The sequence below is a fragment of the Cobetia sp. 10Alg 146 genome (assembly GCF_029846385.1).
GTDB lineage: Bacteria > Pseudomonadota > Gammaproteobacteria > Pseudomonadales > Halomonadaceae > Cobetia > Cobetia marina.
In genome coordinates, this window is the sequence record NZ_JARWKT010000011.1 from 56,077 (window position 1) to 110,720 (window position 54,644).

48 protein-coding genes and 1 tRNA gene (1 of these 49 running past the window's edge) are annotated in these 54,644 nt (G+C 61.9%); 36 read left to right on the plus strand and 13 right to left on the minus strand.

Features of this window, described 5'->3' with window-relative positions:
* From phrB to QD172_RS16160, 4 genes are all read right to left on the minus strand, one after another.
* On the minus strand, positions 1-1,309 hold the 5' portion of the coding sequence (phrB, locus tag QD172_RS16145; RefSeq protein WP_279856274.1) for a deoxyribodipyrimidine photo-lyase. It extends 242 nt beyond the left edge of the window; 1,309 of the gene's 1,551 nt are visible here — the first part of the coding sequence; it begins with the start codon at positions 1,307-1,309; its stop codon lies beyond the left edge, outside the window.
* Positions 1,310-1,360: 51 nt separating this feature from the next.
* On the minus strand, positions 1,361-2,272 hold the full coding sequence (locus tag QD172_RS16150) for a MerR family transcriptional regulator (RefSeq protein ID WP_077373395.1): 912 nt from the start codon (positions 2,270-2,272) through the stop codon (positions 1,361-1,363).
* Between the two features lie 272 nt (positions 2,273-2,544).
* On the minus strand, positions 2,545-2,931 hold the full coding sequence (locus QD172_RS16155; RefSeq protein WP_254696575.1) for a CbiX/SirB N-terminal domain-containing protein: 387 nt from the start codon (positions 2,929-2,931) through the stop codon (positions 2,545-2,547).
* 54 nt (positions 2,932-2,985) lie between these two features.
* On the minus strand, positions 2,986-4,137 hold the full coding sequence (locus tag QD172_RS16160; protein WP_279856275.1) for an FAD-dependent oxidoreductase: 1,152 nt from the start codon (positions 4,135-4,137) through the stop codon (positions 2,986-2,988).
* 159 nt (positions 4,138-4,296) lie between these two features.
* On the opposite strand from QD172_RS16160, the gene QD172_RS16165 reads away from it, so the two are divergent.
* Positions 4,297-5,229, plus strand: coding sequence for a TIGR01777 family oxidoreductase (locus QD172_RS16165; RefSeq protein WP_077373400.1), 933 nt, complete (start codon positions 4,297-4,299; stop codon positions 5,227-5,229).
* A 79-nt stretch (positions 5,230-5,308) separates the two neighbouring features.
* Here QD172_RS16165 and QD172_RS16170 read toward each other — a convergent pair whose 3' ends face one another.
* The 3 genes from QD172_RS16170 to QD172_RS16180 form a co-directional block, all read right to left on the minus strand.
* Positions 5,309-6,073 carry an RluA family pseudouridine synthase gene (locus QD172_RS16170; RefSeq protein WP_136939710.1) on the minus strand — a complete coding sequence of 255 codons (765 nt, stop codon included), beginning with the start codon at positions 6,071-6,073 and terminating at the stop codon, positions 5,309-5,311.
* Between the two features lie 161 nt (positions 6,074-6,234).
* Positions 6,235-9,177: an RNA polymerase-associated protein RapA gene (gene rapA / locus QD172_RS16175; RefSeq protein ID WP_279856277.1), complete on the minus strand. Its 2,943-nt coding sequence runs from the start codon at positions 9,175-9,177 to the stop codon at positions 6,235-6,237.
* A gap of 183 nt (positions 9,178-9,360) precedes the next feature.
* Positions 9,361-10,218, minus strand: coding sequence for a TlpA disulfide reductase family protein (locus tag QD172_RS16180; RefSeq protein ID WP_279856278.1), 858 nt, complete (start codon positions 10,216-10,218; stop codon positions 9,361-9,363).
* Between the two features lie 178 nt (positions 10,219-10,396).
* Between QD172_RS16180 and QD172_RS16185 the strand changes: the two genes are divergently transcribed.
* A complete protein-coding gene (locus QD172_RS16185) occupies positions 10,397-10,657 on the plus strand; it encodes a hypothetical protein (protein ID WP_176494340.1) in 261 nt (86 codons plus the stop codon).
* Positions 10,658-10,671: 14 nt separating this feature from the next.
* On the opposite strand, the gene QD172_RS16190 is transcribed toward QD172_RS16185, so the two are convergent.
* The 3 genes from QD172_RS16190 to ispB form a co-directional block, all read right to left on the minus strand.
* Positions 10,672-10,902, minus strand: a complete 231-nt coding sequence (locus tag QD172_RS16190; protein ID WP_077373415.1) for a hypothetical protein — start codon at positions 10,900-10,902, stop codon at positions 10,672-10,674.
* Positions 10,903-11,024: 122 nt separating this feature from the next.
* Positions 11,025-11,101 (minus strand) — tRNA-Pro (locus QD172_RS16195).
* A 201-nt stretch (positions 11,102-11,302) separates the two neighbouring features.
* On the minus strand, positions 11,303-12,292 hold the full coding sequence (ispB, locus tag QD172_RS16200; protein ID WP_084209569.1) for an octaprenyl diphosphate synthase: 990 nt from the start codon (positions 12,290-12,292) through the stop codon (positions 11,303-11,305).
* 283 nt (positions 12,293-12,575) lie between these two features.
* On the opposite strand from ispB, the gene rplU reads away from it, so the two are divergent.
* From rplU to thiO, 26 genes are all read left to right on the plus strand, one after another.
* Entirely contained in the window at positions 12,576-12,887 is a 312-nt protein-coding gene (gene rplU, locus QD172_RS16205; protein ID WP_065392479.1) for a 50S ribosomal protein L21, read from the plus strand.
* 33 nt (positions 12,888-12,920) lie between these two features.
* Complete coding sequence (gene rpmA, locus QD172_RS16210; RefSeq protein WP_043335969.1) at positions 12,921-13,178, plus strand: 50S ribosomal protein L27; 258 nt, start codon at positions 12,921-12,923, stop codon at positions 13,176-13,178.
* A 125-nt stretch (positions 13,179-13,303) separates the two neighbouring features.
* Positions 13,304-14,500, plus strand: coding sequence for an Obg family GTPase CgtA (gene cgtA / locus QD172_RS16215; RefSeq protein WP_077373417.1), 1,197 nt, complete (start codon positions 13,304-13,306; stop codon positions 14,498-14,500).
* Between the two features lie 261 nt (positions 14,501-14,761).
* Positions 14,762-15,892, plus strand: a complete 1,131-nt coding sequence (gene proB / locus QD172_RS16220) for a glutamate 5-kinase (protein ID WP_077373512.1) — start codon at positions 14,762-14,764, stop codon at positions 15,890-15,892.
* A 264-nt stretch (positions 15,893-16,156) separates the two neighbouring features.
* On the plus strand, positions 16,157-16,423 hold the full coding sequence (gene rpsT, locus QD172_RS16225) for a 30S ribosomal protein S20 (protein ID WP_077373420.1): 267 nt from the start codon (positions 16,157-16,159) through the stop codon (positions 16,421-16,423).
* 232 nt (positions 16,424-16,655) lie between these two features.
* Positions 16,656-18,194: a murein biosynthesis integral membrane protein MurJ gene (gene murJ / locus QD172_RS16230; protein ID WP_255317675.1), complete on the plus strand. Its 1,539-nt coding sequence runs from the start codon at positions 16,656-16,658 to the stop codon at positions 18,192-18,194.
* A 123-nt stretch (positions 18,195-18,317) separates the two neighbouring features.
* Positions 18,318-19,448 (plus strand): bifunctional riboflavin kinase/FAD synthetase, encoded by a 1,131-nt coding sequence (ribF, locus tag QD172_RS16235; protein ID WP_279856283.1) that lies wholly within the window; start codon positions 18,318-18,320, stop codon positions 19,446-19,448.
* Between the two features lie 11 nt (positions 19,449-19,459).
* Positions 19,460-22,291: an isoleucine--tRNA ligase gene (gene ileS / locus QD172_RS16240; RefSeq protein ID WP_191237754.1), complete on the plus strand. Its 2,832-nt coding sequence runs from the start codon at positions 19,460-19,462 to the stop codon at positions 22,289-22,291.
* 141 nt (positions 22,292-22,432) lie between these two features.
* The gene (lspA, locus tag QD172_RS16245; RefSeq protein ID WP_240499635.1) at positions 22,433-22,960 is read left to right on the plus strand and encodes a signal peptidase II; all 528 of its coding nucleotides are present in this window, start codon (positions 22,433-22,435) and stop codon (positions 22,958-22,960) included.
* 20 nt (positions 22,961-22,980) lie between these two features.
* A complete protein-coding gene (gene fkpB, locus QD172_RS16250; RefSeq protein WP_077373432.1) occupies positions 22,981-23,424 on the plus strand; it encodes an FKBP-type peptidyl-prolyl cis-trans isomerase in 444 nt (147 codons plus the stop codon).
* 58 nt (positions 23,425-23,482) lie between these two features.
* Positions 23,483-24,451 carry a 4-hydroxy-3-methylbut-2-enyl diphosphate reductase gene (gene ispH, locus QD172_RS16255; protein WP_077373435.1) on the plus strand — a complete coding sequence of 323 codons (969 nt, stop codon included), beginning with the start codon at positions 23,483-23,485 and terminating at the stop codon, positions 24,449-24,451.
* Between the two features lie 252 nt (positions 24,452-24,703).
* Positions 24,704-25,153: a type IV pilin protein gene (locus QD172_RS16260; RefSeq protein ID WP_255303302.1), complete on the plus strand. Its 450-nt coding sequence runs from the start codon at positions 24,704-24,706 to the stop codon at positions 25,151-25,153.
* Between the two features lie 92 nt (positions 25,154-25,245).
* A complete protein-coding gene (locus QD172_RS16265; RefSeq protein ID WP_077373519.1) occupies positions 25,246-25,746 on the plus strand; it encodes a GspH/FimT family protein in 501 nt (166 codons plus the stop codon).
* Positions 25,743-26,243, plus strand: coding sequence for a type IV pilus modification protein PilV (pilV, locus tag QD172_RS16270; protein WP_279856289.1), 501 nt, complete (start codon positions 25,743-25,745; stop codon positions 26,241-26,243). Before QD172_RS16265 ends, pilV (QD172_RS16270) begins: the two co-directional genes overlap by 4 nt.
* The gene (locus tag QD172_RS16275; protein ID WP_279856291.1) at positions 26,240-27,217 is read left to right on the plus strand and encodes a PilW family protein; all 978 of its coding nucleotides are present in this window, start codon (positions 26,240-26,242) and stop codon (positions 27,215-27,217) included. Before pilV (QD172_RS16270) ends, QD172_RS16275 begins: the two co-directional genes overlap by 4 nt.
* A complete protein-coding gene (locus tag QD172_RS16280; protein WP_127734342.1) occupies positions 27,217-27,795 on the plus strand; it encodes a hypothetical protein in 579 nt (192 codons plus the stop codon). The genes QD172_RS16275 and QD172_RS16280 overlap by 1 nt, the downstream gene beginning before the upstream one ends.
* Positions 27,796-27,808: 13 nt before the next feature.
* Complete coding sequence (locus QD172_RS16285) at positions 27,809-31,447, plus strand: PilC/PilY family type IV pilus protein (RefSeq protein ID WP_279856295.1); 3,639 nt, start codon at positions 27,809-27,811, stop codon at positions 31,445-31,447.
* A 10-nt stretch (positions 31,448-31,457) separates the two neighbouring features.
* Positions 31,458-31,802, plus strand: coding sequence for a hypothetical protein (locus tag QD172_RS16290; RefSeq protein ID WP_077373450.1), 345 nt, complete (start codon positions 31,458-31,460; stop codon positions 31,800-31,802).
* Entirely contained in the window at positions 31,802-32,287 is a 486-nt protein-coding gene (locus QD172_RS16295; protein WP_077373453.1) for a type IV pilin protein, read from the plus strand. The genes QD172_RS16290 and QD172_RS16295 overlap by 1 nt, the downstream gene beginning before the upstream one ends.
* Positions 32,288-32,501: 214 nt before the next feature.
* Positions 32,502-33,068 (plus strand): GspH/FimT family pseudopilin, encoded by a 567-nt coding sequence (locus QD172_RS16300; protein ID WP_279856297.1) that lies wholly within the window; start codon positions 32,502-32,504, stop codon positions 33,066-33,068.
* On the plus strand, positions 33,061-33,534 hold the full coding sequence (pilV, locus tag QD172_RS16305) for a type IV pilus modification protein PilV (protein WP_077373459.1): 474 nt from the start codon (positions 33,061-33,063) through the stop codon (positions 33,532-33,534). Before QD172_RS16300 ends, pilV (QD172_RS16305) begins: the two co-directional genes overlap by 8 nt.
* Entirely contained in the window at positions 33,531-34,487 is a 957-nt protein-coding gene (locus tag QD172_RS16310) for a hypothetical protein (protein WP_279856299.1), read from the plus strand. Before pilV (QD172_RS16305) ends, QD172_RS16310 begins: the two co-directional genes overlap by 4 nt.
* Positions 34,484-35,005: a pilus assembly protein gene (locus QD172_RS16315; RefSeq protein ID WP_279856300.1), complete on the plus strand. Its 522-nt coding sequence runs from the start codon at positions 34,484-34,486 to the stop codon at positions 35,003-35,005. Before QD172_RS16310 ends, QD172_RS16315 begins: the two co-directional genes overlap by 4 nt.
* 11 nt (positions 35,006-35,016) lie before the next feature.
* Positions 35,017-38,433: a PilC/PilY family type IV pilus protein gene (locus QD172_RS16320; protein WP_077373468.1), complete on the plus strand. Its 3,417-nt coding sequence runs from the start codon at positions 35,017-35,019 to the stop codon at positions 38,431-38,433.
* An 84-nt stretch (positions 38,434-38,517) separates the two neighbouring features.
* Positions 38,518-38,979, plus strand: coding sequence for a type IV pilin protein (locus tag QD172_RS16325; RefSeq protein WP_052384920.1), 462 nt, complete (start codon positions 38,518-38,520; stop codon positions 38,977-38,979).
* 114 nt (positions 38,980-39,093) lie between these two features.
* The gene (thiO, locus tag QD172_RS16330) at positions 39,094-40,239 is read left to right on the plus strand and encodes a glycine oxidase ThiO (RefSeq protein WP_279856301.1); all 1,146 of its coding nucleotides are present in this window, start codon (positions 39,094-39,096) and stop codon (positions 40,237-40,239) included.
* Between the two features lie 56 nt (positions 40,240-40,295).
* Here thiO and QD172_RS16335 read toward each other — a convergent pair whose 3' ends face one another.
* Positions 40,296-40,559: a PP0621 family protein gene (locus tag QD172_RS16335; protein WP_077373474.1), complete on the minus strand. Its 264-nt coding sequence runs from the start codon at positions 40,557-40,559 to the stop codon at positions 40,296-40,298.
* A gap of 180 nt (positions 40,560-40,739) precedes the next feature.
* On the opposite strand from QD172_RS16335, the gene QD172_RS16340 reads away from it, so the two are divergent.
* Positions 40,740-42,374, plus strand: a complete 1,635-nt coding sequence (locus QD172_RS16340) for an NAD+ synthase (protein ID WP_084207770.1) — start codon at positions 40,740-40,742, stop codon at positions 42,372-42,374.
* 152 nt (positions 42,375-42,526) lie between these two features.
* Here QD172_RS16340 and QD172_RS16345 read toward each other — a convergent pair whose 3' ends face one another.
* The gene (locus QD172_RS16345; protein WP_103751389.1) at positions 42,527-43,318 is read right to left on the minus strand and encodes an outer membrane protein assembly factor BamD; all 792 of its coding nucleotides are present in this window, start codon (positions 43,316-43,318) and stop codon (positions 42,527-42,529) included.
* Between the two features lie 106 nt (positions 43,319-43,424).
* Here QD172_RS16345 and rluD point away from each other — a divergent pair, with 106 nt between their 5' ends.
* From rluD to ilvN, 5 genes are all read left to right on the plus strand, one after another.
* Complete coding sequence (rluD, locus tag QD172_RS16350) at positions 43,425-44,378, plus strand: 23S rRNA pseudouridine(1911/1915/1917) synthase RluD (protein WP_077373483.1); 954 nt, start codon at positions 43,425-43,427, stop codon at positions 44,376-44,378.
* 39 nt (positions 44,379-44,417) lie between these two features.
* Positions 44,418-45,197: a peptidoglycan editing factor PgeF gene (pgeF, locus tag QD172_RS16355; RefSeq protein ID WP_279856302.1), complete on the plus strand. Its 780-nt coding sequence runs from the start codon at positions 44,418-44,420 to the stop codon at positions 45,195-45,197.
* 327 nt (positions 45,198-45,524) lie between these two features.
* Entirely contained in the window at positions 45,525-48,161 is a 2,637-nt protein-coding gene (gene clpB, locus QD172_RS16360) for an ATP-dependent chaperone ClpB (RefSeq protein WP_279856303.1), read from the plus strand.
* 577 nt (positions 48,162-48,738) lie between these two features.
* A complete protein-coding gene (locus QD172_RS16365) occupies positions 48,739-50,463 on the plus strand; it encodes an acetolactate synthase 3 large subunit (RefSeq protein ID WP_136939691.1) in 1,725 nt (574 codons plus the stop codon).
* Positions 50,463-50,954, plus strand: coding sequence for an acetolactate synthase small subunit (ilvN, locus tag QD172_RS16370; RefSeq protein WP_043337227.1), 492 nt, complete (start codon positions 50,463-50,465; stop codon positions 50,952-50,954). Before QD172_RS16365 ends, ilvN begins: the two co-directional genes overlap by 1 nt.
* Positions 50,955-51,068: 114 nt before the next feature.
* Here the strand turns inward: ilvN and ilvY are convergent, their stop codons facing one another.
* A complete protein-coding gene (ilvY, locus tag QD172_RS16375; RefSeq protein ID WP_084207772.1) occupies positions 51,069-51,998 on the minus strand; it encodes an HTH-type transcriptional activator IlvY in 930 nt (309 codons plus the stop codon).
* 320 nt (positions 51,999-52,318) lie between these two features.
* Between ilvY and ilvC the strand changes: the two genes are divergently transcribed.
* Together ilvC and pssA are read left to right on the plus strand one after the other, a co-directional pair.
* On the plus strand, positions 52,319-53,335 hold the full coding sequence (ilvC, locus tag QD172_RS16380) for a ketol-acid reductoisomerase (protein ID WP_043337232.1): 1,017 nt from the start codon (positions 52,319-52,321) through the stop codon (positions 53,333-53,335).
* Between the two features lie 209 nt (positions 53,336-53,544).
* Complete coding sequence (gene pssA, locus QD172_RS16385) at positions 53,545-54,396, plus strand: CDP-diacylglycerol--serine O-phosphatidyltransferase (RefSeq protein WP_077373497.1); 852 nt, start codon at positions 53,545-53,547, stop codon at positions 54,394-54,396.
* The last annotated feature ends 248 nt before the right edge of the window (positions 54,397-54,644 follow it).

The following is a 54,644-nucleotide window of genomic DNA, read 5'->3' on the forward strand; positions in this document are numbered from 1 at the left end:
CGGTCGAGGCGGCCCACTGCCAGCCGCCATTGTTGGCCCCCAATTCACCATCCACCAGGTGCGCCAGGAAGTAGGCCTCACCACGGCGCCAGTCGATCAACAGGTGCTTGGTGAGGAACATGGCCGTCACCATGCGCAGGCGATTGTGCATCCAGCCGGTCTCGACCAGCTGGCGCATGGCGGCATCGACGATGGGGTAGCCGGTACGCCCTTCGCACCAGGCGGCGAAGCCTGCGTCATCATCGCGCCATTGCAGGGCTTCGGTATGGCGCTGGAAGGGACGGTGGCGATTGACGCGCGGAAAGCCGACCAGGATGTGCTGGTAGAACTCGCGCCAGATCAGCTCGTTGACCCAGGTGGTCAGGCCGACATCACCGTCGGCGAGACTGCCGTTTTCCGCCAATACCGCCGCGTAGCACTGTCGAGCCGAGATCATGCCGAGCGCCAGATAGGGGGACAGTTCGCTGGTGCCGCGCGTGGCGGGCAGGTCGCGCTGCTCGTGGTAGCGGCGCGCCCGGAAGGTCATGAAGCGCTCCAGGCGCTCCTGGGCGGCATCCTCGCCGGCAGGCCATCGCTCCGCCTCCAGCGGCTCGCTCGGCCCATGTTCCACGTCGACGCTTAGCGTGTCGGGAAGCGCGGGAATGGCGTCTCCCGAAATCTCGCGTCCCTCGGCGTCTCGGGGCGCATCCTGCACCGCGGGAGCCTCATTGAGCGCCAGACGCCGCGCGTCGATCTCCTTGTGCCAGCGCTTGGAGAAGGGCGTGAAGACGCCGTAGTAATCGCCCTTGCCGGTCAGCAGTTCGCCGGGCGTGAAGGCGAGCATGTCAGTGTAGCGATGCAGGCGGATGTCGCTGTCGGCCAGGCGCGCGCGGACGAGTCTGTCGCGCTCGCGCTCATTGACGGCGTACTCGTCATTGAAGTGCAGCGCCTGGACGCCAAGTTGCGTGCACAGCGTGGCCAGCGCTTCGGGCACTTCCGCGAAGGTGTCGCAGTCGAGGACCTTGAGCGGGATGTGATGGCCGGCGAGTGCCTGCTGCAGGACGTGCAGACCGCGACGCAGGAAGTCGAGCTTGTTGGCACCATGACCATGGGTCATCCACTGGGCATAGCAGGGGGTGACCACCGCCACCACCGGGCCGCGTGCGGCCGCTTGCGAGAGGGCGGTATTGTCATGCACGCGCAGGTCGCTTCGCAGCCACACGAGCTGCAGAGGCTGTCGGCTCGCGTCGGAGTCAGCCCCGGATTCGGTGTCCGTACCGGGAGACCGTGAGGCGGTGGAAGTGCGGGATGTGGGAGAAGGGGCAGGCATGAAAGCTCCTTTGCGGTCGGAAATGTGCATCGCGCAGGAGCTTCGGGGGGATCAACGAGCCAGCAAGGACCTCAGGCGGACCACCGCTTGAACGGGGTCGGCCCCGAGACCTTCCAGGGGCCCGTCCACCAGCTCCTGCTGGCGAATCTGGGCGGCCGGGCCAGCGATGGCCAACGGCACGGAGAGTTGTTCTGCCACCCGCGGCAACTGGCGGCGCATGACATCGCTGCGCTCGGCCTGAGTGCCGACCAGGATCACGGCCTGCGCCTGGAATCGCTCAGCGGCCAGTGGCAGCTCGGCCAGGGGCAGCGGGCCATCCAGCAGGCTGACGTGATAACCGGCATCGCTGGCGACCAGCGCTAGCAGCAGCAGCCAGCTCAATCCCGGTTCATCCGGCAGGCGCGTCAGAGTGATGTGCGGGGCATGGCGCTCCTGATTCGCGAACATCAGGCGGGCGCCGATACGTGAGCGCAGGAAGCTCTCGAGGAAACATTGTGCCAATCGGGCCCCGAAGGTCGTGGTGCCACGCTCCTCCAGCTGCTCGACCACCGGCTTCCACAGGCGTTCGACCACACTGTTGACCGGATACAGCGCCAGACTCTGGTTGTAGAGCTCCGCCAGCCGAGACTCATCCTGGGCGTCGATGGCGGCCATGATCAGTTGCTGCTGGCCGCCCCAGCTGCCTTCATCCGGCATCGGCGCCGTCTCTGGCTGGGGCTGATCCAGCAGCTCCCGCACCTGACTGACGGGCACGCCCCTGTTGAGCCACTGCAAGATGTGCTCGATGCGCTCGATGTCCTCGCGGGCATACAGGCGATGTCCCTTGGGCGTTCGGCGCGGTTCGATCAACCCGTAGCGGCGCTCCCAGGCTCTCAACGTGACCGAATTGACGCCGGTCAGGCGTGAGACTTCACGGATCGGAAACAGGGGCGAGCTGGCAGTTTCCGTGGCCTTGTCAGTCATGGATGGTGTTACCTCTGCGGTGACGAGGCATCCCGGATGAAGCACGAAGAGGAACGAAGCACAGAAGTGGGAACTGAAGCATTCGAAGCGCTGCGGGATGCCGGCAATGCATCTTGTGCATTAGCTGTACATGTGGGGCTCAGGATGGCGCAGCCGCCTCGGCCTGACAAGTGGCATCACGCGTCAATTCACGTCGCATATTCGACGCGCAGGCCTGAAGGTGGCATCGCAGAGCCTTTCCGGTTCGCAGTCTCTCTCGGATCATCGGGTCATCATGCGTTGTCCTGTTGCTCCACAATCTCGATCAAGGCCTCGACAAACGCTGGATGGGCACCCACCGGGTCCAGCAACGTGATCGGACAATCCGGATGCTGCTGGCGGGATGTCTCGAGCATGGCGGGGACGTCTTCGCGCAGATGGCGGCCCGCCGCAAAGAACAGCGGCAGGATGTCGATACGCGCCGCACCGTCTGCCGCCAGGGCGTCGATGGTGTCGGTCAGCAGCGGGTCACACAACTCCATGTAGGCCAGACGTGTCGGGCGCTTCAGGCGACTGGCGAGCGAGGTCTCGAGTGCCTCGAAGGGCTCGCGCCAGCGTGGATCACGCGAGCCATGCGCCAGCAGGATCAAGGCGTCATCCTGGTGTTCCATCTTGCTCATGAGGGCTTCCTGTCATGGGGGGAGATAGTGGGTCAGTTCTCTGAGCTCGTGAGCTCATGAGTTCAGCGCGTCAGCCAGTCGCTCTGCCGCTTCGCGTCCTGACAGCCAGGCATCTTCGACTCGCGGTCCTTTCAGTGCATCGCCCGCCAGGCTCAGACCGTGCTGGCTCATCGGCGAGGCGGGCATTGCCTGAGGTGCGCAGCGGGTCGGATGAGCATAGCGCCAGCGATGGGCCGTGAGCGATACCTTGCCTTCACTCCAGTCCTCGCCCAGCGCCTGGATCTCGGGCAGTGCCGTGAAGGCTTGCCAGAGTGCCGCGCAGATGTCCTCAGGCGAGTCTTCCAGGTGAGTCTGGCTCCAGCCGGCGGTGGCCAGCAGGCTCAGGGTCTCGCGAGCCCCCGAGGTGGGCTGGCGGCCGGGGCGCGAATGCTGTCGCATCACGCAGCGCAGTGGGGCGTCATCTCCGCGACTGACCAGCAGCCCCTGCCAGTCCTCAATGCCTGCCAGGGCCGGCAGCGGTGCCTCCAATGCGGCCATCACGGTCCAGGTGGGTGCCATCTCGATCCGCGAGAGCAGGGCGCTCAGCTCGGGCGCCAGAGAGTGTGGAGTCTGTTGCGCCGAGGCCGGCACGTTGCCTTCAGCGTCGGTACCAGCGTCATTCAGCAGAGCACGGGCCTGAGGGGCCGGGGCGGTGATCATCACATGATCAAAGGGACCATGCCGCTCGCCGTCCCGGTCCTCAAGCTGCCAGCGAACCTTTCCGCCCGGCGCTTCATCGCGGATCAGGCGTGTGATGCGCAGGCGAGTGTGCAGGGTGGCATTGACCGGCAGCTCCTCGCTCAGGTGGCGGCTCAGGGCGCTCATGCGCGGACTGGCCACATAGCGGGCAGAATCATCGCGAAGCCGCTGCCATTCCTGCGTGTCAGACGCCGTCTTGTCCAGACGCAGCAACCTGTCACCCCAGGGGGCGACGATACCGTCTGCCCGCCATGTCTCGAGTGCTGACTGGAAGCGCGGATCACGCGCGGTGAAATACTGAGCGCCGATGTCGAGGGGGCCGTGGGGAGTGCGCCGACTGGCCAGACGCCCGCCCGGGCCGCGTCCCTTCTCGAAGATCGTCACCGCGTGACCCTGCGCTGCCAGGTACGAAGCAGCAGAGAGACCGGCGATACCGGCACCGATGATGGCGATGGACGATACTGACATCAGGCAGGACTCCTGCTGGGGAAGATGGACCGGGAGGATGGAGCATGAAATGACGCCGGCATCCCTTGAAGTTAACTTCTTGTGCAGGATTGTACAATAAAGGTATAGATTCATGGCAAGAGTTGGCACACTCGATGCTTCACCGCCGAGGAGGACAGCATGCGAATCTTGATCACGGGGGCAACGGGATTTGTCGGTCAGGCACTCTGCCGCTCACTGGCCGCGGCCGGGCATGAGCTGGCAGTGGTGTCACGTCGTCCGGAGCGGGCCGAGCGGCAGTTCGCCGAACTGGGTATCACCCTGAAGGCGGCGGATTCGGCGCTGATGTTCAAGGACTGGCAGCCACAGGGTATCGTCAATCTGGCGGGGGAATCGATTGCCGGGAGGCGCTGGAGCGAGGATCACAAGCAAGAGCTGCGTCGCTCGCGGCTGGAAACCACCGAGCATCTGGTGCTGCTGTGTCAGCAACTGGCGGCTGAGGGGCAGGCTCCCCAGGTGATGGTATCCGGTTCGGCGATGGGCTATTACGGCGCGCAGCCCAAGGCGGGCGAGCCGGGTGATGTCGAGATCGACGAGCAGGCAACGCCTCACGATGACTTCAATCATCGCCTGTGTCGCGACTGGGAAGCGGCCGCCATGCCAGTCTCGGACTGTGGTGTTCGCCTGGCGATCATCCGCATCGGTCTGGTGATGGAAGCGGATGGCGGAACGCTCGCCAAGTTGTTGACGCCCTTCAAGTTCGGCTTGGGTGGGCGTCTCGGCGATGGCCGTCACTACATGCCGTGGATCCACCGCCATGATCTGATCCGCATCATCGAGCGTCTGCTGGAGGATGAGGACTTGAGTGGGGCCTTCAATGCCAGTGCACCGCATCCGGTCACCAACATGGGCTTTACCCACGCCTTGGCGCGCGGTCTGGGGCGCCCAGCGATCCTGCCGCTGCCGGCCAAGGCCCTCAAGCTGGGGTTGGGAGAGATGAGCACGCTATTGCTGGAGGGCGCCCGCATGGTGCCGGCGCGCCTGCTGGCCGCAGGCTTCACCTTCGACTACCCGACCCTCGACGTGGCCTTCGCCGACATTCTGAGAAAGTGAAGGCCTGGTCTGATGCTGCAGGACTTGCCCCTGGTGGCTAGAGCTTGGTGGCTAGAGCCTCTTGGCCAGAACCTGGCGGCTAGAACGGCAGCGGAGCATTCAGCACCAGCGATGGCGCGTCGCTGCCTGTCGCTGACGGAATCACCAGCTGAGCGGCATGCAGCAGCAGGCGAGGGCTGGCATTCAGTGCCGCCCCGCGTGCATAGAAGCCATCACCGATGATGGGGTGGCCGAGCGCCAGCATATGCAGGCGCAGCTGATGCGAGCGCCCGGTATGGGGTGTCAGCAGGACACGGCTGGCGGCGAGGGTCTGAGGCGAGCCATCCGGGCGCTGGCCATCGAGTATCAGGTGACGCTCGACCTGATAGTGGGTCAGTGCCGGTTTGCCATGGAGGAAGTCGACGATCTGCCGCGGTCTGCGCGGCCAGTCACAGCGCAGCGGCAGGGCGATGCTGCCCTCGTCGGGCGTGAGATGCCCTGCCACCACGGCCACGTAGCGTTTCTCGAGGGTGCGCGACTGGAAGAGACGCGACAGCCGCCGCTGTCCCTCGACATTGCGCGCCACCAGCAGCACCCCGGAAGTTGCCACATCCAGCCGATGCACGGCACGGGTGTCCTCGCTCAACCGGCACAGGCGCGAATGGACGCTGTCGAAGCGTGAAGGGTCGCGGCCCGGTACCGAGGGCAGCTCGGCCGGCTTGTCGATCGCCCACCAGTCATCGCCTGCCGCCAGCAGCGTCAGCCCCACTCCCTCGACACGCGCGACCTCCTCGGCAAGGCGTTGTCCCTGCCAGCCATGCTCGGTCGTGGTGTCGGGTCGGCTTTCTGGATGTGATGTCGCCATGACGGTGCTCTAGAGTGGTAGGGGTTGGACGGTCAGGCCCAAGAATAACGCTTTCGACGACTCACAATGAAAAGCGCCCCACTTGCCGATGGCAGGTGGGGCGCTTTTCTTGCGTCATTGGCAAGCCGTGACGTCAGGGATGACGTCACGTCGCGGGCAGATCAACGTTCGTGAGCATCCACGGTGACGATGACGCGCACGCTGTCCAGACGCAGACGCGTGGTCTCGATGACGCCATCGAGAGCGGCACGCTCCTGGCGCAGCGCTTCCAGCTCTTCCTCGCGCACCGACGGGTTGTGGCTGGCCAATGCTTCGAGGCGGGCGAGCTCCGCGCTGAGCTGCTCACGCATCTGCTGCTGGGCCTGCTCGACGATGCTCGGCAGTTCGCGCTCGGCTTCCTGCTCGGCGTCGCTCATCAGCTTGCGCAGTGTCGCGTGGCTCTGCTTGATCAGATCACGCGCGACCGCCTTCTTGACCGGCTTGAGGTTCTTGGCCAGCCCGCCGAAGGAGACCTTGTCGGACAGGTTGCTGCCGTTTTCATCCAGCAGCACCCGGATGGCGGTCGGTGGCAGGAAGCGACCCAGGCGCAAGCCGCGCGGTGCGGTGGACTGGGTGCGGAACACCACTTCCGTCATCAGGCGACCGCCCGGGATCGCCGGGTGCTTGAGCAGTGCCAGCGCGGTGTTGCCCATGGAACCATCGATGATGCGCACCAGCATCTCGCGGACCAGCGGGTGCTCCCACGACAGATGCTGGACATCTTCGCGTGACAGCGCCGTGGCGCGGTCGCTGGTGACGCTGAAGCCTTCCTCGCCCTTCACCAGCCCCGGCAGGCCGTCGAGCATGTGCGGGCCTGGTGCCAGGTAGGTGATGCCATCGCCGAGGTCCCGGCTCTCGATGCCGAAGATGTCGAAGGCGCGCTCCAGGTAGCCCGGCAGCGCCTTGTCGTTGTCCAGTGTCTCGATGGCGGCGATGACTTCCGCGGCGCGCTCGTGACGACAGGCATTGAGTTCCAGCAGACGGTTGCGACCGGACTGGCGCTCGGCCTGCAGGGCGTCGAAGCGTTCGCGGGTCTGCTCGATGATGCTGTCGATCTCTTCGCTGTCGAGCAGGGCTTCTTCCAGCTCGTCACCGAACTGGGAATACAGCTCGCTGCCGATGCCGTGGGGCGCACTGAAGGCGTCCATGCCATCGCGGTACCAGCGCAGCAGCTGGGCACCCGGTGAGCCTTCGAAGACCGGTACGTGGATCTCGATCGGGAACTGCTGGCCGATGCGGTCCAGACGCCCGATGCGCTGCTCGAGCTGGTCCGGATGCACCGGCAGGTCGAACATCACCAGGTGGTGGCAGAACTGGAAATTACGGCCTTCCGAGCCGATTTCCGAGCACACCAGCAGCTGCACGCCTTCTTCCTCGGAGGCAAAGGCGGCGGCGGCGCGATCACGCTCGACCAGGCTCATGCCCTCATGGAAGACCGGTGCATGCACGCCGCCCAGCACGCGCAGGCCTTCGGACAGCTCACGCGCGGTATCGGCGGTGTGACAGATCACCAGCGCCTTCTCGTTGCCGAGGTCGGTCAGGGTTTCCAGCAGCCACATGACGCGCGGGTCGATCTGCCACCAGGGCTCGGCGTTCATGCGGTCATCGGGCAGGGCGCGGTACATCTCGTCGAGGAACAGCACCACCTCGGGGTGGTTCATGCCGGTCTCGATCAGCAGGTCATCGAGGTAGTCCTCGTCACGCTCCAGCTTGCGCACCACACGCCGGTAGGAGGAGGGCAACTCCAGCTCGTGGACGTGCAGACGACGCTCGGGGAAGCCTTCGACGTGGGTGCGCGAGTTGCGGAACATCACGCGGCCAGTGCCGTGGCGGTCGAGCAGCTGGTCACGCAGCTGACGACGGGCGCTGTCGCGCTGGGCGTCATCGCTGTCGCTGTCCATCAGGGTCTCGAGCAGGGCGCGGCTGTCGCCGTCATCCAGCACGGCGGTCAGGCTGTCCAGGCCGCTGGTGTCAGTCGGCAGGGCATCCAGGCTGTCGATGGCCGAGGCCACGGCGACGTAACCCTCTTCCTCGGCCTTGAAGCGCTCCAGGTCGTGGTAGCGCTCCGGGTCGAGCAGGCGCAGGCGCGCGAAGTGGCTCTCCAGCCCCATCTGCTCCGGTGTGGCGGTCAGCAGCAGCACACCGGCGGTCTGGCGGGCGAGTGATTCGACGCAGGCATAGCCCGGGCCGACCTTGTCTTCGCTCCAGTCGAGGTGGTGGGCTTCATCGACGATCAGCATGTCCCAGTCGCAGGCGGCAGCCTGGACCTGACGCGACGGGTTGGCGAACAGCCAGTCCTGGCTGGCCAGAATGATCTGGTTGCCTTCGAAGGGGTTGCGCGTGCCGTGGGCCTTGCATTGCTCTTCATCGAGCAGCGAGACATCCAGCGCGAAGCGGCGCAGCATCTCGACCAGCCACTGGTGGGTCAGGCTCGCCGGTACCAGGATCAGGGCGCGACGGGCACGACCGCTGAGCAGCAGGCGATGCAGGATCAGACCGGCTTCGATGGTCTTGCCCAGGCCGACTTCATCAGCCAGCAGCACGCGCGGCGCATGACGGCGCGAGACTTCATCAGCGATGTACAGCTGGTGCGGTACCAGGTCGACCTTGGGGCCGGAGAGGCCCAGCGCGGGGCTCTGCTCGACACGATGGAAGTGGCGCAGGGTGCGGTAACGCAGGTCGAACCAGTCATTGCGGTCGACCTGGCCGGTCAGCAGGCGGTCACGGGCCTGGTTGAACTGCATCTTGTCGTTGAGGCGTGCCTCGGGAAGCTCGAGCAGCTCGCCGGCGCTTTCGCCTTCACGTTCACAGATGTAGAGGATCTGGCCGCGCACTTCCTTGGAATCATCGACGATCAGCCATTCGCCATCGTCGGACTGGATGCGGTCGCCATTGCCGAAGGCGACTCGGGTCAGGGGCGCCTCGCGGAGGCTGTAGGTGCGGGTTTCTTCGCTGGCGGCAAAGAGGACGGTAACCGTGCGGAAATCGACATTGAGGATCGTGCCAAGGCCGAGATCGGCCTCACCATCACTGATCCAGCGCTGACCGGGAATGAAGTCGCTCATGATGCCTCGGGGTAGGACAAAGACGGGAATCGGGAATACAGGGGCGCGGTATCTTACCGGATCACGCGCCGTGGCTTAAGCGCCTTTTGTCCTTGTGAGGCGTCTTTGTCCTCTCGTGTCGTCACTGGGCGTGGTGCACCCATGGCATGAGGCCTTCTCTCATGATTTGGGGGAGGGTGTCCGTCACGATCCAGACGGGGGCATCAGCGCCTGCAGCTGGGCGCGGCTCAGCTCGCCGATGTGGCGTTCGATCAGGCGGCCTTCGCCATCGAAAATCAGGGTGGCGGGCAGGCCCTGTGCGTCGGCGAGCCCCATCAGCTGCATGGCGGGGTCCAGCAGGGCGTATTTCAGCGTGAGTCGCTCACTCTTGAGGAAACGAGTGACCGCGAGCGCCTGTTCGCCCTGATTGGCCAGCACCACGGTGACATCCGGCCGGGCGTCCACCTCGGCCAGCAGCGGCATCTCCCGGCGGCAGGGCGGGCACCAGGTAGCCCACAGATTGACGATCACGCGCTGATTGCGGACCTCATCCAGCGATACCGGGCGACGATCCAGATGATGCAGGGTGATCGACGGCATGCGCTCGATGGAGTGCGTGCTGCCCAGCGGGTCGAGCTGCTTGAGGCCGAGGAAAGCGGTCAGGCCCAGAGTCAGACTGCCCAGCGCGATGACCTGGCGAATCACGCCATGCCGGCGCAGCAGCCACAGGCTGGCCAGGGTCGCGGCCAGCATGCCGCCGAGCAGGTGGTAGCCCGGTTGCCACAGCTTGAGAATATCCAGCGGTGTCTGCTGATAACTTGCCCAGTGCAGGGCGACGTAAGTGAGGCGCGCACCGATCACCCAGCTGACCAGCATGCGATTGAACCAGCGCGAGGGGCTCAGCGGTGAAGAGTCGTGAGCGGGCGCGGTCGTGCCCCTGGCGTGCATACGCGCCAGTAGACGAATCAGCAGCGAGAACTCGATCAGCATCACCAGGGCTGCCACGAAGGCATAGAGGCGTTCGACGGAAATCAGGGCAGGGCCCAGAGCGATGGCATCCATGCGGTTATCCTTTGGCGGTTTCCGGGAAGGGGCATTCGGGTCAGCACTACCTGTCGAGCGGCGCTTGGCCGGCGCTGCAGTCGTGAGGCTCGAGTATGCGATAATCGACGGACTTCGACATCCACGCCTCGCGCGCTGAGCATTGCTCTGGCGCCGAGGACGCTCCAGGGATATCCCCATGCTTTCACATCATTATGACCGTAGCCGTGCGATCGCCGTTGCCAGCCAGGCCATGGGGCTGATCGCCATCGTCGCGCTGGAAACCTGGCTGGGGGATGCCGCCCGCCCGTGGCAGGGGCTGGTGTTCGCCCTGATGCTTGCCTGTGGACTGGGGCTGGCGCTGCGCAGTTACTACCTCAAGCAAAAGGCCCGCCGCGACCGAGAACGTGCTGGTCGCGAGCGGGCCCGCAAGGCGAGTGACACCTGGATGTCCGATTGACGCAGGTGAGCGACTCAGTAGCTCTGCAGTCGGTAGCCTTCACGCTCCATGCAGTACTTCAGCAGCGTCTGTTTCTCGTTGTCTGACTTGTCCGTCAGGCCAAGTTCGTACTGACAGCCGGCCCAGGTGTTGTGAGCCTCCGTGCTGTTGGCACCGGGCTTCTCCCATTGGGTACGGGTGGAGGCGCAGGCGGAGAGCAGGGAGGTGAGCAGCAGGGACAGCATGGCAAGGCGCAGTGTGTGCATGTGGCATCCTGAGGGATGTAAGGCGTTGGAGGGGAGTTCGTCACTGGGCAACATGAGCCGCAGGAAAACCTTCCAGCATCAAAAAAGCCGCTGATCAGTGATCAGCGGCTTTTTCAGATATCTGGTCGGAGTAGCAGGATTCGAACCTACGACCTCTGCCTCCCGAAGGCAGCGCTCTACCAAGCTGAGCTATACTCCGATGCGTCGTGAGCTTGTCTCGACGGGGGTGAATTATACGCAGACAGCTTTGCTTTGCAAGCCCTTGAGGTCAAAAAGTTTTATCGATGTCTCAAGGGGCAATTCGGCTGTCGAGAAGCGCGCTTCTCTTCACCTCATCCTGCCGGTACTTCTCGTCACGTTTTCCTGCTGGTGGTCTGTCTCCCCGTGGCTGTAAGGGGGATCAGGCCTGACGGCCGACACTCAACAGTGCGATGCGTTCGAGGCTGTCGCGGAAGTCACTCTCCGGCAGCGCCTCGAGTTCCGCCAGGGCGTTGTCGGCCATTTCCTGCGCGCGACTGCGGGTATAGTCGAGGCCGCCGGTGAGGCGCACGACTTCCAGTACCTCGTCGAGTTGCTCCAGTCCGCCCTTCTCGATGGCGCCACGTACCAGGCTGGCCTGCGCCGGGCTTCCGACCTGCATGGCGCGAATCAACGGCAGGGTCGGCTTGCCCTCGGCCAGGTCATCACCGACATTCTTGCCCATGGTCTCGGCGTCGCCCTGATAGTCGAGCAGGTCATCGATGAGCTGGAAGGCGAGGCCCAGGTAGCGGCCATAGTTCTGCAGCGCGCTGACCTGTGCCGCCGTGACGGTGCCATCCGCTTCCTGGGCGAGTATCGCCCCGGCATGCGCGGCTGCCTCGAACAGCATGGCGGTCTTGCCGTGGATGGTCTCGAAGTAGGCGGCTTCATCGATGTCGGCATTGCCGATGTTGGTCAACTGCAGGACCTCGCCTTCGGCGATGGTGCAGGTGGCGGCGGAGAGAATCGCCATCACGTCCATCGAGCCGACTTCCACCATCATCTGGAAAGAGCGGGAATAGAGGAAGTCACCGACCAGCACGGAGGGCGCGTTGCCCCAGGTGTCATTGGCGGTGGAGCGACCGCGACGCAGACTGGACTCGTCGACGACATCATCGTGCAGCAGTGTCGAGGTGTGCATGAACTCGATCAGTGCGGCCAGGTTGATGTGGCGATCACCCTGATAGCCGAGTGCGCGGGCTGCCAGCAGCACCAGGACCGGGCGCAGGCGCTTGCCACCACTCTGGATGATGTACTGACCGATGGTCTGGACCAGCGGCACGCGCGACTCGAGCTGCGCGAGAATGGTGCGGTCTACGGCGGCGAAGTCATCTGCCACTGCCGCGTGAAGGGTCGATGCGTCGGCTTGCATGAGGTCGTCGTGCCCGTAGCGAGAGGTGAGGCCGCCGTGGCGTGCCATTTGCCGGTTATGCTATGGGGCACCCCTATGGCCGTCAAGGCGTGCACCCGCGCAGGGATGCAGGCTGGCGGCGGGTCGGACGTGTGCATCTTGACATTGCTTGTCGATCGCGGCACGCGGCGCTATAATACGCGGCCGTGACTCATCCCGCTCCCTGTCAGATGGCTCCAGAAGGGGCGCCACTCGCAGCAGGCCACCCAAGAGCACACCCTTGATGAGTTCGATGGAGAGAATCATGTACGCAGTTATCAAGAGCGGTGGCAAGCAGTACCGCGTTCAGGAAGGCCAGACCCTGAAGCTCGAGAAGCTTGAAGTCGCCACTGGCGAAACTATCCAGTTCGACGAAGTCCTGATGGTCGCTGAAGGCGACGACATCAAGGTCGGCGCTCCGCTGGTTGAAGGTGCCAAGGTTGCTGCCGAGGTCGTGTCTCACGGCCGTGGCGACAAGGTCACCATCATCAAGTTCCGTCGCCGGAAGCACTCCATGCGTCGTGCGGGCCACCGTCAGTGGTTCACCGAAGTCAAGATCACTGGTATCTCTGCGTAATTGCAGCGCTACCCACCATAGGAGAATTATCCAATGGCACATAAGAAGGCGGCGGGCTCTACCCGCAACGGTCGCGATTCTGAATCCAAGCGCCTTGGTGTGAAGCTGTTCGGTGGCCAAGCGGCTATCGCCGGCAACATCATCGTGCGTCAGCGCGGCACCCGTTTCCACGCCGGTACTGGCGTTGGCATCGGCAAGGACCACACTCTCTTCGCTCTGGCCGACGGCCACGTGAAGTTCGAGACCAAGGGTCCGAAGAACCGCAAGTTCGTCAGCATCGTTTCTGCCTGAAACGTCTGACAGCTTACGCAGACTGGACGATGCCCCGGTATCGTATGACGGTCTGCAAGGAAGCCCCGCTCAGGCGGGGCTTTTTTGTCGCATGACGGCCCGGGTCGTCGTCAGGAGAGAGCAGCATGCAGTTCCTTGATGAAGCGTCGATCATTGTCGAGGCCGGACGTGGCGGCAATGGTTGCCTGAGTTTTCGCCGTGAGAAATACGTGCCGCGTGGTGGCCCCGATGGGGGTGACGGCGGGCACGGCGGCAGTGTGTACCTGATCGGGGATGATTCCCTCAATACCCTGATCGACTTCAAGTTCCAGCGCTATTACCAGGCCGAGAGCGGTGACGCCGGCCAGGGCCGTCAGATGGCGGGCAAGGCGGGTGAGGACCTGATCGTCAAGGTGCCGGTCGGCACCACCGTGATCGACGAGGAAACCCTCGAGATCATCGGTGACGTGACGGAAATCGGCCAGCTGGTGCTGGTTGCGCAGGGTGGACGTCGTGGTCTGGGCAACATCCACTTCAAGTCCTCCACTAATCGCGCGCCGCGCCAGACCTCCAAGGGCACCTGGGGTGAGCGTCGCAACCTGCGTCTCGAGATGAAGGTGATGGCGGATGTCGGCCTGCTGGGCATGCCGAATGCCGGCAAGTCGACGCTGATTCGCGCCGTCTCCGCGGCCAAGCCCAAGGTCGCCAACTACCCCTTCACCACGCTGGTGCCGAATCTTGGCGTCGTGAAGATCGGTAGCCACCAGCACTTCGTGATGGCCGACATTCCCGGCCTGATCGAAGGGGCGGCGGATGGTGCCGGCCTGGGGCTGCGCTTCCTCAAGCACCTGACGCGCACGCGCCTGTTGCTGCATGTGGTGGATATCGCGCCCTTCGACGAGAGCGACCCGGTCCATGCGGTCGAGGCGATTCTCAATGAGCTCAAGAACTTCTCCTCGGCACTCACGGAGCTGCCGCGCTGGCTGGTGATCAACAAGATCGATCTGCTGGCGGAAGAGGATCGCGAGGCGATGGTCAAGGACCTCGTCGAGCGTCTGGGCTGGGAAGGTGAGCTGTTCGTCGTCTCCGCGGCCAGTGGTATCGGCACTCAGGAGCTGGTGCAGGCCGCACACCGCTGGCTGGGCGAGCAACGCCTGCAGCTGGCGGAAGATCCGGAAGCTGCCGAGGCGCATGCCGCCCTGCTGGCGCGCATGGAGAACGAGTCGCTGGAGCGCGCTGAAGAGCGCCTGACACGTCGCAAGCGCAAGAAGGATGACGAAGAAGAGGACGATGACGACTTCAATGACGACGATTACGACGTCGAGGTCGAATACGCGCCCTGAGGTCGAGGTTCGTCCGGTGGCTGCCCTGTGAGGCAGTCACTGAGTGACGAGCGACCCGCTTCGCGATTCACGCCCCGCCCCGAGCCTTCTGGTCTCGCGGCGGGGCGTTTTCGTTGCAGGTGCCGCTCGAGGGTGATGACAGCAGCGGGGCGGGAGCGGACAATGACGCGACGGGGCAGTCACAGCCTGCCGAGCGGGGCGGGAGACCACATGACAGGAGATAGTGCGGTGGCGGAGCAGAAGGTGGCGGAAGTGGCGGAGATGGGCAGTCGGGTCGGACGTGAGGCATTGGCCCGGGCGCGGCGCGTGGTGGTCAAGATCGGCAGTGCGCTGCTGACCGACGACGGCCGCGGGCTGGACGATGCCGGTATCGGGCGTTGGGTCGACCAGATCGCGGCACTGCATGCGCGTGGCATCGAGGTGATCGTGGTGTCTTCCGGCGCGATCGCCGTCGGCATGTCCCGGCTTGGCTGGACGGCGCGACCCAGTGGCGTGCATGAGCTGCAGGCCGCGGCGGCGGTCGGCCAGAATGGCCTGACCCAGTGCTATGAAGAGCATTTCCATCGTCACGGCCTGACCACCGCCCAGATTCTGCTGACCCACGACGATCTCTCCAATCGCAAGCGTTACCTGAATGCACGCTCGGCGCTGCGTACCCTGGTGGAGCTGCGCGTGGTGCCGGTGATCAACGAGAATGACACTGTCGTCACCGACGAGATTCGCTTCGGTGACAACGATACGCTCGGCGCGCTGGTCGCCAATCTGCTGGAAGCCGATGCCCTGTTGCTGCTCACCGATCAGGAAGGACTGTACGACGCCGACCCGCGCCATGATCCGGCGGCCAGGCTGATCGAGGAAGCGCAGGCCGATGACCCGATGCTGGTCAAGGTCGCCGGTGGCGGCGGGGTGCTGGGGCGTGGCGGCATGGCCACCAAGGTGCGGGCGGCGCGCCTGGCAGCCCGCAGCGGCGCGCTGACGGTGATTGCCTCCGGCCGCCAGCCTGACGTGATCACGCGCCTGGCCGCTGGCGAGCGCTTCGGTACTCTGCTGCTGCCTGAGCATGCGCCGATCGCGGCGCGCAAGCGCTGGATCGCCGGGCAACTGCAGGTGCGGGGCACCCTGACGCTGGATGCCGGTGCCGTCAGCGTGCTTACCACGCGTGGTTCCAGCCTGCTGCCGGTGGGCGTGAAGAAGATCGAGGGAGCCTTCAAGCGCGGTGACCTGGTGCAGTGTGTCGATGAATCCGGCGCGCGGATCGCCAAGGGGCTGGTCAACTATTCCGCGGTCGATGCCGAGCGCATCCTGGGGCTGCCGAGTCATCAGATCGAGGCTGCGCTGGGCTATATCGAGGCGCCGGAGCTGATCCATCGCGACAACCTCATCGTACTGTAGGGCGCATGAGGCCTGCCGATGCGGGCCTCATGCTGGCAGTCATCCGTCTGGCCATGCTAGACTCTGCCGTCCTGTCGGGAGCTGGTCCGCTCCGATGGCGAAGGCTTGGCGGGGCTTCCACGTCAAGTCGCTGATTTCTCTATGGTCTTCACGTCAAGTGTCGAAAGCGAGAGATGACCGGACCCGCTGTCGCCCCGCGACAACGTCTTCCAAATTCAAGTTCATGAGTACGCGCCTACGGGTGGACTCATAAGGAGCATCAAAGTGGCAAACTCCAAGCAAGCTCGCAAGCGCGCTCGTCAGGCTGAAGTCCGTCGTCAGCACAACTCCGCACAGCGTTCCGCCGTGCGTACCAGCGTCAAGAACGTGCTGAAGGCCGTCAAGACTGGTGACCACGCTGCTTCCATGGCCGCTTTCAATGTCGCGCAGAAGGTCCTCGACCGTTACGCCGACAAGGACATCCTGTCCAAGAAGAAGGCCGCTCGCGTCAAGAGCCGTCTGAACGCACGCGTCAAGGCACTGGCTGTCTAAGACGTGTTCGCGTGAAAAAACCGGCTTCGGCCGGTTTTTTTGTGTCTGTCTATCGTGTTGGATGGCATCGGTATCGGATCAGGGAAGTGAAAGGGGTGTCAGGGTGAGCAAGCCGCAGGATGAGTCGCCCAGAGGCGATCAGGATGTCGGGAAGGAGTCGGGTCGCCAGGCCGTGCAGGCTGGCTCTCAGGCGACGGCTCAGGCAGAGACCAGCAGTGGAGACAGCCTGCCGGTGCGCGCGGGACTGCTGCGCTCCGGACTGATCGTCAGCGTGATGACGATGCTGTCGCGGGTGCTGGGGCTGGCGCGAGACGTGATCATCGCCAGTCTGCTGGGGGCAGGCAGCGGGGCGGATGCCTTCTTCGTGGCCTTCAAGATCCCCAACTTCATGCGTCGTCTGTTCGCCGAGGGGGCCTTCAATCAGGCCTTCATTCCGGTGCTGTCCGAGTATGCGACCCGGCGCACGCGGGAAGAGGTCCGCGAGTTGCTGGATGCCGTCAGTGGCAGTCTCGGCGTCATTCTGGCGCTGATCACGGCGCTGGCGATGCTGTGCGCGCCCTGGCTGGTGTGGGTCTTCGCGCCCGGGTTCGGTGACGATGCCGGCAAGCTGGCGCTGACCGGTGACATGCTGCGCCTGACCTTCCCCTATCTGCTGCTGATCTCGCTGACCGCCTTCGCCGGCAGCGTGCTCAATACCTGGAACCGCTTCGCGGTGCCGGCCATCACCCCGGTGCTGCTCAACCTGAGCCTGATCGGCGCGGCGCTGTTACTGGCACCGCGTTTCGAGACACCCGCCATGGCGCTGGCCTGGGGCGTGTTGATCGCCGGTGGCGTGCAGCTGCTGTTCCAGGTGCCGTTCCTGCTGCGTCTTGGCCTGATGCCCAAGCCATGGCCGAACTTCGCCCACGAAGGCGTGCGGCGCATCCTCAAGTTGATGACACCGGCGCTGTTCGGGGTCTCGGTCTCGCAGATCAACTTGCTGCTGGATACCGTGCTGGCCTCGTTTCTGGTCACCGGCAGCGTGTCGTGGCTCTATTACTCCGACCGGCTGGTCGAACTGCCGCTGGGCATCATCGGCATCGCCATCGGCACCGTGATTCTGCCGGCGCTCTCCAAGCGTCACGCGGAGCAGTCGCTGGAGCACTTCCAGAAGATGCTCGACTGGGCGCTGCGTTCGGTATTGTTGATCGGCGTGCCGGCGGCGCTGGCGCTGGGCGTGCTCGCGGAGCCGCTGCTGATCACGTTGTTCCACTATGGGGCGATGACGGACAATGATGTGGTGATGTCGGCCCAGAGCCTGCGGGCCTACAGCTTCGGGCTGCTGGCCTTCATGCTGATCAAGGTGCTGGCACCGGGCTTCTATGCGCGTCAGGACACGAAGACGCCGGTCAAGATCGGCATCATCGCGATGGTCGCCAACATGGCCTTCAACCTCGCGCTGATCGTGCCGTTGGCCCATGCGGGCCTGGCATTGGCCACGGCGCTGTCGGCCTTCCTGAATGCCGGGCTGTTGGCGCGTGGCCTGTATCGCGAGGGTGTGCTGCGCTTCCAGCCGGGCTGGGGGCGCTATTCGCTGACGCTGATCGGCGGTTGCGCCCTGATGGGCGGCGGCCTGCTGTGGCTGTCACCGGACTGGACCACCTGGCTCGGTTGGGGCCTTTGGGAGCGCTGTGCGATGATGGGGGCGCTGGTCGTCGGCGGTGTGCTGGTCTATGCACTGTGGTTGGGGCTTTGCGGCATACGTCCGCGCCACTTCCGCATGCAGGGCTGAGCCCCGACTCTCGATTCACATCTCGCGTTCCAGCAGTTTTCTCTCTGGTGGGGCAACGGTGGCTGTCAGCGCCGTGCCCCTTCGCTATAATCGACCACTTTCGGCGGCTTGTGTGATGCACGCATGGACTTGATCAGAGGACTCCACAATCTCGCCCGCCTGCGCAAGCAGGATGGCAGTCGCGGCTGCGTGGCCACCATCGGCAATTTCGATGGGGTGCACCTCGGCCACCAGGCGATTCTGGAGCAACTGCGCGAGCGCGCGGCGGCCTATGGGCTGCCGACCACGGTGGTGGTGTTCGAGCCGCAGCCGCGCGAGTTCTTCGCGGGTGACAAGGCGCCGCCACGCCTGACGCGACTGGCGGAAAAGGTCCGCCTGCTGGGTAGCCACGGCGCCGAGCGCGTACTGTGCCTGCCCTTCAATGAGGCGCTGCGCTCATTGTCGGCCCGTGAATTCATCGAGCAGGTACTGATCGATGGCCTCGGCGTGCGCCACCTGGTGGTCGGCGACGACTTCCGCTTCGGCTGTGATCGTGCCGGTGACTTCGCGCTGCTGGAGCGCATCGGCGCCGCCGAGGGCTTCGCGGTGGAGCATACCCGCACCTTCGAGATCGCCGGTGAGCGTGTGTCCAGCACTCGCGTGCGCAAGGTACTGGCCGCGGGTGACATGGCATTGGCCGCCAGATTGCTGGGACGAGCCCATCACTGGCAGGGGCGCGTGGTCGCGGACCGTCAGCTGGGGCGTACCATCGGCGTGCCGACCGCCAATCTGCCGCTGCCGAATGCGCCGCTGGCGGTCTCCGGCGTCTACGCGGTGATGGCGCATCTGGCCGATGGCCGCGCCTGCCCGGCGGTAGCCAATATCGGCTGGCGCCCGACGGTCGGCACGCCGCGCCCGGTCCTTGAGGTTCACCTGCTGGACTTCGCGGAGGACCTCTATGGCCAGTCGATGCGTGTCAGCTTCTGTGCCTTCCTGCGTGGCGAGCAGCGCTTCGATGGCCTGGAGGCTCTCAAGGCCGCCATCTACGCCGATATCGCATTGGCACGCCGCTTCTTCGCGCTGGCCGCAGGCGAGACGCCCGCCAGTGATGAGCAGGCATTGCTCGATTGCATGACCTCGATGGCTGACCTGCCGCTGGCCAGCCGTCCGCTGAGCGCACTGATGAATGCGCCGACGGCACCCTTACACGGCACTGCTGAGGTGTCTGATTCCACAGCTCGGGAAGCTCAGGCTTCCCGCCCCCACGACGGCTGACCCGAAAGGCTATGAGCGACTACAAGCACACTTTGAATCTGCCCGATACCGACTTCCCGATGCGCGGCAATCTCCCCAAGCGTGAGCCGGACCAACTGGCCCGCTGGAACGAGATTGACCTCTACGCGCGTCTGCGTGAAGCAGGCAAGGGCCGTCCGAGCTTCGTGCTCCACGACGGCCCTCCCTATGCCAACGGCAATATTCACATCGGTCACGCCGTCAACAAGATTCTCAAGGACATCATCGTCAAGTCCAAGACGATGGCGGGCTTCGATGCGCCTTACGTGCCGGGCTGGGACTGTCATGGTCTGCCCATCGAGCACAAGGTCGAGACCACCCACGGCAAGCATCTCGAGTCCGAGAAAGCCCGCCACCTGTGCCGGGAATACGCGGGCGTGCAGGTGGAAGGTCAGAAGCACGAGTTCATCCGTCTCGGCATCGTCGGTGACTGGGGCAACCCGTATCGCTCCATGGACTTCGCCAACGAAGCCGGTGAGATCCGTGCGCTGGCCGAGATGGTCAAGGGCGGTTATGTCTTCAAGGGCCTGAAGCCGGTCAACTGGTGCTTCGACTGTGGCTCTGCGCTTGCGGAAGCGGAAGTCGAATACGCCGACAAGACCTCTGACGCCATCGATGTCGCCTTCGCGGCAGACGACAGCGCGGCGCTGGCCAAGGCCTTCGGCCTCGAGTCACTGAGCAAGCCGGCGGCGATCGTGATCTGGACCACCACCCCGTGGACCATTCCGGCCAACCAGGCGCTCAACGTTCACCCGGACTTCGTCTACTCGCTGGTCGATACCGGCGAGCGCCTGCTGGTGCTCGCCGAGGAGCTGGTCGAGGACAGCCTGGCGCGCTTCGGGCTGAGCGGCGAGACACTGGCGACCGTCAATGGCGCGGCACTGGAGAATCTCAACTTCCGCCACCCGATCTACGATCGTCTGTCGCCGGTCTATCTGGCCGACTACGTCGAGACCGGTGCCGGTACCGGTATCGTCCACTCCGCGCCGGCCTACGGCGAGGATGACTTCCACACCTGCCGTCGTTACGGCATGAGCTTCGACGAGATCGAGAGCCCGGTGCAGGGCAACGGCGTCTACGTGCCGGACCTGCCGGAATTCGGTGGTCAGTTCATCTGGAAGGCCAACCCGAACATCGTCGCGCGTCTGGAAGAACTCGGCGCGCTGATGGCGCACGAGAAGATCACCCATAGCTACATGCACTGCTGGCGCCACAAGACGCCGGTCATCTATCGCGCCACGGCCCAGTGGTTCGTCGGCATGGACATCGCCGGCACCGATGGCGTGACCCTGCGTGACAAGGCGCTGTCCGCCATCGAGGACACTACCTTCATCCCGGCCTGGGGCCAGGCGCGCCTGAAGAGCATGATCGCCAACCGCCCTGACTGGTGCATCTCGCGTCAGCGCAACTGGGGCGTGCCGATTCCGCTGTTCCTGCATCGCGCCACTGGCGAACTGCACCCTGACAGCGTCGCGCTGATGGAAGCGGTCGCGGATCGCGTCGCCGAGCACGGCATCGATGCCTGGTGGTCACTCGACAGCCAGGAGCTGCTGGGCGATGAGGCCGAGAACTACGAGAAGGTCACCGACACGCTGGACGTGTGGTTCGATTCCGGCACGACTCACTGGCATGTGCTGCGTGGCTCGCACCCGCATGGTCACGAGGAAGGTCCGCGTGCCGACCTGTACCTGGAAGGCTCCGACCAGCACCGTGGCTGGTTCCACTCGTCACTGCTGACCGGCTGTGCCATCGACGGCCACGCACCGTACAAGGCACTGCTGACTCACGGTTTCACCGTCGATGCTCAGGGCCGCAAGATGTCCAAGTCGGTCGGCAACGTGGTTGCGCCGCAGCAGGTGATGGACAAGTTGGGTGCCGACATTCTGCGCCTGTGGGTGTCCTCCAATGACTATTCCGGTGAGATGGCCGTCTCGGACGAGATCCTCAAGCGGACTGCCGATGCCTATCGCCGCATTCGCAACACCTCGCGCTTCCTGTTGTCCAACCTGAACGGTTTCGAGCCCGAGCGTGATGCGCTGGCCTTCGACGACATGCTGGCGCTGGACCAGTGGGTGGTCGATCGTGCCGCCCAGCTGCAGGCACGTGTCGAGCTGGCCTACGAGGAATACCGCTTCCTCGATATCTATCAGCAGGTGCTGACTTTCTGCTCGCGTGAGCTGGGCGGCTTCTATCTGGATGTCATCAAGGACCGCCAGTACACCACGCAGCCGAACTCGCGTGCGCGTCGCAGCTGTCAGACGGCGCTGTATCACGTGATCGAGGCGCTGGCACGCTGGATGGCGCCGATCCTCTCCTTCACCGGAGAAGAGATCTACGCCAACATCCCGGGCCCGCGCAAGGACACCATCTTCCTAGAGACGGCCTACACCGGCCTGACCACGCTGGCGGATGATGCCCCCATGGGGCGTGAGTTCTGGGAGCAGGTGCTGCACGTCAAGCAGGCGGTCAACAAGACGCTGGAAGGCGCGCGCAACGCCGGTCTGGTCAAGAATGGCCTGGCGGCGGAAGTCACCCTCTACGTCAATGATGAGCTCAGCACTCTGCTGGCAAGTCTCGGCGACGAACTGCGCTTCGTGATGCTGACCAGCGGCGTGACCCTGGCGCCTCTCGATGCTGCGGGTGACGCAGAAGAGACCGAAGTGTCCGGCCTCAAGGTGGCGGTCAAGGTCAGCGAGAATGCCAAGTGCGAGCGTTGCTGGCACCACCGTCCGGAAGTCGGCACCCTGCCGGAACATCCGACCCTGTGTGGCCGCTGCGTGACCAACCTGCCGGATGGCGAAGGCGAGACGCGTCACTTCGCGTGATCGCTGACGCGACCGCGGCATCGTTCAGCCTCCGCTGAGCGCTGATATCGAACGCCGGGCTCTGGCCCGGCGTTCGTGTCTTGCCGCCGACGGATTCATTTCATGCAGGGATGCCCATGGCATCCCCGACAGGAAGGTAACATGACGTCTTCTTCACAACCGCCTGCCAGTGAGGCCGGCTCGGCCGCCAGTGAGCCGATGCGTTCGCCGTTGCGCTGGCTGTGGCTGTCAGTGGTGATCGTGGTGCTGGATCTGACCACCAAGTGGTTGGCCAGCAGTTCTTTGATCTATGGTCAGGCCAACGAGGTGCTGCCGGTCTTCAATCTGACGCTGCTGCACAATACCGGCGCGGCCTTCAGTTTCCTGGCCGGTCATGACGGCTGGCAGCGCTGGCTGTTCGCCGGCATCGCCGTGGTGGCGGCCATCGGTCTGAGCATCTGGCTTGCGCGCCTCAAGCGTCACGAGACCTTCACGGCGCTGGGCATCGCGCTGGTACTGGGTGGCGCACTGGGCAATCTTTATGATCGTGTCGTGCATGGTTACGTGGTGGACTTCCTGTCCTTCCACTGGGGCAATGCCTTCTTCCCGGCCTTCAATGTGGCGGACGTCGCCATCAGCCTGGGAGCCGTGGCACTGATCATCGAATCCTTCCGTGGCCGCTCCGAGTGAGTGGCGCAAACGAGGTCAGCATGAGCGAATATCGTATCGCCGAAAACATGGAGGTCAGCCTCCATTTCCGTCTGCGTCTGGAAGACGGTACCGAAGTGGATTCCACCTTCGACAAGACGCCGGCCACCTTCCAGGTAGGCGATGGCAATCTGCCGCCGGGCTTCGAGCGGCCGATCATGGGCATGGCGGCAGGTGAGACCGGCAGCTTCACGGTCACGCCGGAGCATGCCTTCGGTCAGCACAATCCGCAGAATGTCCAGACCGTGGCGCGCAAGAGCTTCGATGACGAGATCGAGGTCGGCATGGTGATGTCCTTCGCCGAGCCGTCAGGCTCGGAGCTGCCGGGCATCATCCGCGAGATCGATGAGCGTGACGTCAAGGTCGACTTCAACCACCCGCTGGCCGGGCGTACCCTGACCTTCGAGGTCGAGGTGCTGTCCGTCTCCCCCGCGACCACGCACTGAGTCTTCTTTTCCAGGGGCGCCTCACACGTGTGCCCCTTGCCATCAAGCGGAGCCTGTCATGCAGATCAAGCTGGCCAACCCGCGCGGTTTCTGCGCCGGAGTGGATCGCGCCATCGATATCGTCAACGGGGCGCTCGACGTGTTCGGGCCGCCGATCTACGTGCGTCACGAGGTGGTGCACAATCGCTTCGTGGTCGACTCCCTCAAGGAGCGCGGCGCCATCTTCGTCGAGGAACTGCACGAAGTGCCGGATGACGTCATCGTCATCTTCTCGGCCCACGGTGTCTCGCGTGCGGTGCAGGAAGAGGCCGAGCGTCGCAACCTCAAGGTCTTCGATGCCACCTGTCCGCTGGTGACCAAGGTGCACATGGAAGTGCTGCGCTATGCGCGCAAGGGCCAGGATTGCGTGCTGATCGGCCATGAGGGTCACCCGGAAGTCGAGGGCACCATGGGCCGCTATGACACCTCCAAGGGTGGCACCATCCACCTGGTGGAGGACGAGTCCGATGTGGCGCGCCTGGAGGTCAAGGACCCGGATCAGCTGGCCTTCGTCACCCAGACCACACTGTCCATGGATGACACGGCGCGTGTGATCGATGCGCTGCGCGAACGCTTCCCGGCGATTCAGGGGCCGCGCAAGGACGATATCTGCTACGCGACCCAGAATCGTCAGGACGCCGTACGCATGCTGGCGGAAGCCTGCGATGTGGTGCTGGTGGTCGGCAGCCCCAACAGCTCCAACTCCAATCGCCTGCGCGAACTGGCCGAGCGCATGCAGACCCCGGCCTGGTTGATCGATGATGCCGAGCAGATCGAGGCCGCCTGGCTCGAGGGTATCGGTAGTATCGGTATCACCGCAGGGGCCAGTGCGCCCGAAGTGCTGGTGCAGGGCGTGATCGATCGCCTGATGGCACTGGGGGCTTCGGCGCCCGAGGAACTGGAAGGTCAGGAGGAGAATATCGTCTTCTCCATGCCCAAGGAGCTCAAGGAGCGCTTGATCGCCTCGGATCAGATTCGCGAGCTGTAACGCTCTGTAAGTCATTGGTCATCTGAAAGCCGCGACTCTGTCGCGGCTTTTTTCATGTCTGATCCGCAATATCTGGCTCTTTGTGAGTTTTTGCGCATGTTCTCAATGCCCTGATCATTCCGGTGAGCGTTGATCTGGCCTGAGGATATATGAAAAAAAATGTAATGCTCAGTTACGAAAATGATACATAATGGAGGGTAAGCCACCTCTGGAGATATCGGCATGCCATGCCATCCCCTAGCCAAAAGCGTCATCGGTGCTCGTGCACGACGCGGGGCAGCGGGAGCGTGCGGGCCCAGAGGAGCACGAGGCTTCACGCTCATCGAAGTCATGATGGTGGTCGCGATCATCGGGATTCTGGCGGCGGTAGCAGTGCCATCCTATCTCGGGTACGTGGAGCGCAGCTGGCGTTCTCATGCTCAGCAGGCGCTGGGCCAGCAGGCCAGGCAGTTGCATGGCTTCTATGGACACGATTTCTCCGAGGCGCCGGTGCTGGAGGGTGAGTTGCCAGCCGATGGCGTCAGCAGTATCGAGGATGCCGGCGGCAATCTGCGCTACCTGATCTCCTATCGCAGCCTCACGCCGAGCACCTTCGTGTTGCAAGCCACTCCGCAGGGAGCACAGCTCAACGATGACTGCGGCATTCTGTGGATGGATGAGGTCATGAATACCGGCGCGGAAGGAGGGGGGCGGTGTTGGTGAAGTCTGCGAGACCATCCTCTCGACATCGGGTCGGGAGAGAACTGCCTTTCGCGTTGCATGAGAGGCCACGAGAGGCCGGGGAGCCTGACATCATGCGTCATTCACGCGGTTTCACGCTGATCGAGCTGGTGGTGACAGTGGCGATCATCGCCATCATCGCTGCCTGGGCGGTGCCTGCCTGGCAAGGGATGGTACAGCGCTCTCAGGTGGAGTCCGACGTGCGCGCCCTGACGCATGCCCTGGCGATGGCACGCAGTGCCGCGACCAGTCGCGGCACCATGGTCAGCGTCTGTCCCTATGCTCCGAGCGTTGCCACGCCGAATCCCACTGTCTGCGATGCGGACTGGTCGAATGGCTGGGTGGTGTATGAAGGCAGTGGGGCCAATTTCACGGCAGGGGATCGCATGTGGGTTCATCAGGGCAGCAACTCGGTGGCGCAATCCGGCGGTGCCAGTCGTATCACCTTCAACGATCGCGGCACACTCAACAGCGGCAACAGCACGCTGGTGTTCTGCGCAGCCTCGGATTCCACTTCCGTGGTGGTGGCGCCTTCAGGGCGCGTGAGACTCGAGACGGGAGGTGATTGCTCATGACAAGGCGTAACCCTCCGAAGATCGCGACGGCGCATCGTCAGCGTGGCGTCGGTCTGATCGAGGCGCTGGTGGCCGTGCTGCTGCTTGGTGTCTCCTTGCTGGGGCTGGGGCTGCTGCAGGTGCAGACGTTGCAGCATCAGCGCGTCAGTTACAGCAATACGGTGGCACAGCTGCTGTCATTGGACATGGCCGAGCGCATCCGAGCCAATCTCGAAGCCATTGCGCAATACGATGGTGCCGATACGCAGGACTCACCGGACAACGGATGCTCGTCAGACTGCACGCCTGCTCAGTTGGCCAATCAGGATGTGATCGACTGGCGAACGGCCATTCAGGGTTCCACTCTGACCAGCGGTGTCGGCAACGTGACGGTAGACGAGCGCCTGGTCGGCGGTGCCGGTATCGGGGTGCATGACGTCAGTGTCCAGGTGCAATGGAGCGATACGCTCAACGGTGGAGTGGATATCCAGGCATATCGCTTCGAGGTGGAGCCATGAACCCGCGTGTCTCTATCGCTGGCAAGAAGTTCTCTCGCTCTCCAGCCTCTCGCGCGCATCAGGTGGGGGTTGGCCTGGTCGAACTGATGATCAGTCTGGTGCTGGGACTTCTCATCACGGCGATGGCGGTGCAGATGTTCTCGACGTCACGCAGTACCGTGAGTACTCAGGAAGCCCTGTCTTATCTTCAGGAGTCGGCGCGTTATGTCTCGTTCCGGCTTCAGCCCCTCATGCGCAATGTGGGCTACGCGGGGTGTGCCAACAGTCGTGATATCACCAATGCCAGTTCAGTGGATGACTCCCACGATCTCACGGCGCCCTTCGGTGGGCAGCAGCGTACCCAGCGTAGCCTCAGTTATTTCAATCTGACGTTCGTCGCCGCCAGCAAGGATGGCGATGAGACCACGCTCATCAGCAGCATGACCTCACTGGGCGGACCGCTGAGCGTGCGCAATGGCAGTGAAGCGGCCTTCGTGACCGACGAGTTCGCGCTGGTCAGTGATTGCAACAGCACCGATGTCTTCAAGGTGTCGGGGACGACCCAGGGCAGTATCGAGACCAACGATACCCTGTCGCGTTCCTATGGCAGTTCACAGTCATCGAATGCCTATCTGTATCCGGTGCAGGCCTGGGAGCTCCGGCTGGATGATCAGGCCAATGACAGCTCGGTGCGTGCGCTGTATCTCGATCGCATCGATGCCACCTTTGCGCGCGAAGAGCTGGCCTCTGGCGTCGAGGGCTTCGATGTCAGCTTCAGTCTGGACACCACCGGCAACGGCAGTGTCGATCGGGTCAAGGTGCCTGCCGCCACGGTTCGCAGCGAAGACCGTTGGGATGAGGTGCGTCGCATCGAGATCGCCCTGACACTCGAGAGCCTGCCAGGCGTGGTGCCGGGCGGAGATAACGATGGCCGTCTGACACGCACCTTCAATCTCACGTTCACGCCGCGCAATCTGCAACTGAGGGGCAGCTGATGCATACATCGCCGTCAACATCCGGGCCCTGCGCGGCAACGAGGGGGCCCGCGCATCAGCAAGGCATCGCACTGCTGATCGTGCTGGTCATGCTGGTGGTGATCGGTCTGCTGGCCGTCACCGGCGTGGAGGACAGTCAGTTGCAGACCCGGATGGCCGTCAACAGCCGTAACTTCGAGCAGTCCTATTACAACGCCGAGACCAGCCTCAGCATCGGTGAGCGGGCGTTGCAGGAGGGCCTGGAGAATGGCGCCTGGGAACTGGGCGATTTCGATGACTCGGCTGGGCTGATGCTGGCACTCCCTGAGGATGCGCCGCCGATCAACCCGCTCTCTGAAGCGGATTGGCAGGCCAATGGCATCGATACGCTGGATGATGATAACGGCGCGGTGATCGGGGCGTACGTGATCGAGTATCTGGGCAAGGTCGGTCAGCCCCCACTGAATACCAGCAACGAATTGAATGCGGTCGGTACGCGCCTGGATGCCTTCCGCGTCAGTGCAATGGGCCTGGGAGGCGGCAATGGCGCCTCCTGGACAGTGGTGCAAAGCGAGTTGGAACTGGGCCCTTACTTCTGAGAGGAGCATGAACATGCGTTATCTGCTGAGTGGTGCCCTATGCCTTTTCGCTCTGCCTTGCCTGGCGGCTCCCGGGGAAATCGCTCGTGCGCCAGTGACGGAAGCCACGGGTGTTCAGCCCAATATCCTGTTCATCCTTGATGATTCGGGCAGCATGGCCTGGGAGGATACGCTCAACAAGGGGGTGGAACACTGGAGCCTCCAGCCGGCTTCCTCGCTGATGGGTTACACAGGGGTGTATTCCAAGAGCGGGATCTGGATAGAGAACAACCATGATGCTGATGATCGTATCGTTTCCTATACGGATCTTGGCGGGGCGATCGGGGCCTGTATGGGCTTCAATGTCATGGCCTACAATCCTGCGCTGACCTACACCCCGTGGGCGGGTGCTGATCGAGCGGGAATCGCCTATCAGAACATGAGCCTGTCGAATGTCCGTGAAGATCCCTACGAGCCTACCAGCTGGGCCAGGATGAGCGATGACGCCTACTACGTCCGCTGGGACGACAATGGTGATGGGGACTATGACTACGGTGAATGCGGCGTCTATAGCAACAATTCTGGGCGCCTGTATCTGGACGAAGATCATGTCGTTGAAGTAGAAGATCTGTCCGCGGCACAGCAAGTCAATTTCGCCAACTGGTTCACCTACTATCGCGACCGCATGCTGGTGGCCAAATCTGCCATGGCCGGTGTGATCAACGCCAATGAGTCCCGGGTAGGGCTACGCACCATCCAGGGCCGCAACAATCGCAACGTTGCGGACATGACGGATACTGATGAACGTGAAGCTCTGCTGGAGGAGCTGTTTACCGCCTATCCCTCCGGTGGCACCCCTCTGCGTACCGCGCTCAAGAATGCCGGGGAGTATTACTCCAGCACTGGTCGTTCGGCCCCCATTCTGAGTGCGGATGAGGGCGGCATGTGCCAGCAGAACTATTCCATCATGATGACCGATGGCTACTGGAATGGCTCCAGTCCCAGCGTCGGCAACGTCGACGGTGGCAGCGGCGACTTCATCAGTGCCAGTCACCGTGACAGCTATTCCAATACGCTTGGCGATGTCGCGATGAAATATTATCGCGAGGACCTGCGGACTGACTTGATCGACAGCGTGCCGACCATACCGGGAGTGGATGAAAATTCCGCTCAGCACATGGTGACCTACACCGTCGGGTTCGGTGTGGATGGCTCACTGTCCGAGAACCCTGCTGATCTCGAATCTGCCTTTACCTGGCCACAGCCGGTTGCCAACGCCAATACCACCATCGACGATCTGCGCCATGCGGCCTGGAACGGGCGTGGTGAATATCTCAGCGCCGCCAATCCGCAGGCATTGATTGATGCGTTGAACAATATCGCTCAGTCGATCGCAGGACGCGCGGCCAGTACCGGTAGCCTGGACATCAGCAGTGGTGGGCAGACCAGCGGCGCGTACGTGATTCAGACCATCTATGATCCCGCTGATTGGTCGGGTGATGTCGTTGCACGCAAGATCGGCACCAATGGCACCTTGAGCGCCACCTCGGATTGGTCCGTCGCGGAGTGGTTGCGTGACGATGATAGCCGTAGCTCCAGTCGCAAGGTAATTACCTATAACCCGGGAATCGCGGAAGTTGACGAGAAGGCCTTCTTCTTCGATATCGAGGAGGCCGGATCACTGGAGGCCGAACAGATTCTCGATCTAGTCGGATTCCTCGATGAGACGCTATTGACCGATACCGTGCTGATATCCGTGCGTGAAGCTGCAAATGGAGTATCTGGCATCATCGGCAACGGGCTGGGTCTGGGGTTGGGCAATGGCAATGGCCTTGCCAATGCCGTGGGACTGACCGGTGGACAGAGCGGAGTGCTGGACCTGGTCGGCGATACCGTGACGCAGTTGACAGGGCAGATCCTGGATACCAGTGGCACCTTCCTGAAACTCAATGGCACCCCGCTGGCCGTGAGGACGTCAGAGCTCGAGAACCTCATCGGCTATCTCAAGGGTGATGACGAGTATGAAGGGACCTTGTTCCGCGAGCGTGACGACAACTATCTCGGAGATATCGTCCACGCCTCCCCAGCGATCGTCGGGCCGCCTTCGGCCAGCTATCGCAATGACATGGAAGTGTCCTCGTACCGCTCCTTCAAGACCTTGCATGAAGATCGCCAGTCGATGATCTACATCGGTGCCAACGATGGCATGTTGCACGCCATCGACATGGAAAGCGGGGAAGAGAAATTCGCCTACATGCCATATGCCGCTTTCAGCATCGAGGGAGGGCGTGGCATTCGTCAGCTCGCTGATCAGAATTATGTTCACCAGTATTACGTCGATGCCACGCCTGTCGCGCGCGATGTCCACGTACAACTGGAAGAGGAAGACGCTCCCAGCTGGCATTCGGTCCTAGTGGGGGGGCTTGGCGCGGGTGGCAAGGCGGTCTACATGCTGGATATCACGGATCCCGAAGCCTTCGACACGCTGGGGGAGTCCAATGGCACCTCGCCGGCGGATATCGTGCAGTGGGAATTCACCCACGAGGATCTCGGTTACACCTTCAGCGACATTCAGGTTGCTCGACTTGATGATGGCAAGTGGTACGCCATCTTCGGCAATGGCTACAATGCGGATAGTGACGGGCGTGCCAAACTGTTCATCGTGGACCTGGAGGACCCGGAAAACTTCGCGCTGCTGGATTCACAGCAGGGCAGCAATGCCGGGGGTTCCTGCACGTCAGCCAACAGCGACTGCAATGGCATGTCGAGCCCGGAGCTGGCGGACATCGATGCCGATGGCATTACCGATTGGGTCTACGCGGGTGATCTTCACGGCAATGTCTGGGTGTTCGACATGCGTGATTTCTCGTTGGATGACGTGGGGAGCGGCGAGACGTCGCGCCTCTTCCAGTCATGTGCGGTGGCTCTGAACAGCACGACATCGACCTGTCCGACGGCTTCGCGCCAGCCCATCACCTCGCGAGTGGCCGTGGCACGCAGCGGTGTCTTCAACAGTACCGTCGATACGCCGTACCTGAATGTCTATTGGGGGACGGGGCAACTGTTGACACTGCAGGATGCCATCGACACCTCGACGCAGTCTTTCTATAGCGTATTGCACACGGGCGACACGACGCGTCGTTATCACGGACAGCTGGAAAAGCAGAGCTTCACGAACATCACCGGGGTCAGTGATGCACGTACCGTCACCGGTGTGGGTGTCGATTATGCCAATCAGAACAACAATGGCATCCAGTACGGGTGGTATGTGGAGCTTTCCGATTCCGGGGAGCGTCTGGTGACGATTCCGGCAGTACGTGGCGATCTGATCGTCTTCAATACCACGATCCCGGGCAGCAATGGCCCCTGTACCGGTGGTGCCAGCGGCTGGTTGAATGCCCTCAGCCTGCGTAATGGTCTGCAACCGGTCCGCAGCAACAACAGTGTCCAGCAGGTCTTTGACTACAATGGCGACGGCAAGGTGGATGCCAGCGACAACGTCAACAATCAGGTCGTGCTGTCGATAAAGACGGACGGGGAGCCCACCTCGCCCAAGTTCCTGGGAGATACCCAGTACGTCGGTCAGGGCGGTACCAATCAGGTGGTCGAGATGGCCATGGACTTCGGGATCGATGGACTGGAAGGCCGTAGTGCCTGGTACCAGCTGCGCTAGGAGAGGGAACATGCAGATATCACGACACAAGTGGCAGCGGAGCGGCGGCGCATGGATGCTGGCAGCCTGTGCACTCCTCACGGGGTGGGGCGGGACGGCCATGGCGGCAGATACCTTGATTCAGCTGGACATGGAGCAGACCGTCACAGGCGTGATTGATCAGGTGGAGGGGGACCAGCTGCAGCTCAACGACATGGGGTTCGTGATCCTGCCCACCACGCGCGTCCTCAATCGCAATGGGCGAGAACTTCAGGCATTCCACCTCAATCCGGGGCAGGAGGTCGAGGTACGCTTCGATCCGCGCGGCGAGCCAAGACCTGTGATCGATATCACGCTGCTTCGCAGGGGGCGTTGATGATCAGACGAACTGGCGGTTCTCGATCACAAGGTGGTTTCGGCTTGATGGAGCTGATGATTGCCGTGGCCATCATCGGAATCCTGGCCGCTATCGCCTATCCCAGCTATCAGGATCAGGTGGAGCGCTCACGCCGCACGGATGCCATCACGTCCCTGCTGGCGCTTGCCCAGACCCAGGAGCGCATCATGGCCACCTGCGGAGAATATGCCACCGCCAGTGTGACTGCCGCCACGGACTGTGATGATGCTCTGGGGCTCGGCGGAGACGGGATCGGGCTTGGCCAGGCGGATACGGCCAGCGAGGAGGGCTTCTATACACTGGCCGTCGCGGGGGACGCCGACAGCTATACGCTGACGGCCACTGCCACGGGCAGTCAGGCCAATGATGAGGACTGTGCCACCTTTACGCTCACGGAGCTGGGAGTGAAGGGAGCGGCAGTTCTTGAGGACTCGGAAGATACCGATAGCAGTGATTGTTGGTAGGCACTGACAGCCGACATTGCATGGCAAGCGCCTGAAGCCTCGATCTACGATGATCGGGGTTTTTTTGTCATGTGCCAGTATTTCAAGGGACGCATGTTTGGACGCAAGCTCCTTGGTCTTGTTGTTGAGTATCGGCTGAGTGAGAATGTGTAACTGCTTAACTACGAATATTTGCATTTTGGTCGTCTTTCGGGCCACTCCAGTGGATGAATCAATGAAGCAATCCCTCCAGATGGCTACCGGGTACTCCGGGCAGCGGGTCAACGCGATGCGTGGTTTTACCCTTGTCGAGTTGATGGTCACCGTTTCGGTGTTGGCCATCATCTCGACAGTCGCTGTGCCTGCTTGGCAGGGGTTCATCACCCGTCAGGAGGTGGCAAGCACGGCCGAAACACTCACCGCTGCGCTCAACTATGCGCGGAGCACCGCTGTGACTCGAGGGCGCCAGGTATCCGTGTGCCCGCTTAGTGGGGACGGTACTCGTTGTGAGGATACGGCTGCCTGGAACAATGGCTGGGCAGTGGTTATAGGGAGCCCAGCAGAGGCTTTGAGCAACTTTAGTACCGATAAAGTCGAGGTATTACGCGAGCACACTGGCAGCGCTTCAGTGCAGATCGCGAGTAAAATCATTTCCTTTGATAGCCAAGGCGCGGTGCAAAGCACGACACGCCTTCTGATATGTGGTCGTGTAACGTCACAGGCACATCGTCAGCTGGGTCTTTCTATCATTGGTCGCCTGGCGCCAGAGGCGTATGGAGCCGGAGGAATGAGCTGTGGATAAGGCATGCTGGCCAGTACGTCCTAACCAGCACGGGGCTAGTTTGATCGAGGCATTGATTGCCGTGCTGTTGATGGGGCTTGCACTGCTCGGGTTTGCATTGATGCAGATGGAAACTCTGCAGGCGAATAATGAGAGCTTCGCTCGCACTGAAGCGCGCATTTTGCTGGTGGGTATGGCTGAGCGCATTCAGGCGAATCCTGAAGGCCAATATTCGGGGAGCAATACGAAAACCGCCACGGAGCAGCAGGCCGTGACAAGCGATGATGCGCTGGCTGCCCATGACGTCTGGTCGTGGCAGCAAAGACTTGCCAATAGTCGTTTACCTGAATCCATAGGCACCATCACTGAAAGTGGCGGCCAGCTTGATCTCACTCTTTCCTGGCAGGCAGCAGCCGACAAGGGGAGTTCCGGAGATACGGATAGCCAAACACTCACTGAGACACTTCAGATCCGGATAGCGCCATGAAACCTTCATTTGGTCACCGCCAGTGCCGACTACAAGGACTTCGCCGTCAGCAGGGTATTGGACTGGTTGAGTTGATGCTGGGATTGGTGCTGGGGTTGTTCATCACGGGTATGGCGCTTCAGTACTTCCTGACGATACGCGCTACCGCAACGACCCAAGAAGCTCTTTCCTATCTTCAGGAGAGTGCTCGTCATGTTTCACACCGTCTGCAGCCGGTCATGCGCAATATTGGCTTCTCGGGGTGTACACCCTGGTCGAATGTCAGCGATAACACGGGAACTCACGCTCAACCTCTGGCCGTTAAGACTGTCACTGAGGGTGGGGTGGGCTATGATCGCCTTGCCATGCAGATTCCTGCCTTGGCTTTGGCTGATGACGGTCAACGCGGTTGGCAGTTGTCTTCCGCGGCCGCGCAGGGCGATCGCTCCATTGAGGTGAAGAGCTACAGTGGCGAGCAATTGTCATCTGGTAGTTACGTCATGATCAGCGATTGTGAGAGTGGTGACATCGACACTGTCAGTGGTAGTGAAGATGGCAAATTGTCATTGTCGAGTGGCTTGCAGCATGGCTACGGCGGTAATCAGCAAACCCATCCTTTCGTCTATCCTTTCGAGCGTTGGTATCTTGTAATGCTGGCGTCTACCACTGATAACCCACAACGGCTTTGCCTCAGCTCGGATAATGCGTCAGGTGACGGCCCGGAGGCTGGATGTGCAGAGGAGCTGGCCAGTTACGTGAATGAGATACAGCTTCGATTTGACCTCGCCGTAGGCAGCGGTTACGCCGTTGATCAGACTGCCAGCCAAGTCGCAGGTCGTTGGGATCAAGTGCGGCGCATCCACCTTGATCTGGCGCTCAGCACGCCGCCTTCACTTCAGGTTGAAGGCGAAGCTGGTGGCACCATGCAACGTACCTTCTCCATGACGTTTAGCCCACGGAACCTTGGCTTATGAGTCCTCGTTATGCTTCGGCCCACCAGCAAGGTGGTATGGTGCTGCTGATGGTCCTGGTCATGCTGGTAGTCGTAGGCATGATGGCTGTGTCGGGCAGTGAAAATACTCAGTTGCAAACCCGTATGACGGTCAATGTGCAGCAATATGACACTGCTTATGCACGTGCTGAAGGATTGTTGAAAGAGGCTGAGGATAAGCTGGAAAGTGGTGTCATTTCACTGGACGAATTTTCGACAGGAGAGAGCAACGGACTCTACGATCTGACGGTATCGGGTGTTGATGCGCCGAGTGATCTGCTGACTCCAGATGGCTGGACCGGTATCGGTCACTTAAAGGAAGAAGAGAGCGGAAATTACATCATCGAGTATCTGGGCAGCACCGTTCAGGGCATTCTCAATGCCGACAACATGAACAATGCCTTGCCCGAAAATGGATATCGCATTACTGCAGCTGGCTGGGGTGGCAGTGAGCGCCAGGCGCTGGCAGTCGTGCAGAGCGAAATCATACTGGCACAGTAAGGATTCTTTACATGACTCCGCGTACTTTACGTTATTGCCTGCTGCCTATGTATGGCTTGGCATTTATCACTACAGCAAGCTTTGCTGCCTCTTCAAATGACGAGCGTACACTCTCACAGCTGCCGATTACCCAGAACGTGGGTGTTACTCCGAATGTTCTGCTGTTGTTGGATGATTCTGGGTCAATGTCCTTTGAAGATACAGTAGAAGGCGGGGGGTCGCCTCGTGGTTATGATAAGCTATTCGGATACGATTGGCGTTGTTCCAGTTATTGTAATTGGAATAGCAGCTGGAAGTATGTGTTCTCCCAGTATGAGCTTGATAAGCATTTTTTCTGTTCGTCATATAACTCGCAGGCCTATAATCCAAATCTTGATTATCTTCCTTGGAAGCTAGAGGAAGATGGCACTCGGGCCGATGATAGTGATCCAGAAAATGCTTTGATTGATTATTCTAAAGGCGATGTCTCAGGAAATCGCGTTGACTTGACAGATCGTAAGCGTGGTTTTTCCTATTATGTGGATAGTGGTAATGCTGGTAGTGGTTGCAGTTTAAAATATGAAGTTTCAGATTTATTACCTGCACAAAAACAAAATTATGCTAATTGGTTTACCTATTATCGAGATCGTCTGAGTGTGGGTAAGGCGGCCAGTTTGGAGCTGTTGACAGGGACGCAATATCGTACTGGCTTCATGACGATCAATCCAGATGCTGATACAGCTCAACAAGTACCAGTCGATGATATTATCACCAAGATACTAAATACGGTCGGCAGTCTTTTGGGTTCTGCTCTTGGTGGGGCCGCTGTCAATACCAATGCGCACTTCGACGATGTGCGTGATGCTATTGCTACCAGTGTAATCAGTAGTGTCAATAGTTATCGCGGCACACCATTGCGTGAAGCACTCTATCGTGCTGGCGAATATTATCGCGGTGATAGCTCACCTATCATGAGTGCTGATTTGGGCGGCATGTGTCAGCAAAACTTCACCATTCTGGTTACTGATGGTTTCTGGAACCGCGAAAGTACCAGTGGCGATCGTACTCGCGTTGAGTCGATCGGAGATGCAAATAATGATGGGCGACGCTGGTATTACTCCAATGGAGGATACGGAGGCAAAACGACATTGGCTGATGTTGCCTATTACTACGCTAACAAGGACCTCAAGGAATCATTGGGTAGTGGTAGTTATGAGAACCAGGTGATGACGACCTATACCGTCGCATTTGGTGTCGAGGCTGATGATGACAGGTGGAATACTCGGCTGAATAGCGACATACCTGGATATGTTCAGGAATCGACCTCCAGCACCATCGATGACCTCAAGCAAGCTGCGGAAGATGGGGGCGGGCTCTACTTCAATGCCGCTGATCCTGCGGCCTTGGTCGATGCTCTGGCAGCCATTTCGCGAGATATCGTGGCGCGTGGTGAGAGTGTCAGCGGTGTGGCGACCAATCTGAGTACTGCGGAGGTTGAAGCAGGTGGTGTCGTACTTCAGGTCAGCTATTCCCCCGCCAGCTGGTCGGGGGAAGTCACGGCGGTATCGGCAGTGGCTCAGGGAGACTCCGATGCCGAAGTGGTGGATAGCGGGACATTCGAGGCAAACCAAGAGGCCCCTGTATGGAATGCTTCGGACAGGCTGACGGCCAATCTCAATAAGTCAGGAGCCGCCAGTCGCAAGGTCTACACCGCGGATAACGGTTCAACAGTCGTGTTTTCAGAGGGCAACCTCACCAGTGCGCAGCAGAAGGATCTGGAGCGTCATGCGCCCGATGATCTGAGCAAAAGAGAGGGGCGCGAGGCGGTGGTCGCCTGGCTCAAAGGGAGTCGCGCACTCGAGGGAAAGGGCCTACGTACCCGTCAGGGTAGCGTGTTGGGCGATATCATTGGATCTTCCCCAGTCGTTGTGACTCGCGATGGCGGAAATGGTCAGGGCAGTGTCTTTGTGGGGGCCAATGACGGCATGTTGCATGCCTTTGATCTCGAATCTGGCGATGAGCAGTTCGCGTATATTCCTGAGCTGTTGTTCAGCAAAGAAGATGGAGAAGGGCTCGGTTATCTGGCAAGCACCGGTTACCAGCATCGTTATTATGTTGATGCCGTCCCACGTGTGACGACGTTAGCTGAGGGGAGTACCTGGCTGGCGTCCGGGTTGGGCGGCGGTGGCCGTGGGGTTTTCGTGCTCAATGTCTCGGATGCCGTCAAAGGCAATGAGGTTTCGGCTGCTGGACTGGCAGGTTGGGAGTTTGGGGTCGCCAATAACCGCAATGGCCTCAAGGATAAGGATGTAGGCTATGTCTATGGCGGTGTTCATGTTGGTCAACTCAACAATGGCCAGCAGGCCTTGCTGATCCCCAATGGACTCAAACCGGAGAACGACAAGGCTTCTGCCACTCTGTTTCTGCGTGAGCTGACGTCTGGTACCGCGATAGCCAAGCTTGTCGGCGGGAGTGATGCAGGAGAACTCACCAGCCTTCAGGTCGCTGACCTTGATGGCAACGGAACGATCGATTTTGCTTACGGCGGTGATATGCAGGGGAGAATGTGGAAGTTTGACCTTAGTGAGAGGGACCCAGCGGAGTGGAAGTCCAGTCTGCTTTTCACTGCCACCTGTGACTCGGATAGTAGTGAAGGCTGCGCCAGCGGGAGTGTTCAGCCGATCACGGTCAAGCCGACATTGAGTCGCCTTTCTGGTGCGACGAATACCATGGAAGAGCCTAATCTCCTTGTGTCATTCGGCACGGGTGAACAGCTCTATACGCCGATTGATGATGACGTGGCCAGCCAGCAAAGTCTGTATACCGTGCTCGATGACGGCCAGCATCTCGACCTGGGGCGTGAGCAGCTTGAGCAGCGTGAGTTTACTGGTGTGGAGCATGCTGAGGGAGAGATTGTCGGGCGCACGCTGGATGGCCAGCTTTTTGATTACGGCCAGCAGCCTTTAGCCAGTGACAAGGAGTCACGCTACGGCTGGTATCTGGATCTCGTTGATGCTGGCGAGGAGGTCGTCCAGCCTGCCAGTTTGCTGGGCAATCTGCTGGTCGTCTCAACACGCACTGACGGGGGCGGCAGTAACTTCTGTGAAGCCAATAGTAGTGGTTGGTTGATAGCGGTCGACGTACAGACTGGTCTGCCGTCTTACGATAGCGGCAACTCAAGCTATGTCCCGATTTTCGATCTCAATGGAGACAGTAGCTTCGATGATGGAGATCTTATTGGAACAGTGAATGAAGCTGGTCCTGAGGTTGGCAATATCCTGGTCAGCATCAAACTCTCTGGTGAGCCTAGTGGCCTGGCCAGTATTGGCAATCATGTCTTTGTCGCTACTGGGGCCAGTGGCAGCGACCCTGGCACGGTTACTCCGTTCGAGCTCAATGTACAGACGTCTGCGACATCTGGCCGTGTCTCCTGGTACCAGCTGCGCTGAAGCTCTCGGTAAAGCGTGTACTTTTACTTCTTATGTCAGCCACCGCAACTTGCCGCGGTGGCTGTTTCACGACAGGACATGCCCATGATTGAACAAGCCATTGCCAATGAGCGTATAGACAGTCAGTCAAGCGCTTATCGAAGAGGGCGGGGCTTCAGTCTGATCGAGTTGATGATAGTGGTTGCCATCGTCGGCATTCTGGCTGCCATCGCGTATCCCAGTTACCAGAATCATGTTCTGCGTACCCACCGCGAGGACGCTCATGTCGCGCTGGTGTCGCTAGCACAGGCGCAGGAGCGCTACATGGCGCGCTGTGGTGAATACTCATCCAGTATCGGGGGTGGCTCGAGCTGTGATGATGACGGTTTGGGGCGTGCGACCACGTCGCCTGATGGCTTTTACACATTGAGTCTTGATGGCAATGCAACTGCTTTTACTGTCAAGGCGACGGCGACAGGTGTTCAGGCTCGCGATACTGAGTGTAAGTCCTTGAGCTTGAGTAGTACCGGGCGCCGGACGGCTGAAGGCGATGGCGATTGCTGGTAGCAGTGGCGAGAGCGGCCTCGGCGCGATACTGGATTGCGCGCGGCTCGCTTGCACCGCCTTGCGGGCGGCGTATTCTGGAAGCCTTTCCCGGTCTTGAGGCAGGAGCGAACAGGCGTGAATGACTTTGTGGTGGTAGGCGGTGGCGTGATCGGCATGCTGACTGCGCTGGAACTGGCGGATGGCGGTGCCGAGGTCACGCTGGTCGAGCGGGGCCAGTGTGGGCGCGAGGCATCCTGGGCGGGCGGCGGTATCGTCTCGCCGTTGTATCCGTGGCGTTATAGTGCGCCGATCTCACGCCTGTCTGCCTGGTCGGAAGGTTTCTACCCCACGCTGGCCGAGCGCCTGATCGAGACCACCGGCATCGACCCCGAATATCGCCAGCAGGGTCTGCTGTACCTGAATGTCGAGGACGCCGAGCAGGCACTGAGCTGGTCCGAGGAATACACCAAGCCGCTGACGCGCGTGGAGGCTGACTTTCTTTACGACAAGGCACCGGCCGTCGCGCCCGGTTGCGAATCGGCGCTGTGGATGCCGACGCTGGGCAGCATCCGCAATCCGCGCCTGGGCAAGTCACTGCGCGCCGCTCTCGATGCCCACCCGCGCGTGCGTCTGCTCGAGAATGTCGCGGTGCAGGGCATTCTGCTGCAGGACGACACCGCCATCGGCGTGCAGACCGCCAATTCAGTGCTGTCCGCCGGACAGGTCGTGGTCTGTGGGGGCGCCTGGAGTCGCGAGATTCTGAGTAAGGCGGGGCTGGCGCTGCCGGTGCGGCCGGTACGCGGCCAGATGGTGCTGTTCAAGGCACCCAAGGGGCTGGTGGAGCGCGTGGTACTCAAGAATGGACGCTACGTGATTCCACGTGCCGATGGGCGCATCGTGGCGGGTTCCACGCTGGAGGAGGTCGGCTTCGACAAGGCGACCACCCTTGAGGCGCGTGAGTCGCTGATCAAGAGCGCTTGCGAGATCATCCCGGCGCTGGCCGAGTGTGAGGTCGAGCATCACTGGGCGGGGCTGCGTCCCGGTTCGCCGACCGGCATGCCGTTCATCGGTGCCGTGCCCGAACGCCGCCACCTGCACGTCAATGCCGGTCACTATCGCAATGGCCTGGTACTGGCGCCGGCCTCGACCCGCCTGCTGGCGGACCAGTTGCTGGGGCGTACGCCGATCATCGACCCCACCCCCTACCAGCCCGAGACCTTGCTGGGCGAGATCGCCACGCTGGAAGCCTCGTCCCAGCCAGACGCGACGCGCTGGGCCTGAGCATCGTCATGGCGTCTTCCCCCTCGAGCCTTCGTCTCGAGGGGGAAGACAGTGCGTTACTTGCGTGGCCCCTCGTCGAGGAAATGCTGCTGGTGCTCCTGACAGCAGAAGTGCAGCGCTTCATGGCGGATGGCGTCATTTTCCGGCAGATGCAGATCGCAGTAGGCGCAGCGCACCATGTTCTGGGCCTCGCGCTCGGCAGGCTGGCCGTCATCGTGGTTGTCCTGGCTCAGCTTCCATTGGCGATACATGCGATAGAGGCGCAGGCCTGCCCAGAACAGGACGACGAATACCAGCAGACGGATGATCAACAGGCTCATTCCTATATGACTCCCAGATGAGGCGGCGCGCGTGGCTTTTTGCCAGCGGCGCGACCTTGCGGGACAATGGCGGCCATCATGAGACTGATGAGCCGGTGCACGGCTCAGCAGTCTGAGCCAGATGTCTGGCCACAGTGTACTGGCCCCTTATCGAACCGCCAATCGAGAGATCCTTACCGCATGCAAGATCTGACTCTGGTGATGGCCCAGCTCGACCCGCTGGTCGGTGATATCCCCGGCAATACCGAGCGTGCCATCGAAGCCGTCCGTGAAGCGAGTCTCGAGCACAAGGCCGACGTCGTCGTGCTGCCCGAGCTGTGTCTGACCGGCTACCCGCCGGAAGACCTGTTGCTGCGCGAATCCATGGAGGCACGACTCGACGAGGCGCGCGCGCGGATGGCCAGCAAGGTCGCGCGTGGGGTGATGGTCATCGTCGGCTACCCCGGCATGCGTGACGGCAAGCGCTACAACCTGGCCGGCGTGCTCAAGGATGGCGAGTGGATCGCCGAGTACGCAAAGCAGGCACTGCCCAACTATCAGGTCTTCGATGAGCAGCGTTACTTCACGCCGGGCTCCGAGGCCTGCGTGGTGGAATGCCGCGGCGCCCGTCTGGGTATCGTGATCTGTGAAGACCTGTGGGATGGCGCGCCCGTTCGTCAGGCACGGGATGCCGGCGCGGACATTCTCGTCAGCCTCAATGCCTCGCCCTATCATCTGGAGAAGCCGGCCGAGCGCAATCATCTGTTCGCTCAGCGGGCGGCCGAAGTGAAGTGTCCGCTGGTCTACGTCAATCAGATCGGTGGCCAGGACGAGCTGGTCTTCGATGGTGGCTCCGCCGCCATCGATGCCGAGGGCAATACCTGCGTGCAGGCACCCTGGTGGGATGTCGGCCTGATGCCGGTGCAGTTCCTCAAGGAGGAAGGCGGTAGCTGGGCGCCGCAGAGCGGCGAGATCGCCGAGCTGCTGTCACCGGAAGAGTCGCTCTACTGTGCACTGGTCACCGGTCTGCGTGACTACGTCAACAAGAGCGGCTTCAAGGGCGTGGTGCTGGGTCTCTCTGGTGGCATCGACTCCGGCCTGTCGCTGGCGATTGCCGTCGATGCGCTGGGCGCGGACCGCGTGCATGCGGTGATGATGCCGTATCACTACACCGCGGACATCTCCAGGGAAGACGCTGCCGAGCAGGCGACACTGCTGGGCGTGAATTACGAGGTGATGCCCATCGCCCCGATGGTCGAGGCCTTCACCGAGACATTGGCGGAGAGCTTTGCCGGCAGTGAGCGCGACACCACCGAGGAGAACCTGCAGTCACGCTGTCGTGGCGTGCTGCTGATGGCCATCTCCAACAAGAAGGGCCTGATGGTGCTGACCACTGGCAACAAGAGCGAGATGGCGGTGGGTTACGCCACGCTCTATGGCGACATGGTCGGGGGCTACAATGCGCTCAAGGACGTCTACAAGACCTGGGTATTCCGTCTCGCCAACTGGCGCAACACCATGGGCCCGGCGATTCCGGAGCGTGTCATCACGCGTCCGCCGTCCGCGGAGCTCGCCGAAGACCAGCTCGACAGCGACTCGCTGCCGGACTACGACACCCTGGATGCGATTCTCACCCATTACATCGAGGGTGACATGAGTGCCGAGGCGATCATCCGTGCCGGTTTCGAGGAAGAGGATGTCTATCGTGTGGTGCGTCTCGTCGACCGCTGTGAGTACAAGCGCCGTCAGGCACCGGTTGGCGTGCGTGTCACGCCGCGTGGCTTCGGGCGCGACCGTCGCTACCCGATCGTCAATGGCTGGGCGGCCGGCGACTGAGGCAACTCATGTTCGGTGTCAGGGATTGCGGATTCTTTGCGCAAGCCGCTGAAAGCGCCTGAGTCCGACGATTCTGGCCATGCTGACAGCATGAAAAAAGCCCGTGATCGGTGATCACGGGCTTTTCGATGGTGAGGCGGGAAGCCTGATCGTCAGACGGTCAGGTCATCCGCCTTCACGTAGCGCGGCTCGAAGGTACGGCCATCCAGACGCTTGTTGTCCGGATCATTCTGGATCAGCACCTTGAGCGTCTCGCTGGCGCGGTCGCGCAGACCGAGGCCCAGATAGCCTTCGACCATCACGGCCAGCGCATCGCGAGTGGCAGGAGTGTTAGGGTAGTGCTCGATCACCCACTCGCCACGCTTCACGGCGGCCAGATAGGCCTGCTTGCGCAGATAGAAATCCGCTGTCTGCAGCTCGCCACGCGCGAGTACATTGCGCAGATAGATGATGCGCTGACGCGAATCTGCGGCGTAGGTGCTGTTGGGGAAGCGGCGCACCAGTTCGCCGAAGTCGACGTAGGCGTCCCGCGTCGCACCGAGATCCCGCTTGGAGATGTCGATCAGGTCCAGCGATTCCAGGCTGAAGCGCCCTGCACTATAGGCTGCCAGTCCACGCATGTAGTAGGCATAATCGACCTGCGGGTGGTCCGGGTGCAGCCGAATGAAGCGGCTGGCCGCCGCGCGTGCGGCTTCCCAGTTGTCCACCTGGTAGTAGGCGTAGATCAGCTCCAGCTGCGACTGTTCGGCATAGCTGCCGAACGGGAAGCGAGTATCCAGTGCTTCAAGTTGCTGCACGGCGGAGTTGAAGCGGCTGGTATCCAGGGAAACCTGAGCCTGACGGTACAGCTCCTGCTCCTGAAGATCCGGTGCCGGCTCGTTGGACGCACAGCCGACCAGCAAGGTGCTGGCCAGGGCGAAGGCAGTCAAGGGAAGGGCGCGCATCGGTTTCCTCATCTCGGGCAATCCATGGCGGGCATGCTAGAATCCGCCGATCCGCACTCACTATAAAGCAAAGGCCCTTTCCTGCGAAACGGCCTCAGAGAGCAATATGGCAGACACCATCAACCGCGAAGAGCGGATCCCGGAGGCGATGATTGGCATGCGCCTTGATCAGGCCTGCGCCGAGATCTTCTCCGACTATTCCCGCGAGCGCCTCAAGCACTGGATCAAGACCGGTGCCTTGACCCTCGACGGTGCCGCCGTCAAACCCCGCGAGAAGGTCTATGGCGGTGAACGTCTGGCCCTGACCGCCGAGCTTGAAGAAGAAGTCAGTCATGGCCCCGAGGACATCGAGCTCGAGATCGTCTTCGAGGATGACGACGTGCTGGTCATCAACAAGGAGCACGGCATGGTCGTGCACCCGGGGGCCGGCAATCCGGATGGCACGCTGCTCAATGCCATCCTGCACCATTGTCCGGGCAATGCCATGCTGCCGCGTGCCGGTATCGTGCATCGTCTCGACAAGGACACCAGTGGCCTGATGGTGGTCGCCAAGTCGCTGACCGCCCAGGCGGACCTGGTCGAGCAGCTGCAGGCGCGTACCGTGTCTCGCGAGTACGATGCCGTCGTGACCGGTGTGCTGACGGCGGGCGGTACCGTGGATGCGCCCATCGGGCGTCACCCCAAGGATCGCAAGCGTCAGGCCGTGACCCATAGCGGCAAGATGGCGATCACGCATTTTCGCGTGGTGGAGCGCTTCCGGGGCCATACCCATATCCGCTGCAAGCTGGAAACCGGGCGTACCCACCAGATCCGTGTGCACATGGCGCACCAGCGCTATCCACTGATCGGGGACCCGGTCTACGGAGGCCGTCTGAAGCTTCCGCCGGGGGCCAGTGACCCGCTCAAGGAGTTGCTGCGTCAGTTCCCGCGTCAGGCGCTGCATGCCCGTCGCCTCGCCTTCATCCACCCGATCACGGGCAAGGAAGTCGAATTCCGCGCCGAGATGCCGGGTGACATGCTGGTCTTGATCGACTATCTCAAGGAAGACATCGCCCGCTGAGGGGCTCGGTTCGCGTATCCCATCGCGCCAGGAGAGGTTATGCACGACGACAGTCTACGCCCGACCCTGATTCTGCCGGACTGGCCAGCACCCAGTCCGGTGCAGGCCTTCGTGACCACGCGTGAGAGTGGCCCGAGTCAGGGGCCATACGCTGGCTTCAATCCGGCGCGGCATGTCGGGGATGATCCGGCGATGGTCGCGCGGGTGCGTGATCTGCTCGCGGCGGAGGTCGATGATGGTCGTCCACTGGCGTGGCTGGATCAGGTGCATGGGACTCAGGTGGTGGATGCCTTTGACGTCTGTCACGCCGATGAGCGCCATGAGGCGGTGCCACCACGTGCTGACGCCTGCATCAGTACCGGTACGGGGCAGGCCTGCGTGGTGATGACGGCGGACTGCCTGCCGGTGCTGTTCTGTGATCGTCAGGGGACGCGGGTCGGGGTGGCGCATGCGGGCTGGCGTGGCCTGGTGGAAGGTGTGCTGGAAGCCACTGTCGCCCGCCTGGGAGATGACCCGGGCGAGCTGATGTCCTGGCTGGGCCCGGCGATCTCCAATGCCCAGTTCGAGGTCGGCCCCGAGGTGCGTGACGCCTTCATCGCGGATCTCCCCGAGGCCGACGACGCCTTCGAATCCAGTCCCTACCGGCTGGGCCACTATATGGGCGACCTCTACAAGCTGGCTCGCCTGCGGCTGGAGCGTGCGGGGGTCGGCCATGTCAGTGGCGGTCACTTCTGCACTGCCTCGGAATCGCGCTTCTACTCCCATCGCCGTGATGATGGCGTGACGGGGCGAATGGCCACGGTGATCTGGCTGCGCTGATAGCGTGAAATGGAGACCTGGCCGCCGCGATGCACCGACGCTCGGCAAGCCGAAAGACAAAAGCGCCCCGTTGACCTGATCACTCAGGTTGGCGGGGCGCTTTTCCGTGTCGAGCGAAAGCCCCTGGCGACATCTTCAGGCGCTGAGGGCCAACCTGCTGCAGGGGAACCTGATCTGGATCATGCTTCGCGGACAACATGCTGCGTTGCCGCAAATCACGCCTTGAAAGCGGCCCCCCAGCCCCCCATCTCTAGGGTTAGATACGAAATGTTACAGGCGAAGCTCCTGAGAAGAGGAGTACCGCCATGACTCTCAGGAGAAGGCACCATGCGCATCGACAAACTCACCAGCAAGCTGCAGAACGCGCTTGCGGATGCCCAGTCGCTCGCCGTCGGGCGAGGCCACAATGAAATCCATCCCCAGCATCTGCTGCTGGCCCTGCTGGAGGACCGCGATGGCGGTCTCAAGGCGTTGGTCAACAAGGCGGGCGGCGATGCCACTAGCTTGATGAGCGGGCTCAAGCGTCAACTGGATGACCTGCCCACCGTGTCCCAGTTCGACGGCAATGTCGCGCCTTCCCAGGCGCTCGGCAAGCTTCTGAATCTGGCCGACCGCGAAGCCCAGAAGCGCGGCGATCAATACATCGCTTCCGAGCTCGCGCTGCTGGCCGCGCTGGAGCTGGGCGGTGATCTCGGCAAGTCGTTCACCTCCTCGGGCATCAAGAAGCCCGCCCTGACCTCCGCCATCGATGCACTGCGCGGTGGCGAGGCGGTGGGAGATGCCGACGCCGAGAACAATCGCGAGGCACTCAACAAGTACACGATGGACCTCACCCAGCGTGCGCGCGACGGCAAGCTCGATCCGGTGATCGGGCGTGACGAGGAGATTCGTCGCACGATTCAGGTCCTTCAGCGTCGCACCAAGAACAACCCGGTGTTGATCGGTGAGCCCGGTGTCGGCAAGACCGCCATCGTCGAGGGGCTGGCCAGCCGTATCGTCAATGGCGAGGTGCCGGAAGGCCTCAAGAACAAGCGTGTGCTGTCTCTCGACATGGGCTCGCTGCTGGCGGGAGCCAAGTTCCGCGGCGAATTCGAGGAGCGCCTCAAGTCGGTGCTGAAGGAGCTGGCGCAGGAAGAAGGCCAGGTCATCCTGTTCATCGATGAGCTGCACACCATGGTCGGCGCGGGCAAGGCCGAGGGCGCGATGGATGCCGGCAACATGCTCAAGCCGGCGCTGGCGCGTGGCGAGCTGCACTGTGTCGGTGCCACCACGCTTGACGAGTATCGCCAGTACATCGAGAAGGATGCCGCGCTGGAGCGTCGTTTCCAGAAGGTGCAGGTGGATCAGCCCAGCGAGGAGGACACCATCGCCATCCTGCGTGGCTTGAAGGAACGCTACGAGGTGCACCATGGGGTGGATATCACTGACAGTGCGATCATTGCGGCCGCGCGCCTCTCATCGCGCTACATCACGGACCGTCAGCTGCCGGACAAGGCGATCGACCTGATCGATGAAGCCGCGTCACGCATCCGCATGGAGCTGGACTCCAAGCCGGAAGAGATGGACCGTCTCGACCGCCGTCTGATCCAGCTCAAGATGGAGCGTGAAGCCCTCAAGAAGGAGACCGACGAAGCGGCACTCAAGCGTCTCGGCGCGCTTGAGGACCAGATCGCGGAGCTGGAACGCGAATATGCCGATCTCGATGAGGTCTGGAAGGCCGAGAAGGCCAGTATCCAGGGGGCAGCGCAGTTCAAGGCCGAACTGGAACAGGCGCGCATCGATCTGGAACAGGCGCGGCGTGCCGGCGACCTCAGCCGCATGTCGGAACTGCAGTACGGCGTGATTCCGGGGCTCGAGAAGCAGATCAGCGAAGCCGGCGAAGGCGAGGCGGATACCTCCGCCCACGTGCTGCTGCGCTCCAATGTCACCGAGGAGGAGATTGCCGAGGTCGTCTCGCGCTGGACCGGCATTCCGGTCTCCAAGATGCTCGAAGGCGAGCGCGACAAGCTGCTGCGCATGGAAGAGGCGCTGCATGAGAAGGTGATCGGTCAGGATGAGGCGGTGATCGCGGTGGCCAATGCGGTGCGTCGCTCACGCGCCGGGCTGTCGGACCCGAATCGTCCCAATGGCTCCTTCCTGTTCCTCGGCCCGACCGGGGTCGGCAAGACGGAGCTCTGCAAGTCGCTGGCCAGCTTCCTGTTCGATACCGAAGAGGCGATGGTGCGCATCGACATGTCCGAGTTCATGGAGAAGCACTCGGTGGCTCGTCTGATCGGCGCGCCTCCCGGCTATGTCGGCTATGAAGAGGGTGGCTATCTGACCGAGGCCGTGCGTCGCAAGCCGTACTCCGTGCTGTTGCTCGATGAGGTCGAGAAGGCGCATCCGGATGTCTTCAACATCCTGCTGCAGGTATTGGAAGATGGCCGCCTGACCGATGGGCAGGGGCGTACCGTCGACTTCCGCAATACCGTGATCGTGATGACCTCGAATCTGGGGTCCGAGATGATCCAGCGCATGAGCGGTCTCAATGGCGAGCTGGCGGACGAGGAAGACACGCAAGAGAGTGTCGATCGCAAGGCGGCCTTCCAGTACGACGACATGAAGACGGCGGTCATGGAAGTCGTGGGCAATCACTTCCGGCCGGAGCTGATCAACCGCATCGATGAAGTGGTGGTCTTCCACGCGTTGGGGCAGGCGCAGATCGCCTCCATCGCCGGCATTCAGCTCGAGCGGCTCAAGGCGCGGCTGGCCGAACGTGATCTCGGCTTCGAGATCACCGATGCCGCGATGGCGCTGCTGGCCAAGGCAGGCTTCGATCCGGTCTACGGTGCGCGTCCGCTCAAGCGCGCCATCCAGAGCCGTATCGAGAACCCGCTGGCCCAGGCGCTGCTGGGCGGTGAATTCGTGCCCGGTGACGTGATCCAGGTCGGCGAAGAGGGCGGAGAGCTGACCTTCACGCGCTGAATCGCGCGCCCGTGAGTGACGCCCCACCGTGACGGAAGTCTGTCTTCCGCTTGCGGTGGGGCGTTTTCGTGTCTGTCGTCTGGGCGCAAAATGACAACCCGGTGGCAGGGATGCTGAAAATCACGAGGCAGAAAATTGCGAATTAAATGCCATCTGTGAGGTTTTACGCACGCATATGGCCGGATTTCCCGTTATCGGTGTGGCATTTGGCGTAGGCGGCGCACACTGGCGTAAGGTTGAGTTGACAGCCCCTTGCGGCTGTTGGACTCTTGACCATTCCTGATTGCGGGCGTGGCCATTCGGGCGACCCTCGAAGCGCCACGTGAAGGACAGACGCTGAGTCGCTGTCCGCCTGTCGAAGGATATGCCGATCAGGGTACGCCAACCGTACCGATCGGCCATCAGCCCCGACCGCATCCAACCGATGCGACAAGAGTGCAGGCCCTAACCGGGCCGCAGACGCCAGGGTTTGGCATCAGGTGCCGCAACTGTTGCGGTAGCGACATTCAGGTCGCACTCGATCCGGCTTGCGTATTGCTGCCGGACGCACTCGAGACCTCCAGGGGAGAACAACCAAGTGGAATTGCTTTCCGGCGCTGACATGATCGCCCGCGCGCTGCATGACGAGGGCGTGGAGTATATATACGGCTATCCCGGTGGAGCGGCGCTGCACATCTATGACGCCCTGTTCCGTCAGGACAAGGTCCAGCACATTCTGGTCCGCCACGAACAGGCTGCTACCCACGCAGCCGATGGCTACGCACGCGCTTCCGGCAAGCCCGGAGTCGTGCTGGTCACCTCAGGCCCCGGCGCGACCAATGCCGTGACCGGTATCGCCACGGCCTACATGGACTCGATTCCCATGGTCGTGCTGTGTGGCCAGGTCGCCAGCCACCTGATCGGTGAAGACGCCTTCCAGGAAACCGACATCGTCGGTGTGACTCGCCCGATCGTGAAGCACAGCTTCTCGATCAAGCACCCGAGCGAGATTCCGGAAGTCATCAAGAAGGCCTTCTATCTGGCCTCCAGCGGACGCCCGGGGCCGGTCGTCATCGACATCCCGAAGGACATGACCGCCCCGACCGAGCGTTACGAGTACAGCTACCCCAAGAAGGTACGCATGCGCTCCTACAGCCCGGTCACCCGTGGCCACAGCGGCCAGATCAAGAAGGCCGTCGAGCTGATGCTCAAGGCCCGCCGCCCGCTGTTCTTCACCGGCGGTGGCGTGGTCTCCGGTCGTGCCAGCGAAGCGCTGACCGACCTGGTGCGCCGTCTGAACTTCCCGATCACCACCTCGTTGATGGGCATCGGTGCCTATCCGCAGGGCGATCGCCAGTGTCTGGGCTGGCCCGGCATGCACGGCTCCTATGAGTCGAACAATGCCATGCACCACACCGATCTGATCATCTGCATCGGCGCGCGCTTCGATGACCGCGTGACCAACAACACCTCGAAGTTCTGCCCGACGGCCAAGATCATCCACGTCGACATCGACCCGAGTTCAGTCTCCAAGACCGTGCGCGCCGATGTGCCGATCGTCGGTCCGGCCGATGCCGTGATCAACGAGATGATCAGCCTCGTGCAGGGACGTGAGCTGGCCAACCCTGATGCACTGGAAGCCTGGTGGTCCCAGATCGATGGCTGGCGTGCCGAGCGTGAAGGCAAGCTGTATGAGCCGTCCGCCCCGGGCGAGCCGCTCAAGCCGCAGCAGGTGGTGGAAGCCGTGCACCGCGCGACGCGTGGCGAAGCCTTCGTCGCCACCGATGTCGGTCAGCACCAGATGTTCGCCGCCCAGTACTACAAGTTCCAGCGCCCCAACCGCTGGATCACCTCCGGTGGTCTGGGCACCATGGGCTTCGGCTTCCCGGCAGCCATGGGCATCAAGATGTCCTACCCGGATGACGATGTGGTGCTGTTCACCGGGGAAGGCAGCTTCCAGATGATGATGCAGGAGTTCTCGACCTGTAAGCAGTACGGGATCGGGGTCAAGATCATCAACCTCAACAACCAGTCGCTGGGCATGGTGCGTCAGTGGCAGGACCTGAACTACAAGTCCCGTCACTCGCATTCCTATATGGAGTCGCTGCCTGACTTCGTGCAGCTGGCGGGCGCCTATGGCTTCCGTGCCATCAAGGTGCACACGGTGGAGGAGCTCGAACCTGCGCTGGAAGAAGCCTTCCGCAACAAGGACGAGCTGGTGTTCCTCGACATCTATGTCGACCCGCGTGAACACGTCTATCCGATGCAGGTGCCTCTCGGCTCCATGCGTGACATGCTGCTTACGAAGACGGAGCGGACCTGATGCGCCATATCATCTCCATTCTGATGGAAAACGAACCGGGCGCGCTGTCACGGGTCGTCGGCCTGTTTTCACAGCGCAATTTCAACATCGAGACCCTCAACGTGGCCCCGACCGAGGACGCGACCCTGTCACGTCTGACCGTCACCACGGTCGGCGAAGATCGCGTCATCGAGCAGATCACCAAGCACCTCAACAAGCTGGTGGATGTGGTCAAGCTGGTGGATCTCACCGAGGGCAGCCACATCGAGCGCGAGCTGATGCTGGTCAAGGTCAAGGCGTTGGGCGCCCAGCGTGACGAGATCAAGCGCACGGCGGACATCTTCCGTGCCCAGATCGTCGACATCACGCCGAGCCTCTACACCATCCAGATCACCGGTGACGGTGGCAAGCTGGATGCCTTCCTGGCGGCGATGCAGCCGGTAGGGGTGCTGGAAGTGGCTCGTACCGGTGTCTCCGGCATCGCCCGCGGTGAGAAGGTGTTGAGCCTGTAAGACGGTGATTGTGGAAACGCGATACAAGAACGGCGCCCCTCGGGGCGCCGTTTTCGTTGTGGCGTGGTGCGGGCCATGTAGCGCAATGTTCCGTGGCGCAGGGTCACTGCGTCATCACTCCTCTGGCCGTCGCGGGGTACCGGGCAGCTGTTCCCAGAGTGCGCGTACCAGTGGATGTCGAAGACGTTTCTCCTGTACGCACAGCCCGACCTTGTAGGGGGTCAGCGGCGGATCGACATCGAGGATGCGCACCTGATCGGCCAGCGGGGAGTTGTCGAGCACGATCTGCGGCACCACGCCGATCCCGAAGCCCAGTCCGACCATGCTGACGATGGCCTCGTTGCCGGCAACCTGGGCATACAGGCGCGGCTTGATGCCACGAGTATGGCACCAGGCATCGAAGCGCTCGCGCGCCAGGCCGGTCTCGGAGAGGATCATCGGGACGCGCGCCCAGTCGATGTGGTCGTCCCCCGCTGACGAATCGTCCGCCTCGCCGATGCCTTCCAGCTGATGGCCGGGGCCATCACGACGCGGGGCAATGAAGCGCAGCGGCGACTCGGCGAAGTCGGTGAAGGCCAGGCGCGAGGGCAGCACGTCCGGGCGTGCGGCGATCGCCAGGTCCTCGTGGCCCATCAGCACGCGCTCCAATGCCACGGCGGGGTCACCGGTATGCAGCTTGAGCTCCACATGCGGATGGCGGGCCCGGAAGGAGGCGAGAATCTCATACAGGAAGCTGTAGCTGGCGGTCACCGAGCAGTACAGGGATAGCTCGCCACGCAGTTCATCGCTGTCTTCCAGCAATGACTGACGAATGTCATCCCACTGACTCAGGAGTTCGCGAGCATGACGACGGAAGCGCTCTCCCGCCGGTGTCAGTGCGACGCTGCGGTTGTCGCGCTCGAACAGGCTGACGCCCAGTTCCTCTTCCATGGCGCGAATGGCACGTGACAGGGCAGAGGCGCTCAGGTGCAGGGCAGTGCTGGCGCGTCCGAAATGCAGCGTTTCGGCGAGGGTCAGGAATTGCTTGAGTTGACGATTGTCCATGCCGGAGTCCGCTGTCGATGAGTGCTGAAGGGGGAAATGCCTTGTGTTGCGCTATATGGCATATGATGGTGCAAATATAGCATTTTACGCAATGCCGAGGTGCGGGTAAGGTGGACTCATCGCCGCGCAGGAGGAGGACGGCAGACCTTGATCCAAGGCGCACGACCTCCCAGGGACGCAGAGCGGTCAGGATAGATGGCCGTCGGCGCTGGACACTGACATACGCCCTTCCCTCGCGGGAAGGGTCGCAAGAACAACAGACACTCTTTCAAGATCTCACGCCATCCCGCTGACGGGGTGAGCCGCCAGGAGCAATGACGATGAAACTCTATTACGACAAGGATTGTGACCTCTCCCTCATCCAGGGCAAGAAAGTGGTCATCCTCGGTTACGGTTCCCAGGGCCATGCCCACGCGAACAACCTGAAGGAATCCGGCGTCGACGTCACCGTAGCCCTGCGTCGCTCTTCCTCCAGCTGGGCCAAGGCCGAAGCGGCTGGCCTGAAGGTTGCTGAAGTCGAGGAAGCGGTCAAGGCGGCCGACCTGGTCATGATCCTGGCGCCGGACGAGAACCAGAAGGCCATCTACGAGAACCAGGTGGAACCGAACCTGAAGCAGGGCGCGACACTGGCCTTCGCTCACGGCTTCAACGTCCACTACAACCAGGTCGTGCCGCGTGCTGACCTCGACGTCATCATGATCGCGCCGAAGGCACCGGGTCACACCGTGCGTTCCGAGTTCGTGAAGGGCGGCGGTATCCCGGACCTGATCGCCATCCACCAGGATGCGACTGGCCAGGCCAAGGACATCGCACTGTCCTACGCGGCAGGCGTCGGCGGCGGTCGTACCGGCATCATCGAGACCACCTTCAAGGACGAGACCGAAACCGATCTGTTCGGTGAGCAGGCTGTCCTGTGTGGTGGCGCGGTCGAGCTGGTCAAGATGGGCTTCGAGACCCTGACCGAAGCCGGCTACGCACCGGAAATGGCCTACTTCGAGTGTCTGCACGAGCTCAAGCTGATCGTCGACCTGATGTACGAAGGTGGCATCGCCAACATGAACTACTCCATCTCCAACAATGCGGAGTATGGCGAGTACGTGACCGGCACCGAAGTCATCAACGAGCAGTCCCGTGTCGCCATGCGCAATGCACTCAAGCGCATCCAGAGCGGTGAATACGCCAAGATGTTCATCCAGGAAGGCAACACCAACTACCCGTCCATGACGGCCCGTCGTCGTCAGAACGCCGAGCACCCGATCGAACAGACTGGTGAGAAGCTGCGTGGCATGATGCCGTGGATCACTGCCAACCAGCTGGTCGACAAGTCACGCAACTGATCCTGCCTATTGGATCCGGCGTGAAATGAGCGGGGCGCTCTCCATCAGGAGGGCGCCCCGCTTGCGTTGTTGCTCTATAAGCGCTATCGAATGGGGGAGGGAAGTGACAGTCGACGGTGAGGCCGCTAGGGTGTCACTACTATTCGCGCTCACTGGCAGGTGTAGAATGTGGTTACCCTGCCACGACGAGGCATGATGCAAGGAATCCCATGACTGACGAAAATCGACATCCCGGCGCAGAAGATGCCCCCGAAGAACCGACCCGCCGTAGCAGTTCCGTGCTGGACAAGGTGGTGGAAGAATTCACCGACGACAGCGAAGTCGTGGAAGAGGCCATCGAGGATGGCAAGCCCGTTCGTCGGCGTGGCATCTACCTGCTGCCCAACCTGTTCACCACGTCGGCATTGTTCTCTGGCTTCTTCGCTGTGGTATGTGCGCTGAACGGCGAGTTTGCCAATGCCTCCATCGCCATCTTCGTCTCGATGGTGCTGGATGGTCTCGATGGACGTGTGGCTCGCCTGACCAATACGCAAAGCGCCTTTGGTGCGGAGTACGACAGCCTGGCGGACATGTTGTCCTTCGGCGTGGCACCGGCACTGGTCACCTTCAGCTGGATTCTGCAGGATGTCGGCAAGATCGGCTGGATCGCCGCCTTCGTCTATGTCGCGGGCGCAGCGCTGCGCCTGGCGCGCTTCAATGTCCAGATAGGCTCCACCGACAAGAAGTGGTTCATCGGTCTGCCCAGTCCGGCAGCGGCGGCACTCGTGGCTGGCTGTGTGTGGACCATGCACAACTTTGACGCCGAGACCTTCGCCTTCAAGTCGCTGATGGTCTTCGTGGTCGCGGCTGCCGGTATCCTGATGGTGTCGAACATCCGCTACTACAGCTTCAAGGAGATCGACCTCAAGGGGCCGGTGCCCTTCGTCGCGCTGCTCGCCATCGTGCTGGCCTTCGTGGTCATCTCGCTGGAGCCGTCCGTGATGCTGCTGGGCCTGTTCGGTTGCTATGTCGCCAGTGGCCCGATCATGGCACTGGGCCGCAAGCTGCGCGGCAACAAGTAAGCGCCAGCTGCCATTGGTGTGATGATCGATATTCGGCCCCGCCATTTCTGGCGGGGCCGAATGCGTATCTGGCCAGGGGATATGTGTCAGCAAGCAACGGCGAGACGAGGCCAAAGGAGCAAGAAGAGGTGATGAGGGAAGAGATGTCGCCCGCATGTCCTCGAAATGACAATCGATGGAAAAAGCCCTTGCCCTCAGCCCGGATCGTGCGTAAAGTACGCATCCGCTGCCGGGGACGCATGGCGTTA

What these genes read in the sequence shown, in the direction of transcription:
- ispB (WP_084209569.1), bottom strand. Translation starts at nt 12,292, where the DNA reads ATGCAAGCCGACGCATCGACCCTTCACGCGGCAGTGGCAGATGACTTC.
- clpB (WP_279856303.1), top strand. Translation starts at nt 45,525, where the DNA reads ATGCGCATCGACAAACTCACCAGCAAGCTGCAGAACGCGCTTGCGGAT.
- rplU (WP_065392479.1), top strand. Translation starts at nt 12,576, where the DNA reads ATGTACGCAGTTATCAAGAGCGGTGGCAAGCAGTACCGCGTTCAGGAA.
- QD172_RS16310 (WP_279856299.1), top strand. Translation starts at nt 33,531, where the DNA reads ATGAAACCTTCATTTGGTCACCGCCAGTGCCGACTACAAGGACTTCGC.
- pssA (WP_077373497.1), top strand. Translation starts at nt 53,545, where the DNA reads ATGACTGACGAAAATCGACATCCCGGCGCAGAAGATGCCCCCGAAGAA.
- fkpB (WP_077373432.1), top strand. Translation starts at nt 22,981, where the DNA reads ATGAGCGAATATCGTATCGCCGAAAACATGGAGGTCAGCCTCCATTTC.
- ileS (WP_191237754.1), top strand. Translation starts at nt 19,460, where the DNA reads ATGAGCGACTACAAGCACACTTTGAATCTGCCCGATACCGACTTCCCG.
- QD172_RS16325 (WP_052384920.1), top strand. Translation starts at nt 38,518, where the DNA reads ATGATTGAACAAGCCATTGCCAATGAGCGTATAGACAGTCAGTCAAGC.
- lspA (WP_240499635.1), top strand. Translation starts at nt 22,433, where the DNA reads ATGACGTCTTCTTCACAACCGCCTGCCAGTGAGGCCGGCTCGGCCGCC.
- QD172_RS16340 (WP_084207770.1), top strand. Translation starts at nt 40,740, where the DNA reads ATGCAAGATCTGACTCTGGTGATGGCCCAGCTCGACCCGCTGGTCGGT.
- QD172_RS16300 (WP_279856297.1), top strand. Translation starts at nt 32,502, where the DNA reads ATGAAGCAATCCCTCCAGATGGCTACCGGGTACTCCGGGCAGCGGGTC.
- QD172_RS16150 (WP_077373395.1), bottom strand. Translation starts at nt 2,272, where the DNA reads ATGACTGACAAGGCCACGGAAACTGCCAGCTCGCCCCTGTTTCCGATC.
- QD172_RS16345 (WP_103751389.1), bottom strand. Translation starts at nt 43,318, where the DNA reads ATGCGCGCCCTTCCCTTGACTGCCTTCGCCCTGGCCAGCACCTTGCTG.
- QD172_RS16285 (WP_279856295.1), top strand. Translation starts at nt 27,809, where the DNA reads ATGCGTTATCTGCTGAGTGGTGCCCTATGCCTTTTCGCTCTGCCTTGC.
- QD172_RS16290 (WP_077373450.1), top strand. Translation starts at nt 31,458, where the DNA reads ATGCAGATATCACGACACAAGTGGCAGCGGAGCGGCGGCGCATGGATG.
- QD172_RS16190 (WP_077373415.1), bottom strand. Translation starts at nt 10,902, where the DNA reads ATGCACACACTGCGCCTTGCCATGCTGTCCCTGCTGCTCACCTCCCTG.
- ispH (WP_077373435.1), top strand. Translation starts at nt 23,483, where the DNA reads ATGCAGATCAAGCTGGCCAACCCGCGCGGTTTCTGCGCCGGAGTGGAT.
- QD172_RS16335 (WP_077373474.1), bottom strand. Translation starts at nt 40,559, where the DNA reads ATGAGCCTGTTGATCATCCGTCTGCTGGTATTCGTCGTCCTGTTCTGG.
- QD172_RS16315 (WP_279856300.1), top strand. Translation starts at nt 34,484, where the DNA reads ATGAGTCCTCGTTATGCTTCGGCCCACCAGCAAGGTGGTATGGTGCTG.
- QD172_RS16160 (WP_279856275.1), bottom strand. Translation starts at nt 4,137, where the DNA reads ATGTCAGTATCGTCCATCGCCATCATCGGTGCCGGTATCGCCGGTCTC.
- proB (WP_077373512.1), top strand. Translation starts at nt 14,762, where the DNA reads ATGGGCAGTCGGGTCGGACGTGAGGCATTGGCCCGGGCGCGGCGCGTG.
- QD172_RS16165 (WP_077373400.1), top strand. Translation starts at nt 4,297, where the DNA reads ATGCGAATCTTGATCACGGGGGCAACGGGATTTGTCGGTCAGGCACTC.
- QD172_RS16185 (WP_176494340.1), top strand. Translation starts at nt 10,397, where the DNA reads ATGCTTTCACATCATTATGACCGTAGCCGTGCGATCGCCGTTGCCAGC.
- QD172_RS16265 (WP_077373519.1), top strand. Translation starts at nt 25,246, where the DNA reads ATGCGTCATTCACGCGGTTTCACGCTGATCGAGCTGGTGGTGACAGTG.
- cgtA (WP_077373417.1), top strand. Translation starts at nt 13,304, where the DNA reads ATGCAGTTCCTTGATGAAGCGTCGATCATTGTCGAGGCCGGACGTGGC.
- rapA (WP_279856277.1), bottom strand. Translation starts at nt 9,177, where the DNA reads ATGAGCGACTTCATTCCCGGTCAGCGCTGGATCAGTGATGGTGAGGCC.
- ilvY (WP_084207772.1), bottom strand. Translation starts at nt 51,998, where the DNA reads ATGGACAATCGTCAACTCAAGCAATTCCTGACCCTCGCCGAAACGCTG.
- ilvN (WP_043337227.1), top strand. Translation starts at nt 50,463, where the DNA reads ATGCGCCATATCATCTCCATTCTGATGGAAAACGAACCGGGCGCGCTG.
- ilvC (WP_043337232.1), top strand. Translation starts at nt 52,319, where the DNA reads ATGAAACTCTATTACGACAAGGATTGTGACCTCTCCCTCATCCAGGGC.
- QD172_RS16295 (WP_077373453.1), top strand. Translation starts at nt 31,802, where the DNA reads ATGATCAGACGAACTGGCGGTTCTCGATCACAAGGTGGTTTCGGCTTG.
- QD172_RS16320 (WP_077373468.1), top strand. Translation starts at nt 35,017, where the DNA reads ATGACTCCGCGTACTTTACGTTATTGCCTGCTGCCTATGTATGGCTTG.
- QD172_RS16170 (WP_136939710.1), bottom strand. Translation starts at nt 6,073, where the DNA reads ATGGCGACATCACATCCAGAAAGCCGACCCGACACCACGACCGAGCAT.
- rluD (WP_077373483.1), top strand. Translation starts at nt 43,425, where the DNA reads ATGGCAGACACCATCAACCGCGAAGAGCGGATCCCGGAGGCGATGATT.
- pgeF (WP_279856302.1), top strand. Translation starts at nt 44,418, where the DNA reads ATGCACGACGACAGTCTACGCCCGACCCTGATTCTGCCGGACTGGCCA.
- QD172_RS16275 (WP_279856291.1), top strand. Translation starts at nt 26,240, where the DNA reads ATGAACCCGCGTGTCTCTATCGCTGGCAAGAAGTTCTCTCGCTCTCCA.
- pilV (WP_279856289.1), top strand. Translation starts at nt 25,743, where the DNA reads ATGACAAGGCGTAACCCTCCGAAGATCGCGACGGCGCATCGTCAGCGT.
- ribF (WP_279856283.1), top strand. Translation starts at nt 18,318, where the DNA reads ATGGACTTGATCAGAGGACTCCACAATCTCGCCCGCCTGCGCAAGCAG.
- rpmA (WP_043335969.1), top strand. Translation starts at nt 12,921, where the DNA reads ATGGCACATAAGAAGGCGGCGGGCTCTACCCGCAACGGTCGCGATTCT.
- QD172_RS16280 (WP_127734342.1), top strand. Translation starts at nt 27,217, where the DNA reads ATGCATACATCGCCGTCAACATCCGGGCCCTGCGCGGCAACGAGGGGG.
- QD172_RS16180 (WP_279856278.1), bottom strand. Translation starts at nt 10,218, where the DNA reads ATGGATGCCATCGCTCTGGGCCCTGCCCTGATTTCCGTCGAACGCCTC.
- QD172_RS16155 (WP_254696575.1), bottom strand. Translation starts at nt 2,931, where the DNA reads ATGAGCAAGATGGAACACCAGGATGACGCCTTGATCCTGCTGGCGCAT.